Source organism: Granulicatella sp. HMSC30F09 (assembly GCF_001806915.1).
Taxonomy (GTDB): domain Bacteria; phylum Bacillota; class Bacilli; order Lactobacillales; family Aerococcaceae; genus Granulicatella; species Granulicatella adiacens.
Genome location: NZ_KV786419.1, coordinates 59262 through 101297 on the forward strand (window position 1 = coordinate 59262; position 42036 = coordinate 101297).

Below are 42036 nucleotides of genomic sequence, written 5' to 3' on the forward strand. Positions count from 1 at the left end.
TTTACGGATAAATTATACCCAACTATTTGAACACCATTGCTAATAGCTCCTACTCGATACGTGTTCCAATCGAAGTTCACAGTGGTAATTTTGGGATGCCTAGATTGAATCCACGACACGATTTCTTTTTCATGCTCTTTCAGCCATGCTAATTGCTTGTCTCTTGTCGATGCAAAAATAGTGTTTGCTTTCCAGTCCGGATTCGTGACATTCAAAGCCGTCACTCCACCTAGAGCTAATACTACGAGCGTACTACCGATTATTACAAATTTCCTTTTCATAACATCCCCACATTTCTAGCATTTACTCATAAATATCCAACAAGTTACCCTTATGAATTCTAGGTGGATGATTCATTCTTATTCTGGATAAGTTAGGAATGCTGTCCGATTTATCCAGTAGGAAATCTACCCAGATTACTGTTTCCGGAATATCATTAAACTTCCCCTCGACGGACAAATTATATCCAACATTCATTACACCATTGCTCACGGGGCCAACTTCAAGAGTTTTCCAGTCAAACTGCACTGTTTCTACCTTCGGATATTTCGAGTGAATCCACGCCACGATTTGTTTTTCGTGTTCTTTCAGCCATGCCAATTGCTTGTCTCTTGCCGTCGCAAAGATAGTATTCTCTCGCCAACTTGGACTGATTATGTTGAGCGCTGTCACTCCACCGACTGTCAGTAATAGGAGGGCGCTAGCTGTAATTGCTATTTTCTTTTTCATACCTAAACTCCAATCTTTTTAGATATCACTCGTATTTGTATAATACTCCGTCCTTTTTTATTCTCGGTGAATGGTTCATTCCGATTTGAGACATAATAGGTACATCCTCTTTTTTCTCCATTAAGAAATCCACTAAAATCAACGTTTCAGGAATTTCATTTACAGTACCTTTTACAGATAAATTATACCCAACATTCATCACACCATTACTTACTGCTCTTACCTTTACCGAATTCCAGTCAAATTGAATACTATTCACTTGTGGATAATGACTTTTGACCCACGCTACGATTTGTTTTTCATGCTCTTTCAGCCACGCTAATTGCTTGTCTCTTGTTGTCGCAAAACTGGTGTTTTCTCTCCAACTCGGATTGATCACGTTGATTGCTGTCACTCCACCCACCGTCAGTAACAGGAGGGCGCTGCCGATCATTGCTGTTTTCTTTTTCATACGAATTCCTACTTTTCACCGAGATACTTAATCTTGATACCTTCTATTGACACTTTCTCATTAGGAGCCAAAGACTTTTTCTTTTTGATACTTTTAAAATCCTCCCGAGGACTGAGGGCGATAATCCCATCTTGACTATTCAAGTATTCATAATGAAAAATTGATAAATTGGATACCATCGAGTCATCATTATTAATCTTTACTTTCAATATATAGCTTCCCGTACTATTGTTCTTGGTAAAACTGATAAACTCCACTTCTTTAACTTCATACCCTCTAGCAATCCACGTAACCACATTGTTTTGTTGTTCCTTCGTGATTTGCGGTTTAAAGAAACACCCCACCAAGAAACAAAGCCCGAGTAGCATGATTCCTAGTTTTTTAACTTTCTTCATTGTTATCCCTCTCTGATTTCAACTAATTCAATCATCCCTGAATTAACATAATATCCTACAGGAATTGCACCTGTTGTTAGCATGAAACTTAGCAATGCGATGATTCCATTTAGAATTAAAATAATTACTTCTGCTCCATCATTTAAATATAGAAATATTAAGAATAAAATAGCATTCATTCCAAAACATATATATCCGGTATAATCTCTTTTTGATTTTGGTTTAAAAACAAACGTGCATTTTGAAAGATTTGACCCTAATCTTCTCATCGCCTTTTTATGCGAAAGTGATAAAGAGATTTTTACAAAAATAGATGCAAAAATCATCGTGAATAGATACAGTGACAACTTTAGCAACCATTGTTGACTAACTTCCAGAGCAATAAACGTATTTTTCAAAAGGAAATATAATCCAGCAGAGATTGGTTGCATCGCAATGACCAGACTTGTCGTTGGTCTATATAAAGGTTTTTGTCTCACATCAAATTGAACATTATTTTTATCGATTTCATAGCCAGTAACAGTAATGGTTTCAGGCAAAAATCCCCACACTGTTCCTTTAGAGTTTATCGAACTAGAATCAACCACATATCTTTTTTTATTCGATGCTTCAACAATCTGATAACATCCGATATTCGAATTTGAAAACTTCAACTGTACCATTCAATCACCTCCTGACCAGATTAGCGATAGCGTTACTAAATCTCTTTTATACTTTCTAAAATAAAGACTTGTTTGCTGTAATACAAATCTACAGGACACATCCCTAGACAAACAATAAAGAACACTAGTGAAAGCAACGAATTCATCACTAGAAGCGCTCCTTCTGTTCCATCATTCACGTTTAAAAATACCAAGAATAAAGCGCCAATAATAGCTACAAAAAGATATCCTGAAAATCTTCTTTGCGAATGCACTTTAAATGTAGCTCTATATCTTTTTGATTGTTCCGGAAGGTTCTCTTTCGCTTGCTTGTCATAAACATAGAAGTAAAACTTTGCAAGAAGAAAAGAAATGAACAGCGAACAAGCAAACAGGAAAAACTTCATAAAAAGTTGCTGATACAAAGGATTCGTTGCAAAAAAGTCGGTAATCATTCGAAAAGTGAGTGTACTAAACACTTGCACCGCACCCGTAAGGCCTACAAACTCTTTTGTCATTGTGGCTTTTTGCTCAAATGCTGTATTGTTTGGATCGATTTCAATCATATCCACACTTACAGAAGATGAAAGGTTTCCAAATTCTAATAATTTGTTCGATATCGTACGGGTATCCATCACATAGGTTTTTCCATTTGAATCTGTAACAAATTTATAAAAAGTAAACTTCGTCCATCTGATGTCTAGCTCGTTCAAATTTCATTTCCTCCCGAAAAAATTAAATAAAAGTCATTATTATTTCATTATATACTGTAAGGGTTTCATTGACTATTTTTTTCCTAAAAAAAGAACCCAGCATTACTGCTAGGTTCCACTTCTTCGGCCGCTGTAGCCAATTAATATTTTATTCTTCTACCCCTAGTAATAGGTTCACTAGGATATCCACTGTAACATTCCCGAAGTAACGACGGATGTCGATGGCTTCGAAGGCTGTTGTTAAGTCTTCGCGGTTGTATCCAACGCCTACTAGCGCTTTTTCTACATCACTGATTTCTCCAAGACCGAAGAAGTCTCCGTTAATCTTAATGTCTTTGATGGCATTCTTTTCAACGTTCAAACTGAACTCGATTTGTCCGGCTGGGGTACGTTTAGATTGTTTGAATTCGAATTTTGGATTCTTTCCGTAGTTCCAATCAGGATTATTGAAGTACTTGCTGCGTAATTCTTCTACACGCACCCAGTCTTCATCCGTTAGAACATACTCTTTAATCGTAGACGTATCTTCCACATTGAAGATGTTTTTCAAGAGCACTTCGCGGAATTGTAAGATATCTAAGTCTTGATATTCAGGCGCTAAGTAAGGTTTGATATTGGTCACGCGTGAACGAACTGACTTGATTCCTTTTGACGCGATTTTCTCTTGTTTTGGACGTAAAATTTGTGGCAAAATGCTCACATCTAGATCCAGCATTAATGTTCCGTGCGCTGTTAAACGGCCATTGTTTGAGTACATCGCATTTCCAGAGAATTTCTTACCGTCAATCAGAAGGTCGTTACGTCCTTGTAACTCTGCTCCTGTTGCCCCCATTTTATGGAGGGCTTCAATCACAGGTTCTGTGAATTTTCCGAAATCACGGAAGCTATCGCCGTCATCTTCTGTAATGAAGCAGAAACAAATATTTCCCATATCGTGATACACAGCTCCACCACCTGAGAAACGACGAACGACTTGTACACCAAGTTTATCAACACCATCTTGATTGATTTCTTCGATGGTATTTTGGTTTTTCCCGATGATAATCGCATTTTCGTTAATATAAAATAACAAAATTGGTTCATCCAGTTTCTTTTCGTTTAATAAGAAATATTCGATGGCTAAGTTTGTCGTTGCATCGTAGATTTCTTTCCCATTTCGTTGATTTTTTACATAAAACATCTAAAAATCCCCTCGCTTTAACTGATAGTTCTAGCGTAATCATACCATAACCGTCCTCCTCACACATAAGAAAGAAGCTTGATTTCACACTGTTTTTACTCCACTCCAACACGCAATTACCATATATGGTAATTGCAGCTTTTCAACAAGAAAAAACGCACCCTGTCCAGGATGCGCTTTGTATAATGTTAGTATGCCCACGCGATGAGCAAGTAGATGAAGGTTGAACCAAACATGTCTGCCAATGCGTGCATAAGGAAGAAGGGTAATAAGTTTTTGACCACTTTCTTGTACATGAAGTAGTAGAACAATCCGTACACTACACCGATAATGAGTGCCCAAAGCATGCCTTGATAAGTGTGGAATGAAAAACGAACTAGTGTTGAGAATGCTAAGGCCTTCCACTGATGTTCTTCCTTCACCGATGTCATTAATCCAAGGAAGAAGAACTCTTCGTAGAATCCATTTAATAGCCCATAAGCGATGGCCATTGGAGATAACGCTAAGAACTTATTGATGATTTCCTGTGGGTTCATGAACGGGACGAGCGCTGGATCGAAGTAGTTGTATTCGCCGCTCAGCGTTGTTACAACGTCGCCGAAGAGTCCGACAATCGTGAATAATAACGGTACCCAGATGAGTACGGACCAGTGAAAACGAATCTTCAACTGCTTGAAGTCGTAATGACGGATGACTAAGTACAAGAGTGCAATCGCTAGTAAAATCACCTGTAAGGTAAAGTTACTTGAATACGCTACCCCGTCGCTATAGGACGTTGTCGTCTCGGTATACGGTTGGACCACTTCTGTTACTGGTTGTAAACTCTGTAGAAATTGTTGTGTGGATCGGATGATAAACTCCCCGAACATGATAATCGTCACGATAAAGATGTCAACCCACTTTAAGGTTTTTAATGGTTCTTTTGGTCTGATTTTAGTTAAAACAGTCATGATTGGTTCCCTCTTTTCCTTATTGTATCAAAACACTGTTCTATTTAAAGAAAATCGCTTCTTTCTTTTAGCGTCTTCCTTAATAAGAGAATACTCCTTAAAACTAAAATGAACCTAAAATCAAAAAAATTCTACAAAAAAAGTGACTCCCTTACAGAAGTCACTAACTAATCTTCTAAAAGAAGCGTCTCGGTATTTCGATGAACAAGATAACAAGAAGCCCATTACTAAGGCTATGTAATAAGATTGCGTCGAACAAACTTCTTCTTCGTTCATACACAAGAAAAAGAACAATAGAGATAATAAGATAATATATAAACTGTATCCAATTGTGGATATACGTAAAATGAAGAGCTGCAAATAGAATTGATACGATGGACATTCTAATAAAAGTATTTACTTTTCCTCGAAGCAAATTATTCAGAAATCCTCTAAAAACAAATTCTTCTACAAAAGGTGCAATAAACACTAATTCTAGTGCATCTAAAGCAAAAATAAATTTGTCTGTTGTTAGTGTTAGATTTGCTGTAAAGAAAAAATCAACTAGTTTTGATCGTCCTGTCCCGTATGCCCATGAACTCCACAAATTATAAATCAAATAGCTTGAAAATCTGAGAGCAATATACGTTACAAAAACAAAAATTAAATCCATCAGTTGAATCTTTCTTTTTACTGTTGGCTTAAATAATTTTGTGTGTACTTTGTACATACAAAATACCAAAATGCCAACGCAAATAATCGTCACAATTAACTCCCACATATCCGCTTGACGACCTAGATTCCACAAATTCATTTTGAACACAAATTCAATTCCTTCATTTATGGCAATCTTCATTACAAAAAAGAATAGAACCCAAAGCGGTTTTTTCATTCGAGCACCCATTTACTTCTACCTCACATGTTTTTTCCTTATATTACCGTTTTATAGCAGACACTGTCAATTTGAGATTCTAAAAAAAGCAGACTAGCGTTGTACTAGTCTGCTCTCATTGATTATTTCTGACGGATTGTAAATCCTTTGTCAGATTTCTTTTTGTTGTTACGGCGGCGAGAATCTTTCCCTTTATATCCGCGTGTATATTCGTCTTCTAAGCCACGGCCACGACGGTCTTCTTTACGCTTGAAGCTTCCTTTTCCGTTACGTCCGCGATTGTCTTTACGGTCGCTACGGTTGTAGTTCCCACGGCTGTTGCCACGTTTGCGGCTTGGCAATGGACGTTCTGGCGTGATTTTAACTGGAATTTCAGTTGGGTCTTTAATCATGCTCTTCAGTAATAGAGCTGCCAATTCTTCTGGTTCGTACTCGTCTAATAAGTAAGATACCGCTTCTTTGAAACGTCTTGGTTCCACAGTCTTCATCATTTCGTCGATAGACTCGATGGCTGTTTTTGTTTGTCCTTCCAAGGCTTCTGTTTGCGTTGGTGGACGAAGGCTTGTCATACGTTTACGCGTTAATTCTTCAATCACGCGTAAGTAGTCCATTTCGTTTGGTGTCACGAATGTTACAGACATTCCTTCTTGACCCGCACGACCTGTACGTCCGATACGGTGTACATAGCTTTCTGGGTCTTGTGGGATATCGTAGTTATAGACGTGTGTAACGCCAGAGATATCTAGTCCACGTGCCGCCACGTCTGTAGCGACTAAGATGTCTAAATGGTTGTTCTTGAAGTCACGAAGAACGCTCATACGTTTTTGTTGGCTTAAGTCCCCGTGGATTCCTTCTGCACGGTAGCCACGCATTTCAAGTCCACGTGCTAATTCGTCTACGCGACGTTTTGTACGTCCGAATACGATGGTTAATTCAGGCGTTTGAACGTCTAATAAACGTGTCATAATGTCGAATTTCTCGTAGTCTTTACATTTTACGAAATATTGATCGATTAATGTCGCAGTCATCTCATTTGATTTGATACGAACATGTTCTGGATCTTTCATAAATTGAACACCGATACGTTTAATATCATCTGGCATTGTTGCAGAAAATAAAAGCGTTTGGCGGTTTTCTGGAACTTGTTTGATAATCGATTCGATATCTTCCAAGAATCCCATGTTTAACATTTCATCCGCTTCGTCTAAGACAAGTGTTTCCACTGTCGCAAGTTTTAATGTACGGCGTGAAATGTGGTCTAATAAACGACCTGGAGTTCCCACAACGATTTGTGGATTTTCTTTTAATTGGCGGATTTGACGGTTAATGTCTGCTCCACCGTAAACGGCTTGTACACGAACTTTTTTGTCGCGTCCGAGACGGAACAATTCTTCTTGTGTTTGAATCGCAAGTTCACGAGTTGGTGCGATAACAAGTCCTTGTACGCCTTTTTTACTTGGGTCGATTTTTTGAAGCATTGGCAAACCAAATGAAGCTGTTTTACCAGTCCCTGTTTGCGCTTGTCCAATTACATCTAAACCTGCTAGCGCTTTTGGAATGGTTTGTGCTTGAATGGGAGTTGCTTCCTCAAACCCCATTTTTTCGATAGATTCTAGTAAGGCAGAATCCAATCCTAATTCATTAAATTTCATATTTTCCTCCTTGGATACTTCGGTGAGAAGCACACGAGGGATTTCCCTTCATAACAAAAGTCTGGAGCTTTTCGTAAGAGCACCAGACTTCTACAATCGTTTAAATTTCAAACTATCTATTATAAATGTGTGTACATTTCTCAACTCAGCGAATAGTATAGCACGCTTCCAGCGAGAATGCAAAGAATACAGACCGCCGACTCCTGCTTTTTATTCTTTGAAAATGCTTTTATAACAAGTTTTTGACTGAGTGCTGATTCCTTCAAATCCTTGCGGATTTTTTTATAATGGCTGTAATGGGGCACCGGCTTGAGCCACGGTCTCAAGCTCTTTCAAGATTCAAACGTACTCTAGAAAATAAATTTTCAAGAGTACGTAATTCACTTTGAATGCTATTCCCCATTACTACCATTATAAAATCCGCTAGATTCTTCGGAATCAGCGTCAATTAACTTGGAATAGCAGTTTCAAAATAAAAAGCGGGAGGAGGTGGGAGGTTTGCTTCTCGGGGTGCGGTTGAGAAATGGGGACACTTTATAATGGATCGTTCTCCATGAGGGGACAAAAAAGCGAGGGACGTTGTGCGTCTCTCGCTTTCCTTTATATTTGTTATTCTGCTTTTAAGGCATCGACAACGGAGAGTAAGCCTGTGCCGTTGCTTGATTTAATAAGGACTTGGTCGCCTTCTTTAAGTTCGGCTTTCAAGTCAGCAATCAAGGCTTCTTTGTCCATGTAATGGTGAAGAGCTGCTATTTCAAACTGGCCTTTCAACGCATCATAGAGTGCTTCCATTTCTTCACCGTACAAGTACACAAGAGCAACTTCGTTTGGAGAAATGACTTCTGAGATGCTGGCGTGCAATTCTTTTGAATGTTCACCGAGCTCGCGGATGTCTCCAAGAACGAGAACGCGACGTCCTGTTGCGTCCACTGAAACGAATGATTTGATGACGGATTTCATCGCGATTGGGCTGGCGTTGTAAGCATCATTCAAGATGGCTACTCCGTTTTGGCCTTTCACCCATTGTGTACGGTTCTTCGTCAATTCGAAGTTCGCTAAGGCTGACACGATATCTGAAAGTGGAACGTCTAATGTGCGTGCAATTTCAATCGCTAAAAGCGCGTTTGAAACGTTGTACGCTCCAAGGACTGGTAAAGTTACCGCCACTGTTTCAGTTGGTGTCACTAATTCAAACGCGGTGTGGTCTGAATACAGTTCGATGTTACGTGCTGAGAGTTCCTTGCTTCCTTCGCCGACTGTAACGATGTTGAAGTTTGCTGGTTTTTCAGCTTGTGCAATGCCTGCTGTAATTAAGTCTTCATGTGCTGGATAAATAAAAGTTCCGTTTTCCTGTAGTCCAGAAAGGATTTCAAGTTTGGCTATAGCAATGCCTTCCTTACTTCCCAATTGTTCCATATGCGATTCACCGATGAGCGTAATCGCAACGACTTCTGGACGTGCTAATTTTGATAGAAACTCGATTTCGTGGAATTCACTCATTCCCATCTCTAAGACAAGTGCTTCGGTTGATTCCGGCATATCTAAAATCGTTTGCGGTAAGCCGATATCGTTATTGAAGTTTCCTTGTGTTTTATAGACACGGTAGCGTGAGCTAAGAGCGGCTGCTGTCATATCTTTTGTCGTTGTCTTCCCAGAACTTCCTGTAATTCCAACGACACGAGGAGATACTTTTTCTAAGTACCATTTCGCTAATTTTTGAAACGCTTCAAGTGGATCATCTACCCAGATTGCGCAAATGCCTTCTGGTGGTGTAAGATCTTTTCTTCCCCATAACACTGCTGTTGCGCCTGCTTGAATCGCTTGTTCTATATAATCATGTCCGTCCGTTTGACCTTGAAGTGGCACGAAAAGACTGTTTGGTCCTAATTTTCGTGTATCAAAGGCTACTGACTCAATCGTTTCGAATCGATGTGCCGATTGATAATCAATCGCGCCAACTGCTTTCGTAATTTCGGCAACTGTTCCAATACTCATCGTTCTTCTCCTTACTCTGCGTGACGATCGTTATAGCGTTTAAGGGCTAAACGAATCAATTCTTCCACTAAATCTTTATAAGAAATCCCCATTGCTTCCCATAATTTCGGATACATACTAAATTGTGTGAATCCAGGCATTGTGTTCACTTCATTAATGAAAACTTCTTGTGTTTCAGTAAGGAAGAAATCACAACGGGTTAATCCACTACCATCAATCGCACGGAAAGCTGTTTCGGCATACTCACGAATTTTTGCGGAAACTTCCTCAGGAATTGCTGCTGGAATTTGAAGTGTTGTTGTATTGTTGATGTATTTTTCGTTGTAATCGTAGAATCCTGCTTGTTTGACAACTTCTCCAACAACTGAAGTATTCACTTCATCGTTTCCAAGAACCGCCACTTCAACTTCGCGGGCATCGATTCCTTGTTCTACAACAATTCGACGGTCGTATTTGAGAGCTTCCTCAATCGCAGTGGTTAATTCTTCACGATTTGTTGCTTTTGAAATCCCTACACTTGAGCCCATATTAGCAGGCTTCACAAACACTGGGTAACGCAGTGTCCCTTCAATACGATTGTAAATCGCTTCAGGAGATTTTTTGAAATCTGCCTTTACAAAAGGAACAAATGGCACTTGTGGAATTCCTGCTTGTTGGAAGAGATGCTTACTAGCAATTTTATCCATTCCATTGGCACTTGCTAAAACGCCACATCCTACATAAGGTAGATCTAGAATTTCAAAGAGGCCTTGAATGGTCCCGTCTTCTCCGTTTGGTCCATGTAAAATTGGAAAAACGACTGTATCCGGTCCTGCAATATCACTTGGTTGAATGCGAACTCCTGTAGATACTTCCCCTTCAACTGTTGCAAAACGAGCTTTGGGTCCTTCTGTTAAACGAAGCGCTTGATCAAAAGCAACCGGAGCTTTTAATGCTTCCCCTTTTAACCAAGTTCCTTCTTTTGTAATATACACGGGTTGTACATCGTAATATTCAAAATAAATCTCTTTAATAATTGATCCTGCCGTTAAGATTGAAATATCATGTTCGGCACTTTTCCCGCCATAAATGACAACAACTTTCATATGAATCCTCCAAACTATTCGCTTCCAGCGAACGACCAATCTATGTGGTCCATGTCTGTTATTTTAGATAATAACCTTGCACGTTACAGTATAACAAAACGGCGGAAGCCTTACAAGTTCAGACAAAATCAACAAAAAACACCTTCCAAAGATTCTCTTTGAAAAGTGTTTTAAATGGCATCCGTCATTGGTAATTTTGCTGAAATTTTCCAATTTTGATACGTTTCGTTATACGTTAATTGTCCAATGCGCACGTTTTGTGTCACTGCTTTATTTGCGTAATGGTAACGATCTTCCGTCAAGAAAATCGGTATTTCATAAACATCCTCTTGCTTATTCACTTGATCAAATGCCAAACTGATTCCTTCGCGGTAAAGAGGCATCATTTCTTTTAAAGCTTCAATCGAAATCGCTTCAGCTTCTTTTTCAGAACCAAAGAAGAAAAACTTCGGTGATTGATTTAAAATATCCGTCATCTCAATTTGTACTTGTCTTGATAAGAGCGGTAAAAACTGTTCGATTTTTCGATAATACACTTTAGAATATTCATTATCCAAACATAGGTAAATAAAATTATTTTGTAATTTATAGAAAAACGGCGAGTGTAAATGTGTTTTCGCATGAGAGATATAGAGCAAATCAGCAATCTCTTGCGGCGTGAGTTGATGAACGAATTCAATAGAGTCAAAATCAACCCAGTTTGATGGAGCTTCTTTTCCTTCTGCTACACCTTGAAGATATTCCAACACATTTTTGCGTCCTTTAATCCACATAAATCCAGTATAAGCATCATGAGTGGCAAGACTAGATTTCCCATTCAAAAGGAGGATATTTTGAGGGATTTCAGACTGTGGTAAGGCAGACAAATGGAACGCGATCGATTTAGCCAACACATGGTTCGATACGCTATCATAATGGATATACAATTGTTTTGCCACAGACTCCCACCTCCTAAGTTTTATAATCTCCATTATAAATGATTTTCAAACTATAAAACATATAAATTAGATTACATTTTACAATTGAACCGTTTTCTTTTGTAACAATTTAGCAACATTCTATACTAGATTTTCTAGCCTTTACACACAAAAAGAGTTGAAGTGATTTCTTCAACTCTCTTTCTCCCTTCTATAAGAGTGTCCATTCTTAGCATTTGACTTTCTGAGTGATTCTTTTCACCGCAATGTCTATTCTTTCAATCACTTCCCAATAATCTGTTGGAAAGTTCTTTAATTCAACAATATCCACAGGATCAAAATGATAGACTAAATGACGAATCACTTGGTGATGAAGAAATACAAGGTCTTTAAAATCCTCTAATGAAATAGATTCCAACCCTTCAATATACCTACATAATTCCTTATAAGATTCTTCGTGAAAGAGGCTTTCTTCATGTAGATAATAAAAGAACGTTCCTTCTTCCAGTAGTACATTTTTTCTAATGAATGACATCAACCTAACCTCTTTCCTTATCGCTAAAAAGTTCCACTTTCTGAAAACAAAAAGACTGAGGAAGCCCCCAGTCTAATTTTCTACATTTTTTCTAAACGTTTAATACGGTTTTCCGTTGAAGGGTGGGTTGCAAAAAGAGAATCTCCACTTTCTCCAAACGGATTCGAAATGTATAATGTTGCACTTTGTTTATTCGCTTCCGTCATTGGCGGCGCTTCAGAAATCTTTCTTAGGGCAGAAATAAGCCCATAAGGATTTCTTGTAAATTCGACTGCTGTTGCATCCGCTAAATATTCACGGTTTCTGGATAATGCGAGTTGTAAAATCGTCGACATAAATGGTCCAAGAATCATTGCGACTAGACCAATTACCATAAAAATTGCATTGGCTCCGTCTTCATCATCATTATCACTACTTCTTCTTCCGCCACCCCAGAACATCATTCGACTACCGAATTGAACCAGTAATGCGATGACTGCTCCAAGCGCAATAGCGATGGTTTGTAAACGAACATCATAGTTGCGAATATGCCCAAATTCATGAGCAATAACACCTTCCAATTCCTCACGATTTAATCGTTCAAGTAACCCTGTTGTCACTGCTACCGCAGCGGTTTGAGGCGAGCTTCCTGTTGCAAAAGCATTCGGAGATTCATCTTGAATAATAAACACTCGAGGCATTGGAACTTGAGCAACCATCGACATATCTGTCACAATATTCCATAACATTGGCGCTTGATTCTTATCCGTGATTTCTCGGGCATGATTTAACTGCATCACTACATTTGTCGCATTCGAAATCATCATCAATGAATAAATTCCACCAATCACTACAGCAAGGATTACTCCAGCTGTTGCATTATTTAATGTGAAATACCCAATACCGATTCCTACCGCGATGAAGAGCACCATATATAAAGCAATCACAACAATTGTTCTTCTTTTATTAGAAGCAATTTGCTGATGTAACATATCAGTACTCCTTCCTTCAGATTAACTATTGATTAGAATTTAACTTCAGGAACTTTACGAGCTTCTACTGGAGTTTCTAACAATTCTTCTTTTGTAAATCCACCGAATCCAGCAACAATGTTTGTTGGAATAGATTCAACAGAAATATTGTATTTCGCAACACTTGAATTGTACAATTGACGAGAATAAGAAATTTTGTTTTCTGTATTTGTCAATTCTTCTTGTAAGTTTAAGAAATTAGTGTTGGCTTTTAAATCTGGATAGCTTTCAGCCAAAGCAAAAACAGTTTTTAAAGCACCTGATAATTGGTTAGATGCATCCATTTTTTCTTGTGGTGAAACGTCATTTCCCATCCCAGCGATTTGGTTTCTCATCGCAATTACTTGAGATAATGTTTCTTGTTCGTGTTTTGCATATCCTTTAACCGTTTCAACAAGGTTTGGAATTAAGTCATTACGACGTTGCAACTGAACATCGATTTGTGCCCAAGCTTCCTTCACCCAGTTTTTTTGTTGTACAAGACTGTTGTAAGCGAAAACGCCCCAAATAACTAGCACAACGACAATTCCTAATATAGTATATAGTACTGACATATTGTCACGCTCCTTTAATTTAAGTACCCCTATTATACCATATTTTCAAAAATACGTGTAAAATAGAAGATAAGTATATTATATCAGATTACAAGGCTGTGTACATCCTTCTTTAGTGAAAATGAACAGCCTGAAGGAGATTTATGATTCAAAATCACTTTTTATCCCCCATCCAACAAGATATCCCTGAAAAGTATCCTTTGCCTATTCCTAAAGCATATATCGATTTTATTCGCAAAAATGGAGCAGGATACTTCAAAAACACTAAAATTTATACAAGCGAGCCTACTCGATTTGGGATTGATTATGCTTTGTGTAATGGAATTTGTGGCTTTACTTCGGGTGATTTGTTCCCTAGTATTCTTTGCGAAGAATGGCAAAATGAACAAACTTCTCTGCCTGAGTATTTGATTGTTTTCTTCCAAGATGGTCCTGTATATTATTGCTTTGATGTCCAAAAAGGCCCCCATTCAGAACCAAGTATTCGTTTGGTGGATACGGAAATGGATCAGTGGCTCACCTTAGCAGAGAACTTTTCTTCTTTTCTAGAGCAATTACACGAAACTACCGAAGAGATTTCTTATGATTCAAAAGATTGGATCTCTATTCATACTTTAAACCAACACATGGGACAAAGAAATATTCCCCATCAAGAAGAGCTACTAGAAATTCTGCAAGATACCGCTCCCCGGCTATTTCTTCGTTGGATAGCATACCTCTTGGAACATTCTAAAAATGAAAATGAGCGAAACATTGCTCTGGAGAGATTTCAGTTTGTTCAATCGTATCTCTCCTTACAATTTTCTTCGTATCCAGAATATCAAATCTGTTGTCAATACAGCCAACCAGAATCATAAAAAGGCTTTAGAACAATGTTCTAAAGCCTTTTTGATTACATATTCAATGTTGTAAATGAGTAAGGAACTAACTCCTCTAATTTTAATTCAAGGATATCTCCTTTTCCATTCAATAGAAATACTGGAGTTTCTGGTCCACAGAATTCAACCATGACTTGACGGCAAATATTACAAGGAGGTAGGAAGCCTTCTGTCTTTCCTGCAACTGCAATAGCTGCAATATCTCCTTGGCGATAGCCTTGCGAAGCTCCATAAAAAATAGCACTACGTTCGGCACAGTTTGTCACACCAAACGATACATTCTCCACATTCGCTCCTGTAATCACACGTCCATCCTTGTATAAAACAGCCGCACCTACAGGAAATTTGGAATAAGGACAGTAGGCATTTTTTAACACTTCTTTTGCTTGCTCCATAAGAGCTACTTTATCAATTGTCATTCGTTGAACTCCTTTTTAATTTGATTTACTGAATCGCTTGAACAAAGCGTGTTGCTATTTCCAGCGGACGAGTAATCGCTCCCCCAACAACAACCGTATAGGCTCCTTCTTCAAACATTCGTTTTGCTTGAGAAGGTTCATGAATACGTCCTTCTGCTACAACAGGAATCGTTAAGGTTTCACTGAGAAGACGAACCAATTCAAAGTTAGGGCTTTTATCTGTTGACTCTGTATACGGAGTATATCCATTCATCGTTGTTCCAACAAGATCAACGCCAGCTTTTTCAGCATTCACACCTTCCTCGAATGTTGAAATATCTGCCATTAATAAAAGATGAGGATATTTTTCCTTGATTTGATGGATAAAGTCATTAATCGTTATGCCATCAAAACGTGGACGTAATGTAGCATCCAAGGCTACAATATCCGCCCCTGCTTCTACTAATTCGTCTACTTCTCTCATCGTTACGGTAATATACTGTTCGCCACCTTCATAGTCTCTTTTTACAAGACCGATTAAAGGCACTTCTGGAAATAAATCTTTGATGGCTTTTACATCTCTTGCACTATTTGCTCGAATCCCTTTAGCACCAGCTTGTAATGCTGCTTTTGCCATATAGGGCATTAACGAAAAATCTGGATTATAAAGCGGTTCGTGCTCTAATGCTTGGCAAGAAACAATCAAATTTCCCTTTAAGATATCTAAAACATTCTTACTCATAGTCTTCTCTCCTCTAAATCTCGTCGCTAGCATGATTGTGAGCAATCTTGCTACATGCTGCGGCAGCAATTGCACCGACGATATCATCTAAGAAAACATTACAGACACCTTCATGGTTTTCATTTAATTTTTCTAAAATCATCGGTTTTAGTTTATCTAAATATCCATAATTTGTAAAACCAATCGATCCATATAAATTCAAAATCGAAAATACAATCACTTCGTCAATTCCGTATAATGGATTATCTTTTTCCATTATCTTTTGGAAGGGCGCAGATAATTTTTTCTCTTCTGCCAATTTATCTAGTTCGATTCCTGTCATAATCACATTTTGAACTTCACGTTTTTTAAGCACTCGTTGAATGGCGTAGGAAGCATCCTCATTCGTTAATTCCGGATAATATTTCTTTTGAGAAAACAACACTAAATCCGCCATATCTTGAATAGTGACACCACGTTCTTTCAGCAGTTCAATACAATAGTCATATAAATCGTATTTCATCCTCTTAACTCCTCAATAAAGTATTATCTGCTTCGATTCTAGATACATCTAAATCACCTTCGATAGCATACACTTTTGCATTTTGGAAGCTAATCTTTAATCTTGTTTGAGAACGTGGTAATGGTTCGCTAAAGACTACTTTGTAACGATCCTCTTCTACTTTTTGAAGTTTGGCAGTAACAGCCATTGGAGTGTGGTTATTTTCAAATAATTCAATGCTTACAAATCCATCTTCAGCAATTTCAGCATCCAAGTATACTTGATCATTTAAGAAGATGAAGCCGTTTGTATATAAGACACCTGGATATTCTGGACGTTTGACATCCCAATATGCAAAGTGATCTTTTTCCACATACGCACGAGAAAGGCTTGTTTCACGGAAGTTCGTATGTTGTCCATTTCCTCCCATGTAATAGAAGTATGTGCGATCTCCAATGGTTACTGGAGCTGATGAATAAATACAACCACAATCAAACGCACCGTTTCCATATTTCCCTTCACCACGAGGAATTAATGGAGTATTTGTATTTAAGTAATGCCATCCCGCATGTCGGTAACTATACGTTAGTTGTAGATCAACAGTATCATAGTTCACATCCAACTGATCTCCTTCATGGAAAACAGAAGCAAGACCTAATACATAATCTCCCCGTTTGAAAATTGGCATTGAATAAATTTGGTTATCATAATCGCATACATTCATAATTTCTTGAATTGGAGTCCAATTGATAAAATCCTCACTCGTTGAAACACACGGCAGGCGTAGTGAATCTCTCCAAGTACGTGTAATTAACACATAACGATTTAAAGTTTCATCGTAGATAATGTGATTATGTGTATCCGCACGTGGATTAAAATTAGATACCTTAATGTATTCATCAAAGTGAATGCCATCTTTAGAGAAAGCTACAGCAATAAAATGAACCCCGTTACCATAGTCGATTTTTGTGAACATTTTATAACGACGTGATTCATCACTTTCATGCTTATCTAGGAACACCGATGTTCCATGTAAAAAGTGTCCAATAATGTTGTTATCCTTAGAACCACGAAAATCCGTCAAACCTAGATTTGGCTTCACCCAATTTTCCCCGTCTTTACTTTCGGCATAACAAAGAGAAACAATACGACTTGTCTCAGGACGATATTGGCGCGTTTTACGTTCTTCTAAAGAGTATTTTTCTGATTCTACATCATCCGTAAACGTTGAATAATAACAACGAAATACTCCTGCTAAATCATCATAGAAGATGTTTGGATAACTATTATCGAAACGAATTTCCCAAGGCTCTTCTTCCGTGAAGAAGATTTTATTCTCCTTCACGGCTTGATTTACCTTTAACTCTACATTGCTCATACGATAAGGATTAAAAATTCCTTTATCAAAGAAATAGATTTTTTTATTAAGTTTCATATTAATCATCCTATTCTGGTTTTAGCGCTACAAAATGCGTTGGAGACACTTGTTTGAGATCATATGCGCGACCATTTTCGTCGTAGAACTCATGATATTGTTCCTTGAACTCAACTTCATTTTCCTTACGTTTAGCAGCTAATACTTCTTTGAACTGATAGTCTACTTCCGGAATCGCTGCAAGAAGTTTCTTCGTATAAATATGCATTGGGTTGTCATAAATATCTTCACGTGTTCCTGCTTCAACGATACGTCCTTTATGGATAACGTATAAGTAGTCACACATATATTTCACAACACCTAGGTCATGTGAAATAAATACATACGTTAAATCTTCTTTGTTTTGAATTTCAACGAGATAGTTCAATACTTGCGCTTGTACAGATAAGTCTAAGGCTGAAACTGGCTCATCTAAGATTAACACTTCTGGCTTCATACATAGAGCTCGAGCGATACAGAGACGTTGACGTTGACCCCCAGAGAATTCATGAGGATAACGATCCAAGTATTCTACAGGAACGTTTACCATCTTCAAGGCTTCTTTCATCCGCTCGAAGCGTTCTTCTTTATTCCCGATATGATGAACAATCATTGGCTCATCAAATGAGTCATAAATTTTCTTCGTTGGGTTTAGGGAAGCATACGGATCTTGGAATACCATTTGAACTTTCTTACGAAAATCTAAATCTTCTTTACGATTGATATCATAAATGTTTTGGATACGTCCGTTTAAATCAATATTGATTTCTCCATCTGTAATTTCATGAAGTTTCATTAATGATTTTGCAATAGTACTCTTACCACTACCAGATTCCCCAACAATCCCAATCGTTGTTCCTTTCTTCAACTCAAGAGAAACATCATCTAAGGCTTTTAACGGTTCTCCTAGTGGTTTAAACCATTGTTTCTTAGGATAATAATATTTCTTGATGTTTTTAACTTCTAAAACAACATCACCGACATTCTTCTGAGCTAAAATTTCCTCTTCTTTTTCTTCAAAGAAGAAATGTTTGTAACAAGTACATCTTACAAAATGTCCATTCCCTAAATCGTGTAATTGCGGATCTACTTCACAGCTTCCTTCTGGTAGCCATGGAATACGATTTGCAAAGCGGCATCCTTTTTCTGAAATTTCAGAAATAGAAGGCACACTTCCTTGAATCACGTGTAATTTTTTATCCATGTTTTCTGGATTTGGAATCGATTTTAATAATGAACGTGTATACGGATGTTTTGGTTCATCAAAAATTTGAGCGACCGTACCCACTTCGACGATTTCCCCTGCATACATTACCGCTACTTCATCAGCGATTTGAGCAATAACGCCCAAGTCGTGTGTGATTAAAATAATCGAAGTTCCATGTTCTTTCCGTAACTCATCCAGCAAGTCTAAGATTTGCGCTTGAATCGTCACATCTAACGCTGTTGTTGGCTCATCTGCAATCAGAATATCTGGATTACATACCATCGCAATGGCGATAACGATTCGTTGACGTTGCCCTCCGCTGAATTGGTGTGGATAGTCATTCATACGTTCTTTTGCATTGTGGATTCCTAGTTTTTCCAACATTTCAATCGCACGTTTATTAGCTTCTTCTTTTGAAATATCATAGTGTTCGAACAGTACTTCCGTAATTTGATTTCCAATAGTGTACACTGGGTTTAATGCAGACATTGGATCTTGGAAAATCATCGAAATTTTTTCACCACGTAATTTACGGAATTCTTTTCCGTATTGTTTTAATTTTTGAAGTTCGATTGGCTTATCTTCATCGAAATAAGTAATCTCTCCTTCTGCAATTCGTCCATTTTTTGGCAATAGATTTAAAACTGTATTTACAGTTACACTCTTACCACATCCTGATTCACCAACAATTCCCAGAACTTTTCCTCGTTCTAATTTGAAGTTCACATCTTTAATGATTGGAAATGCCTTTTTATCATTGATGAATTCAGTTTTTAAATTTTTAACGTCTAAAACTGTCTGATTCATTAGTTGTCAACCTCCTATTGTTGTTTTGGATCCATGATGTCTCGTAATCCATCCCCAATAAAGTTGATAGAAAGTACAAAAATGGTAATCACTGCCCCTGGAACTAACCATAGCCACCAGCTGTTTTTGATAACATCTGCAGTTTTAGCTGCATTAATAATATTTCCCCATGTAGGAATATCTGACGGTACCCCTACTCCTAAGAAGCTTAGTCCAGCTTCACTAAGAATGAATCCCGCTACGTTTAACGATAAAGAGACGGTTACTGGAGAAATAGCATTTCGTAAAATGTTGTTGAAGATAATTCGAGAATCAGAGAAGCCGAACGCTCTACATACATCTACATAAGTTTCTTGTTTTAATGACATGAACTCATTACGTACCATACGGAAAGTAGTCATCCACCCCATAACAGAGAATACAAAGATTAGGTTGAATACCCCTTGTCCAAAAATACTAGAAAGTAGTAAGATAACAATCATATCTGGGAATGTAGAGAACAACTCAGAGATACGTACTAATACAGCATCAATTTTCCCACCGAAGTATCCTGCGATTCCTCCTAAAATTGTACCAATTAAAGCTCCGAAAACTGCTCCTGTCATCCCTACCTGAATCGAAACGCGTCCACCATACAATATACGAGAGAAGACGTCACGTCCTAATTTGTCCGTTCCAAAAATATGCTGTGCTGAAGGCGGACGGTTCATTGCACTTAAATCCACTGCTTCTGGAGCATAGGAAGTTAATAATGGTGCAAAAATACATGCTAATAGAATTACTGTAAAGAAGATAAAGCCGATGAAGGCCAATTTATTCTTATAGAATTTCTTTAAATTTCTTTTCCATAATGGCATAGGTTTCATAACTTTGTCCTCCTTTCTAGTAACGAATACGTGGATCAAGTATTGCAGCCATAATATCTACTAATAGGCTGGCAAATAGGACCACAACTGAAATCATTAACGTTGTCACCATGATGACTGGATAGTCTCCTGCTGTTACGCTGGAAATAATGATTGTTCCAATCCCTGGCCAAGAGAATACGCTTTCAATAATAACAGAACCACCGATTAATAATGGTAAACGGAATATCAATAGGACTAAGATTGGTCGCATCGCATTTCTAAAAATATGTTTGAAATACACTTTCCATTCTGGAACCCCTTTTGCACGAGCCGTTTTTACATAATCGGCATTAAATACATCTAACATAGAGTTACGTGTATATCTCATCAAAGCTGCTACCAACCCGATAGACATCGCTGTTACAGGTAGAATCAAATGTTGAATTCGACTAATGAAAGTGAAGTCTCCACTACTGAAACGACCACCAATTGGTAAAATTTTCAATTGAATAGCGAAGAAATTTAAAATTAAAATACCAAAGAAAAATTGAGGAATCGCTGTCCCGATAACGGCTAAGAAACGAGCAATATTATCGATAATCCCATTTTGTTTAACCGCTGAGATTACCCCAATTAAAATACCGACAATTGTAGAAATAATTAATGAAACGAACGCTAATTCAAAAGTTGCTGGTAATGCTTGTCCAACAATTTTTGAAATTGGATTTCCGTTTACGATACTGTAACCAAAATCTCCGTGCAGAATTTGCCACAACCATCTACCGTAACGTACTAACACTGGGTCATTCAAGCCTAGTTGCTGTCTTAACTTTTCGATTTGATCAGCACTGCTCGACATATCCGGAGAAACCATATAAGTTAATGGATCCGCTGGAGTCAAATCAAGTGCAATAAATACTAGAAAGCTAATAATCAATAACATAGGAATCATGAATAATATTTTCTTTAAAATATATTTCTTCATATTCATCTTCTCCTTAAATAATAGGAGTGAGAGACACCAGTTCTCTTCGCTAGTATCTCCTCACTCCCGAAAGATCATCCAACTTAATTACTGATTAACCATTTAACTATTGATACTCTTATTTCGCATCCCATGTTTCGAACTTGTAATCGAATTTATAGAATGGGTTACCAAATTGAACATCATCTGGAATAGAAACTTTTTCAGTATTTAAGTACAAGAAGTTTTTAAATGTAAATAGAGGTAACTTCAATAATTTTTCTTGTTCTAATTTTTGTAGGTCTGCAAGGATTGCATTTCTTTCTTTAACATCTGATGCTTCTGTTAATTTCTTCGTTAACTCATCAAAGCTTGTGTCCCCATTTGTAATGTTGTTAAAGTTAGTATTTGTTGAAGCATATTCCCCATACCAGCTTTCATAACCAAATGATGATAAACCTTTATACCCAAGGTCATATTTACGAGTCTTGAATAATCCAGTCGTTGCATCTGAAGTGATTTGAGTGACTTCGTTCTTAATTCCAACTTGGTCTAATTGATAACTTACAGCTTGCATAAAATCTTGTGAAGCTTGGTCTTTATAGTAGTATGTTAATACTAAAGGTTTGCTTGCATCATAGTTGGCTTCTTTAAGAAGTTGTTTTGCTTTTTCTGGGTTATATTCATATTTGTTTGCTGTCTTCAAATACGCGTCTAACGCTGTAGGAACCCCTGTGTTGTTCACTTCTGAAATTTCAGGGAAGATTGATTTAGATAATTCTTCACGGTTGATTGCGTAAAGGATTGCTTCTCTGACTTTAGGATTTGCTAAAGCTGAATTTCCTTTTCCATCAATACCTGCTAAGTTCACGATGAAGTAACGATAGAATAAAATATCAATTGGTTTCTTCGTTAATGAACTTACAGTATCTAATTGGCTAATTTCTTGAGGTTTGTTTGTTGTGAAGAAATATGATTTTCCATCTTGTAAAGCTAATACTGGATCTGAGATGTAGTTGTAAACTACTTTGTCAAATTTTGGTTTTGCTTTTTCGTAGTTTTCATTACGATCGTACTCAATAAAGTTACCTGCACTAACTTCTTTCACTTTATACATACCGCTTGTTACTGGAGAATTCCAGAATTTGCTGTTGTTTAATTCAAGAGGATTTTCAGATTCTAATTTATGTTTTGGTAAGATGTAGAATTGAGCCATGATTTGTTCAAAGTTCCCCACTGGAGCTGTTAATTTGAAAGTAACCTTGTTTCCTTCTACAGTAATTCCTGATATTTTATCCGCTTTGTCTTCTTTAAAATCTTTGGCCCCTTCAACTTTTAAGAATGCCGCTGGGAAGATTCCGTTGATAACCGAAGCTTTTAAAGCTAATTTCACACTGAACTCAACGTCAGCTGCTGTTAACGCTTGTCCATCTGACCATTTAACATCGTCTTTTAATGTGAATTCATAAGTTTTACCATCATCTGATTTTTTCCATTCTTTTGCTAAGTCCGGAGTTGTTGATTCATATTTTGAATCAGCCATTAATAGTGTACGGAAAAGCATGTATGGGACTAGTCCATCGCCATCTTGCCAAACGTAAGGGACACGGTCACCAGTTCCTGTTAAGTTTCCTGATAAGTAGAAAACTTTTTCTTTAGCAGGTTCTGAGCTACCGCCACCACTTGATTGTTGTCCTGCTGGGCTACAAGCTGCTAACCCCGCTACTACTGCTGCTGTTGCTAAAAGTCCTTTAACAAACTTTTTCATTAAGAACACTCCTTTATTTATATTCTTCAATCAATTCTTGAATTCTGTTATTTAAACGTTCTGCCAATTCCACATGTTCTTTTGTTGAAATTGGAAGCATTGGTCCTCTTACTTCTCCTGTTTCAATGCCACGAAGTTTAAGGATGTATTTACATACTGCGTATAATGAAGGCCCTGATAATAATCCTTTAATCACTTCATTGACTTCATCTTGTAATTTACGAGCTTTCACTAAATCTCCAGCAATTACGTATTCATTTAATTTAAAGAATAGTTCTGGCATAACACCATACGTTCCCCCAATTCCTGAATCCGCCCCGATAACACGCCCAGCGATAAACTGTTCATCTGGACCGTTAAATACGAGGAATTCTCCTTGTTTAGCACGTTCTCCCATCGCTTTGAATTGTTGTAATTCAAAAGTGCTTTCTGAAGAACATTTAATTCCGATGACTTTATCCAATTTAGCCATTTCTTCAAGTAAAGAAACTGGTAAATTGAAACGAGTCGTTTGAGGAATATGATAGATGATGAATGGTACTTCACTTGCTTCAATCATAGCTGTCCAGTGTTTTTTAACAGCTTCTGGAGAAAATCCATAGTATACGCAAGGAATAGAAGATACTGCATCAACGCCTAAATCAGAAGCATGTTTTGCTAAGCGAACAGATTCTACTGTTGAGTTTGCCCCGATATGAGCAATAATGGTTGTTTTTCCTTTTGCTACTTCCATAACGGCTTCTAGGATTACTTTTCTTTCCTCTTCTGATTGAAGAACTCCTTCACCAGAAGAACCTCCAACGTATAATCCTTTAACACCTTTGTCGATGTAGTATTGTGCTAGTTTTTTTGCGCGTTCTGGGCTTACGTTTCCTTCATCATCATAGGCTGAGTAGAAAGCCACGAAAACTCCTTTAAATTTTTCTAAACTCATAATTTCCTCCTTATGTTTATTCCTTTATTAATAATATTTCAGCAGTTCGTCTTCCCGGACTGCATTCTCCACTGACGATGTAGTATCCATCATCCGCTCTTACAAAACCGGCTCCACAAAGTGCAAACCGATCATCCTGTCCTATCGTTGTTACTTTTCCACTATCCAAGTGAAGGATTCGTAGGGTCGGCTCCCATTGAAAGAAACTCTTTTCTTTTGAAAAGTATTCTTCTCGGTATCCTGGCTGTTGTAAATCTTTTACAGCTTGATTATAAACGTCTCGATTGAATCCCCCTAGAATTAGTAATCCGCTTTCATTTAATTGGATGCTGGATGCCCCTAGGACTGAGGTTGGTAATTCAAATTTAATTTTAGTCCATTGATCTCTTTCGAAGTTGTATCGATATCCGTCCAGATACGCTTCTTTATTAGCGCCTCCCAGATAGTACAATTCATTTTGATATACAACCGATAAGCCCTGTCCTCTGGCCTCAACTGGGAAAGAAGCTTTTTGAGCGAGTTCTCCTGTGTTTAGATCATAGAGATAACTTTCCTGATATCCAAAGAAGAGTTTTCCATCTACTAAGCATCCGTATCCGCTTTCAATATTAAAATCAAAAGTCCCGATGCATTCTTCTTTAACTTTATCCTCTACCGTTATTCGGTAAATCTTTGATCCAAGAATATAGTAAAGCGTCTCTCCTTCTTGGATTATGATTCCTTTATCTGGAGAAATCTCTCCTTCTTGTTCATACAAGAGTTGGAAATTTTGATCATACACGGTGATTCGATTGGTCTGAACTTTAGAGCTTTTTAGAGGCTCGTTTTCTGGAAAATAACTTCCTCCATAGACCAAGATTCGATTATTAATGCGCTTACAAATCATTCCAGCTAATCCTGGTGGACTCAGCTGATTGACCATTTCAATCTTCATACCGCACCTCTTTTATTTTTGGTAACGCTTGCTTTACCAACATTCTAATAGAACAATATGAAGATTTCAATAGTTTTGTTGAAATTTTTTTATTTTTTTTTTGTTTTTGAAATAAATTTATTTTAGGATTTTCGTTTCTTTTGAAAAATAGCCTAATCCTGCTCTGTTTTCATCAAGATTGTATCAATCGTTTGAAGCATTGCGTATTGATAACGATCATCTCCAAGTAGTTTCATGGATAAAATATCAATGACATACATCAAAGCAAATTGAGAATTAACAAATCGTTCATTGTCTACAAAGGTACTATTATAAGCCAATAAGTAAATATCACTAAGCTTTGATAATTCACTTTCACTAAATGAAGTTAGTCCAATAATGCCAGCCCCTCTTAATTTTGCAAGACGGATGGCTTTATTAATATCCGTAGTCTCTCCTGATACGGAAATGCCAATTACAACATCCTCTTGTGTTACTAAAGAACTGTTGATTAACATCATATGGGAGTCTGTAACACAGACACTATTCATCCCCATTCGAATTAATCGCTGGTTCAATTCTAAGGCAGATAGTCCAGAACTTCCTACCCCAAAAATATAAATTCGACGAGCTGCTTTTATCTTCTCTAAAACAGCATCCACTAACTCAATCGTTAAATTCTTTTTAGTACGCTCGATTACATGGTAGTAAAAATCTGAAATATGATCTGCAACTAAATCACTCTGGACAATACTTTCACGTTCATGGATACTACTAATTCCTAATTTCAAATCCATAAAGCTGATATTATCGATTTTTTTACAAAAATGAGTAATGAGGGCAGGTGAGGTTCCTATTTTTGCAGCTAAGTCTGTAATCGTACTAGTCTTAATCTCATTTGGATGTTGAAGAATATAGAGCGCAATTTGTTTTTCTTTTTTAGTTAAGGTCACATATTGTTTTTCAATTTTTTCTAAAATTGTCATTTATACCCCTTCTTCCTTTTGTAAGAAATGGTATAGTGCACCTAACATTCCCGCATCATTGTCTAAGCTTGCTGCTTCAATCTTAGTCGTAAGGAATCGTTTGTCGACGATTTTGAGTTCAAGTTGATTTTCTAGAATCGGCATAATATATTCTTTTTGCGCCATGATTCCCCCTCCAAGAACAATTTTTTCAGGATTTAATAAGTAACAAATATTGACAAGGCCTTCTGCTAGATAGCCCATCTGTTCCTGAATAGATTCCACCGCAGCAAATTCCCCACCTTTTGCTCTTTCAAATAGCACTTTCCCATCTATTTTTTCATTAGTTTTTTTCTCGTAACTTTCTAACAAAGCTGTTGTGGACGCCAAATCTTGGAAGTATTTCCCATGAATTAACATATACCCAATTTCTCCAGCGGTATAACTAATGCCAGTCCATAATTCATTCTTCAAATACACTGCTCCACCAACACCAGTTCCAATCGTCAGCATAACAGCTGAAGAAGTATTTTGGGCGCTTCCCTTCCACACTTCCCCTAAGCAGGCACAATTCACATCATTTTCTACTGTGCAAGGAATGTGAAATAGGCGTTCAACTTCTGATTTAATTGGTGTGTTTGTATAACCTGGAATCGTGTATCCTGCATAAGCAATTCTTCCGTTCGCATCTACGACTCCTGCTGACGAAATCGCAACCCCTTTAATTTTTGTTTGAAACTCCTCTACCAAACGCAAAACTGTTTGTAAAATTTGATTACTCGTTTCGTCTTTTATGGTTGGAGTTTGAAATACTTCAGAGACCTTCTCGCCTTCTCGGTTGAACAAGGCGTATTTGATACTTGTTCCCCCGATATCGATACATAAATAGTTCATAAAACTTGCTCCTTTCATGTCTGTAATTTCATTATACACAAAAATGATAGCGTTTCAATAAAATTATTTCAGAAAATATGTGGTTCTCTAAAATTATTTCAATTAAATTTCCGACCAGAGTCCTAGGTTATGCCCCTTCAACTGTGGTACACTTAACCCAACTACGAAAGGAGCTAAATGATGTTACAGCTACAACATATTTCAAAAGTTTATCATACAGCTAATCAAGAGTTTCACGCGTTGAAGGATATATCGATTCGCTTCCGTGAAAATGAGTTTGTCTCCATTCTCGGGCAATCGGGTTCTGGGAAAACCACCCTATTAAATATCATCGGTGGACTCGACCAATACACATCTGGTGATTTACTCATCCAAGGAAAATCAACAAAGCAATTTAAAGACCGCGATTGGGATAGTTACAGAAACCACACGATCGGATTTGTTTTCCAATCCTATAATCTGATTGGTCACCAAACGGCACTCTCTAACGTCGAGATTGCGATGACGCTCTCTGGTGTTTCAAAAGCTGAACGCAAAAAACGTGCCATCGAAGCGCTCGAACGAGTTGGCCTAAAAGACCATTTATATAAGAAACCAAGTCAGATGTCTGGGGGACAAATGCAACGAATCGCGATTGCGCGTGCCCTTGTGAATAATCCAAAAGTCGTTTTAGCCGACGAACCTACAGGAGCGCTCGATTCCGAAACCTCAGTTCAAATCATGGAGTTATTAAAAGATATCGCCAAGGAACGACTGGTTATCATGGTGACGCATAACCCAGAACTTGCAAAGACGTACTCCACACGTATCGTACAAGTATTAGATGGAAACATCTTAAGCGATTCGAATCCATACGAACCAACAGAAGAGAAAACACAAGGCGACATTCAGTTCACGAAGACGAAAATGAACTTTTTGACGGCTCTTGCTCTTTCGTTTAATAACTTATTGACGAAGAAAGGCCGTACCTTCCTTATTGCCTTTGCTGGTTCCATCGGGATTATCGGGATTGCCCTTATCCTAGCGCTCTCGAATGGGGTGAGCGACTACGTGAAGAAGGTGCAAGAAGATACCCTTGTCTCTCTTCCGCTGACGATTAGCGAGCAGAACCAAAGTAATCTGCTAGCGACCTCCCCGGACTTAAGCGATAAGCCTTATAAAGACAATAATGAGCTTGGCGTTAATACTGTCCTTACAAAATTATTAAAAAAACAAATTGGTAAAAATGATTTAGCTTCTTTTAAAAAATATTTGGAAGAGAATGCTTCTCAAGTCGAAGCTCTTACAAAAGATGTTCGTTACCAATACAATTTACAACCTTACATTTATGAAAGCGATACTTCCAATGGCCCAAAAAGTATCCTTCCTTCCACTCTTGCAGATGAAGTCGAAACTTCTAACCAAACAATGAAAGGCTACTTGCATAATATTGACTATTGGAGTGAACTTTCGAGTGATACGAACATGTTAGAAAGTCAGTACGATGTTTTGGAAGGACGTTTGCCAACAGATAAATCAGAAATCGTTCTGATTGCCGATGAGAATAATGAAATTAGTGATTTGCTACTCTATAGTTTACGGTTCAAAGATCCTAGCGAATTAAACGATGCAAAAAAACTAGATGAATTAGGTTCTCAAACATATCAATATAGTGATTTCATCGGAAAAACATTCAAAGCCGTTGTCAACACGAACCGATTCGTTAAGGAGAACAACCAATGGATTAATAAAATTGACGACAAATCGTATATGAAGACACAGATTGAGAATGGCCTTGAGCTTAAAATCGTCGGTGTTCTTCGTCAAAAAGAAGGAACAAGATCTAGTGTGAACTCTCCTTCTGGCGGTGTGGCTTATACAAGCGCCCTTATCGATTACACTTCTGAGCAAATTCAAAATAGTGACATCGTGAAGGAGCAAGAAGCCAATCCAACCATCAATGTATTTACTGGAAAAGAATTTGCCAAAGATCCAAAACCATTCAATTCGGCTGATTTAACCGAAGAAGAAAAAATTCAATTGGCAAAGATGACGCCTGAACAACAAGCGCAATACGTCCAACAATACAACGACAACTTGGCTGCCACTTACGAAGAAAACCTGGCTAAATTGGGGGTTATCGACAAATCCAAACCGGCAGCCATCGAGTTCTACACCTCTTCGTTCCAACAAAAACAAGAGTTGAAGGACTTCATCAACGCCTATAACACGGCCAAAAAAGACGCCGGCGACGACGACAAAGTGCTCGCCTACTCCGACGATATTCAAACCATCATGTCATCCATTACAACAATGGTGGGCGTGATAACAACGGTACTCGTTGGTTTTGTGGCTATCTCTCTTATCGTTTCATCGATTATGATTGCGATTATCACGTACATCTCAGTTCTAGAACGTACGAAAGAAATTGGAATCCTACGTGCAATGGGGGCTTCGAAGAAAGATATCCGTCGCATCTTTACCGCAGAAACTGCTATCGAAGGATTTATTTCCGGAGTACTCGGTATCGCGATTACGCTCCTTGCGACTTTCCCTATTAATGCGATTGTTGCTCAAACAACCAAGGTCGATGGCGTTGCACAATTACCATGGGATGCCGCTCTTATCCTAATTCTCATTTCTATCGTTCTTACAGTATTAGCTGGTCTCATCCCTTCACGCATTGCAGCGAAGAAAGACCCAGTCGAATCGCTCCGCAGCGAATAGCCATTAAAATTTAAAAAGGTGGATAAAGGCCCAGCCCTTTACCCACCTTTTTTATTGCCTACATTTCCAAAATTAACATATATGTTAATTAACAAATATGTTAATTTTAGAAAGCTGTATTCAGCACCCCTAGCCATAAAAAGTGAAAGACAACTCGACTTTTCACAACCAATTGATTTGGCTCTAGGAAGCACGGATTCTATTACCTAAAACTAAAAAACAAAAATCCTCTGGACTCTATAGTGGGAACAGTAAAGAGATGCAAGCAATGTGAATTACCGAGGGTTCGTGATTCATCACTTACCCTCGGTTTGAAGCTTGCTAGGAATTGAGACTTCGGCTCAATCCGGTGCCTTTACTGTCACCACTATGAAGATGTCCAGAGGACTTATTTTGTTTTTTACAAGATTAGGCTAAGGACCCCATTGGATCCCATGGTGCTAATACAATTGGTTCGCTGTTGAAAGCGTCGAGTTGCTCTTTTGTAAGCAAGTCTTTTCTGATAACGATCTGATACGTATACTCATCCATCCACTCATCACTCATCATCCAGAACCCTTCAACTCCAGATTCTTCGCCCCAACTGTTTTCCACTTTCCAGCGGTTTGGTTTGCCATCGACAAGGTTCACCCCTGTTAATACCATCGCGTGCGTCATTAAGCTATCGCCGTATTCAAGACGTTCGCCTTTTGTGAGTGAATAGTCGATTCCAGTTAATCCTTTAAGGTCGAAGTTATTGAGCGCAAGACGACCATTTCCACGGTTTGAAGATTGACCGACATCGCAGCCGAACCAAACTGACTCGCCTTGTTCTAATTGGCGAATCGCTAATTCTTTGAACGTTGCCATATCTAAGTTCAAGTAACGTACTTGGTTCCCAACGACATTTCCAAGCATTTCAACAGTGTATGAACGGTTGAATGGTTTGTCCGCGGTTGGTGAATTGATGATAGACACGTAATCGTCCAAGTTCAAGCCCACGAATTGTTCGAAGAAGCTTTGTGGTGTCAAATTCAAATGACGATGGAATTCCTTATCTTTATCACGATATTCGAAATCGAATGTTTCTGGCGGAGTTCCAAGAGTCACACTTAGTAAATCGTACACTTCTCGCATTAATTGTTTACGCGTTTCGTTGATTTCGGCTTCGCTAGCACCTCTTGCCACTAGGTCGCGAAGCACTTTTGCATCTTGGCGAAGTTTTTTATTTAAGTATTTGTTCAAATCGCTTGAAGCCGAGCTTGAAAAACTTTCCGGCATCACACTCTTTGGCACAACCCCATATTTCTTGAAGATAGACACGATCATATCCCATTGCCCACCGTCTTGTTGAGGGGTTTGTAAAAGGAAGGCTACATTGCGGCTTGTCACAGGTTCGCCCGCTGTTTTTAAAATATTTTCATGGAAATAATTGGCCTTTTCGTATTTATCCCAGAAGAATGTATAGCTTTGTGAGAGTTCAAATTCTTCGAGCTTGAAGTTATTAAAGAGTCTGTGGCGGAACGTATTGAGCGCCGCAAACATCCAGCAACGACCAGAAGCCTTTTGATTGGCTACTTTTCCGTGCTCCAAATCAATCGAATACACCGGCTGATTTTCCACAACAGAGGCGACCGTTTCACTAGCACCTTTCAAGCCATTCTTCACCGCAGCATTTTGCGCCACGATACGCTCTGGCTTACTTTGAAAACTTTCTTTATATTGTTTCGTCAATTCCTTCGTTAACGTAAACATCACTTCATCTCCTTTAACCTTAATATTCTTATCGTACTCCTCTTAAGAAACGGATGCAATACGATTTAATAAAAAAGCAACAATATCATTAATATTTTGCTTCCATCAAAAAAGACGGTATCCCTACCGTCTTTTTCTAATACCCTCTTATTTTGTAAAATCTGCCATATTAATTGGAATGGACCTACCGTCCGGCAAGCGCAATTCCGCTGTGCCATCCATATTAAAGACTAAACTATCTAATCCTACGCCATAACCAGCTGCAAACTTAGCAAGTTTTTCTTGGACAGGGTCCACTGCAGGCTCATCATTCTCTCCTGAATCTAAACTTGGCTCACTTCCTTCATTTTCATGAGGCTTTGGAGTCGATGGAGTTTCAGATTGGGATTGCGAAGTGCTTGGCTTAGAAGTTGAGTCTGAAGGTTTCTCTTCTTTCGTTATTTCCTTTTGTTCTTCTGAAGTGCTTTGCGGCGTCTCTTCTGGTTGTTTTTCTTTTTCTCCTTGTCCCTTTTCCCCTGTAGTTGCTGTGGTTGGTTTCGTATTTTCTGCATCTTTTTGCGCATGCTCTTGGAATTGTTTGAGCACTCCCGGTTCTTCCGTCTTTTGTTTTGGATCTAAGACAGGGACTTCAACCACATAATACGATTCATTTTCTTCGTAAGGGTTCGCCATAAAGGTCACACGAATGACATTCCCCGGAGTAGAAGTGACTCCTTTATAGGCTTCAGGAATCGGCAACTGAATTTCCCCTACTTTATAATTATTTTCCAAATATGGTGTCCCGTGGAATTCATCAAAGACACGTACCAATGCTTCTGTTCCTCCCGGAATCTTATACTGTGGTTTCAATCTGAGATGAGTGTCCCCGGCATAAAACGGATAGAAAACAGCATGACTAGCCATTTCATAAGCAAGAGATGCGGTCACTGTGAATGTCCCTTCATAATGAACTTCTGGATAATCTTTTGAAGTGATACTATATTTAAATGTTTCTCCTGGAAGATACGATTTAAGAAGTTCAAAGTTCGCAATATTTCCAACTCCGTCCCCAAACACTCGACCAGATAGTTTCTCTAATTGATGACCGTCTGGAGTCGTGAGTTTTACAATCATATTCGTTCCTAATTTCTCGTCGATTCCCGGAGCAAATGTGAATGAAACACGCTTTTGCCCGTTGGCTAAAGTAAAGGCTTGATTATTAAAAGTGCTTGCTTTCAACAGCGCAATTGCTTCTTCTAATTCCGCACCAGTATACACTTTATTATTCCGTTTTTTGGCTACTCCATCTTCTGGTTTAGAGGTTTCATAATTATGATGAGAATGCCCGCCACTAAACGGTTTACTCTCATCAATCGGTTCTGCATGATGATGATCTCCATGAGGATAAATAATGGAGTTCTTTTCCTTATCAACCACAATTTGGTCTCGTTTAACCCCATATTCTTTCATAATTCGAGCAATTTTTTCCTCGATTTTTCTCTCTAACTCTTTTTCCGCTTTATTCTCCTGAGTCGTATTTTCAGAAGGAGTCGGTTCCTGCGTAGTATTTGGTTCGTTAGTCTCGGGTGCTTCCTCAACCTTTCGACCATAATACCGCGCTCTGGCTTCTTCTAGGTTTTCTTTAGGAATCAAATATTCCCATTGACTATTTACGAGTTGCTCATACGGAATGACATGAACATCTTTTAAACTACCATTATGAGCTACTAATAAATATCTGCTTGTTTTTCCGATAATATGATTTCCATCAAATAAAAATCCATCGCTCGTAGGATAATGAATTCCTGGAAATTGTTTTTCACTTGAAGAGGTGTCAGGTGTTTGATTCTCCTCTCTAGAACTTGAAGGAGGTGTTGACAGGAATGCTCCGGTTGTTCCTCCAAAATTGGATTGAACTAGACCTGGTGAAGAAAACGAATGCGCGGTTTGATTTAATTGACTCTTATAAATAAAGTGGTAATGGTCTCCGTGTCTCACCACATAACCAAGCTCATTCTCCTCAACAACATCTTTGAAATCAAAAGTATAATGGTCCTCGGTAGAATTCAATGGATAAGGTGTCTTCCCGTTTTTATGCTCGAAAATAGCATCTTTTGGAACTTCTCCATAGACGAAATGATAGTGATCTCCGTGTTTTTTAAGATATCCATTCGTAAAAACTTCACCCACGATAGTTTTAGGTTTATTCTTTTTAATTTCTTCAGCCGCTTTCTCGTATTTGGCCATTTTTTCCTTATCGATTTCTTCTTTTGTTGTATCCTCTGTAACTGGTTCTTCTTGTTTCATAGCGCCTTGTTGATTCACCCAAACAAATCCGCCTAATAAAGCGATACTAGCACTTCCAATAAAGAGTGATTTCTTCAGTAATTTCATTGAATTCCCCCCAAAAAACATTCTAAATCGTATTTATTACGTTTTACAATATACTACCCTACCTTGCTTCTGTCAACCACTTTGTGAGGAAAATCTTCAATCTTAAACTTTTAACTCTAATTATAACTGTTTAAAAAATTCCTAAAAGAATCGAGTTTTAATCGATAAATAAAAAATTTGAATTATACTAACAGAAAATCAATTACCAAAAGGAGCTTATTATGAATTCTTCTTTCAAAAAACTCATCTTAATGAATAGCTTATACGGATTGCTTTGGGGAGTTATTTTTATCTGGGCTAAATACATGGATGTCATTAGCGAAGCTCCAAAAGGGGGGATATTCCGATTTGATTTCCAATCGCTTGTTGGTTGTATTTTGCTATCTGGAATTTATCTGTTTCCACTTTTTAAAATGGCAGTTAAGAACACGAACCTCCTTGAGTGGAAAAAATCAATAGCTTTAAGCCTCTCTACGCTACTTGCTTTCTTAGTTGGAACTTTTGATATTTCAAAAAAAGAATTCCTCCTAAATCATGAAGGCCTCTTAAGTATCTTCGCAATTGCTTTATTTCACCAATTGTTATTCCTTATCTACAAATTCTTCAAACGAAGAAAACAGGCTTAAAACTCTTTAATGGAGACGATATTCCTATATATTTCATTTACAAAAAAACACCGGCTAAACCGGTGTTTTTTTATTCCTCATTCAATCTTCCAAGATAATACTTAAAAGTATCCTCATCATTCCCTAATTTTCCAAAGAACATTTCGTCAATATGTTCAATTTTAGGTACTGCTTCTTTTAATATTAATTCAGCTTTTTCATTCAAAATAACGGCTTTTGCTCTAGTATCTCTGGAATGTTCTTGTCTTTTTACAAAATCCTTTTTTTCCAACAAACTTAAAATTTGAGACACCGTCATAACATCTATTCCCGAAAGTTTAGAAATCATTACTTGAGTAACCTCATTTTCAGTTTGCAGTAAATAAGCAAGTGCAGCTAAGACTACAAACTGAGGATGTGTTAGGTTAATTTTTTTTAGTTCTTGTTTAATCATAAAATGCCATTTATTATAGGCTCTCATAAATAGCAAACCGGTCGATTTCTCAGAATCATTCTTATATTTTGATGTAAACAATCAAAGATCACCTTAACTTTCTAAGTATTTTTTTAGAATAAAGATAGAGTCTGGAACATCTGAAAAAACTTGTTTTAAAAATTCCAAGTGTTGGATATCTTCACTATCTAAGCTTACAGAATGTTTTATAATTACACTCCCATCATTATTATCGATAATTTGATGTCCAAAAAGTATATCCCCAAATGGAGTAGCCGTTTTATCCCAAAATTCTTCAAATACTTTTACATGAGTAAGTTCGTATTCCATTGGAGGCATGCCTTCAAGCTCCATAATTCCTTTTGAACCTGTTTCAAAATTACCTTTTAAAGTAATATTTTTTAAATCTTCCTCCCAAGTATACCATTTTTCAATATTGGCATAGTACTCCCAAGCCTCTTCTTTAGTTGTTTGGATTTTTAAGCTAAAACTAAATTCCATAATTATTCCTCCTTATAATAAGTATACTTATTATAAATATTTTTATCATTAGTGTCAAACAGAATAGAATCTTTATTGATTTTATTACTAGCATACAAATCATGGAAATTCACAACTAGGATAGAATATTCTTAAAAAGAATGAAAGAGCCCTTCGGATTCGGCAATAAAACGTGGCCCCTTCCTCTAACGAAGTCCCCACCACTATTGAGGTCTCTTCTCCTCCCTTCAAGTAACTCTCAGTGACAATGCGTTCCCTTCCTAAGCATTGCCGATAACATCGCAGCAGTCCATCAAAAAAGGAAAGCATAAAAATATCTTGCGAAGCCCTACAAACTCGCAGGAATAAAACAAAAACAAACTCCATAAAAGTACGAAAGAGCCCTTCGGATTCTATAGCAATCATCATAGCGAATGTAATCGATGCGAATTAGTGACTCTGGAAATTTATTTCCTAGAGTCACTTTGAGGCTCGATAGGAGCTGAGACGTAAGACTCAGCCCGATACAGCTATAATGATTGCTATGAAGAGTTCCGAAAGGGCTCGAAGTACATTGTAAGCACCAGTGTCTTTTACGTGAATTGCCTTAACAAAAATTAAACAGAATATCTGGCTGATCCAATTGTAGAGTACGATGGATAAACAAAAAGAGCATCAGTGGATTGAAAGAATAGTGGGAAATCGTATTGAAACGAATAAGAGGGAGTTAGGAATTGATTCCTTACTCCCTCTTTGAGGCTTCAAAGGTGAGTGACTACAGGCACGAGCCAGTACCCCACTATGACTCTTTCAATCATCAAACTGATGCTCGAAGGTTTATCCATCCCATCAAAAGATGGATGAATCTGTCAGATATTCTGTTTTTATTTCACCGGAGTTAAAGCAATGAACTGCTCGATGTTGTCGGCAACTTGCGCCAATGCTTTCTTCCAAAATGCGCTGTCTTCTACATCCACGCCCAACACCTTCGCGGTATCTTCCGCAGAAGTTACTGTTGTCGCACGCAATAACTCTTGATATTTCTCAACGAATCCTTCAGGTTGCTCTTGATAGATGGCATATAATCCTTTAGAGAACAATCCTCCGAATGCGTATGGGAAGTTGTAGAAGCTTAAGCCGCTGCTATAGTAGTGCGGTTTGCAAGCCCACATATATGGATGCATTGCATCTGGATCTAATCCATCGCCGTATGCTTCTTTTTGCGCATCCAACATTAATTTTTCTAAGTCTTTCGAGAACATAAAGCTCTTTTCACGGTTTTCGAAGACGGAAGCTTCGAATAAGTAACGTGAGTAGATGTCCACGATGATTTGTGTTGTATCTTGTAATTGTGATTCCAGTAACGCCACTTTTTCAGCATCGCTCGCCTCACTAATCACTGTGTTCATTACGATGTTTTCGTTGAAGGTTGATGCAGTTTCAGCAACAGGCATTGAGTACTCTTGGTTTAATACACGGTGGTTTTCGATATGTAAACCGTGGTACGCATGTCCTAATTCGTGCGCAATCGTTACAACGTCGCTTAATGAACCAGAGAAGTTTGTTAAGATACGTGATTGTTTAATGAATGGTAGGTTGCTACAGAACGCGCCCCCCACTTTTCCTTTACGTGGTAAGAAGTCGATGTAGTTATTTTCGTATGCTTCTTTTGTCATCTGTGCTAAATCTTCAGAGAACCCTTTGAAGTTTTCTAATAAGAATTCTTTAGACTCTTCGATGGTGAAACGACGTGAGCTTTCTCCGATAGGTGCAAATAAGTCGTAGAATGGTAATCCATTTTCATGACCTAATAGTGCTGCTTTATGTTTTAAGTAAGCACGGAATTGTGGTAAGTATTCGCGAATCGCTTCAAGAAGTGCATCCAATGTTTTACGAGACATACGAGATGCTTCTAATGTTTGTGCGAGTGGTGATTCGAATCCACGTAAGCTTGTTTCTGTAAGTACTTGTTGTTTAATATTGTTTAAGGCAAATGCAATTGGTTCTTTGATCGTATCGTACATTTTCAACTCTGTTTCGTACGCTTCTTTACGAACCGCTGCATCAGAATCGTACGCCATATTACGAATTTCGCTAAGCGTTACTTTTTCGCCTTTAAATTCGCCTTCCACGCCTGAAGTCATCGCTTCGAAGAGTTGTTCCCAACCGTCTCCACCGCTGATAGAGAATTTCGCAATCACATCTTCTAATTCATCGGATAATAGATGTTTGTATTGTTGTTTTGCTTCTGCAAAGTAGAATTCGTAGTCTTTTAGATTTTCGTCGGATGTGATATCTGTTTCCACGCTTCCGATAAATTTGTAGACTTTTGTATACGCACTGTTTAACGCAGCATACGCATTGCCGAATAATGTACGATATTTATTCGCTGTTTCGTCTGTTGTGTTCGCAGTTAATGTTAAATTAATGTAGTTTCCTAAACGGCTGCTTAATACGCTAAACTCTTCTAGAGATGCAATTGCCGCTTTAATCGACTCTAAGTTATCGTCAAGCGTTAAGCTATTGAATACCTCTCTAAAGTTTGAAAAACGTTCAAAGTCACGTTTAAACTCTTCACTTTCAAATGAAGGATAGATTTCTTTTAATGACCATTCTGTTGACATTTTGGATCCCCCTTATTTTCACTATATGTTTTATTCTACCCAATTTTTCTGAAAATTCATAGTGTAAGTACCTTTATTCTCCCCCAAACAACGTGTATACTTAAGAGGCAAACAGTTTTCAAAAAGGAGTTCTTATGAAAAAGACTTGGAAAGAATTGTTCCCAGATGCCGTTCTTGGAGAATCGACTCAAAATACTGTTCCTGTACAGTTGAACGGCGAAACGATTTTTCTCTTAGAAGAAAGTTTATCAGAACGTGAACGATTCCTCATTCAAACATTAACTACACAACCGACAAAAACAACTGCTCCAACGCATCCTTGGCTTGCCTACTTGGAAGGAAAAGGGGCTCTTCCAAGCGAGACCGCATATATTCAAAGCGTGCATTTAGCCATCTTTCCAAAACAGGAAGGCGTCTTTCACGAAAAAGACTGGTTAGAATTTGTCGAGAACCTAACCGTTGGATCGCTTGCCATCTTCAAAAACTTCCGCCATCATTACACGCTGGTCGTGAATCCGGGAGTCTCAACCGCTCTTGCTAGCACTCTTTTTGAAGTAAAATCCGCTATTGAAGACGACTTTGCGGTAGAGCTACAAATCTTTATTGGGAACCGCTGGGCGACCAATACGAATACACCCTTACTATACCAAGCCGAGAAAGCTCTATTTGTTGAATATTTATTACATTCTCACAAACGTTCTTGCCTCGAGTTTTCTCCTGTTCTACTATGGGGAATCGCCAATGGACTGGTGGATATTGCCCCGATTGCGGATGAACTACTCCTTCTTTTAAACGTAGAAGAAGTAAAAGAGGTCGTTGAAGCACTTTGGGATGCCCATGGAAATGTCTCAAAAGCTAGTAAAAAATTGTTCTTACATCGGAATACCTTGCAGTATCGCATCGATCGTTTTGCAGAACAAACTGGGCTCAACGTCAAGGACATGAACGACCTTACGCTCTGTCACTTACTCTTACAAAAACAAAGTTACTAAAAAAACAGCCACTTCTATATAGCATAGAAGTGGCTGTTTTCATTATAATATTAAACTTTTACAGCTTCTTTTTTAGGAGCGACTTTTGTTTCTTTAATCGTCACTTTCCCTTTTTGAGAACCGATTGTCACTTTTTGGCCGAAGCGAATTTCTCCGCTGAGGAGTGCTTCACTTAGTGGGTCTTCGATTTTCTTTTGAATTGCACGACGAATTGGGCGTGCCCCGTATTCTGGGTCGAATCCTTCTTCTGCAATTAAATCAATCACACCTGAAGTGAATTTCAATTCGATATTGAGTTCCGCAAGACGTGTCTTAATATCTTTTGTCATCAATTGAACGATTTGACGTAATTCCGGTTTCGTTAATTTATGGAAGACGATAATTTCGTCGATACGGTTTAATAGTTCTGGACGGAACGCATTCTTCAACTCTTCACGGATACGTTTTTCCATTGCAGCATGGTCATGTTGGATGGTTTTCGCGCCGAAACCAACTGATTTTTCATCTCTGAGAGCTGTTGCCCCAAGATTTGATGTCATGATGAGAATCGTATTTCTGAAGTCGACTTTACGTCCTTTTGAATCAGTCAAATGTCCATCATCTAAGACTTGTAATAAAATATTAAACATATCTGGGTGGGCTTTTTCAATTTCATCTAAGAGAATCACAGAGTAAGGTTTGTTGCGAATTTTCTCTGTTAATTGTCCCCCTTCATCGAATCCAACGTATCCTGGAGGTGAACCCACTAAACGGCTAACCGCGTGTTTCTCCATATACTCAGACATATCGATACGAACAAGTGCGTCTTGGTCGCCAAACATTGCTTCCGCTAAAGTTTTGGCTAGCTCTGTCTTACCAACCCCTGTAGGTCCAAGGAATAAGAATGAACCGATTGGACGTCTTGGATCTTTCAACCCACTACGCGCACGGCGAATGGAACGAGCCACTGCTGATACAGCTTCTTCTTGTCCAATCACGCGTTGATGCAATTCTTTTTCAAGATGCACGAGACGTTCACTTTCTTTTTTCTCCATTTGTTTTAATGGAATACCAGTCCATTGGGATACCACTTCTGCGATATCTTCTTCAGTAATGGCCGCAACGAATTCTTGTTTCGCTTCGATTTCTACTTTTTGACGAAGTTTTTCAAGCTTGTCGCGTTTGGCTTGTTCTTTCTTGCGTAAACGAGCTGCTTCTTCGAATTTTTGTTCACGAATCGCTTCGTCTTTCTTCACTGCGAGTTCTGCCACTTCTACTTCGAGTTTTTGAAGTGGTGAGTGTTTACCACTGCGGTCCAGACGGGCTTTTGCAGCTGTTTCGTCCATCAAGTCGATGGCTTTATCTGGTAATTTACGAGATGTAATATAACGAACCGATAATTGTACCGCTGCTTCAATCGCTGCGTCTGTGATTTCCACACGGTGGTGGTCTTCATAACGTTTGCGAAGGCCTTTTAAAATTTCAACAGTGTCATCTGCGCTAGGTTCGTTGACATGAACAGAGGCAAAACGACGTTCTAAAGCTGCATCTTTTTCAATATATTTTTGATACTCATCTAAAGTTGTCGCCCCAATAACTTGGATTTCACCACGAGCAAGGGCAGGCTTTAGAATATTAGAAGCATCAATCGAACCTTCCGCTCCACCGGCACCAATCAACGTATGCAACTCATCAATAAAGAGAATCACATCTTGTTCACGGTATACTTCGTCCAAAATTTTCTTCATGCGCTCTTCGAACTCACCACGGTATTTTGTTCCCGCAACAACCGCACCCATGTCTAACATCATCAAACGTTTTTCGGCGATTTCTTCTGGAACTTCTCCGCTCACCATACGTTGTGCTAAGCCTTCAACAATAGCTGTTTTACCAACACCTGGTTCCCCAACAAGAACTGGATTATTTTTTGTACGACGACTAATAATTTGTATAATACGACGTACTTCTTCTTCACGACCAACCACTGGATCAATCTTACCTTGGCGCGCTAATTCTGTTAAGTCACGCGCTAATCCATTTAATGTAGGGGTTCCCTCTTGGCTAGATTCTTGGCGGGCTTTTCTTTTAGCAGCTCCAGAACTAGCAGGTTGAATTCCTATTTTCCCGTAGATTTCTTTCATTAATTCTTGAGGGTCAACTTGGTTATCACGAAGAATCTTCGTTGCTAATACTTCCTCACGTAATAAGGCTAATAATAAGTGTTCTGTTCCAACTTGTGGCACTTCGAGGCGTTTTGCTTCATCTGTAGCAGATAAAATCACCTTTTTAGCTCTAGGAGAATAAGGCATTAAATAAGGATCCATCTGTTTTCGGTTTGAGCCATATCCTGTCAGTGATTCGATTTCCGTACGAACGATTTCTGCTGTGAGGCCTGCTGCACGTAGTACATGTCCAGCAATTCCTTCTTGTTCTAAGATTAACCCTAATAATAAATGCTCTGTCCCGACAGCCTGATGCTTAAATAAAATAGCTTCTCTAGCAGCTAAAACCATCGCACTTTTTGCTTTTGGTGTAAAAATTTCACTCATGGACTTTATCCTTTCTGTTTCTAACGATACTTCAAGTTATCGATTAATTTCTTCATCATATTACTACGAATTTCATCTCCATTTTTAACAGAAACTGGAAACGTGTCCTTCTCCATCATCAAAGCCATCATTTGGGCTTCACGTTTTGATATTAATTCGTTCTCATATAAATTTTGTAATAAATGATTTGCTTCTCGTACTGATAATTGAGGCGGAATTAAATCTCCTAAAGTGTTTAGAATATCCATTTCATCCACTAAATTTACTTTCATAATGCGGATATAGCCACCGCCACCTCGCTTACTTTCTACGACATACCCTTGTTGGATGGTAAAACGAGTATTAATCACGTAATTAATTTGAGAAGGAACGCAATTGAATTGATCTGCAATCTCACTGCGTCTGATTTCTACTATTTCATTCGAAAGCAATACATTTTTTAAATAACTTTCTATCAAATCGGACATATTTTGATTCTGATTTTGCATTCATCTTCCTCCTTTAACCTTGACTATATTTGACTTTAATTATACAAAAGTTTTCCCTCATTGCCAATTAAATTGCCTTTAAAACAAAAAAGAAGCTAGACATTTGTCTAGCTTCTTTTCTTCATAATTATCGGGAATACAGGATTCGAACCTACGACCCC

Annotated in this window: 39 protein-coding genes; 4 read left to right on the forward strand and 35 right to left on the reverse strand. The window is 38.1% G+C overall.

Annotated features, from left to right (window positions below; translation table 11 throughout):
• The 16 genes from HMPREF3103_RS09615 to HMPREF3103_RS03855 all read right to left on the reverse strand — a co-directional run.
• Window positions 1-281, reverse strand: a 281-nt coding sequence (locus HMPREF3103_RS09615) for a hypothetical protein (RefSeq protein WP_246826953.1), incomplete at its 3' end; no start/stop codon positions are given.
• A 22-nt stretch (window positions 282-303) separates the two neighbouring features.
• Window positions 304-729, reverse strand: a complete 426-nt coding sequence (locus tag HMPREF3103_RS03785) for a hypothetical protein (protein ID WP_083278725.1) — start codon at window positions 727-729, stop codon at window positions 304-306.
• Window positions 730-754: 25 nt separating this feature from the next.
• Window positions 755-1180 carry a hypothetical protein gene (locus tag HMPREF3103_RS03790; RefSeq protein ID WP_070437309.1) on the reverse strand — a complete coding sequence of 142 codons (426 nt, stop codon included), beginning with the start codon at window positions 1178-1180 and terminating at the stop codon, window positions 755-757.
• Window positions 1181-1188: 8 nt separating this feature from the next.
• Window positions 1189-1575 (reverse strand): hypothetical protein, encoded by a 387-nt coding sequence (locus HMPREF3103_RS03795; RefSeq protein ID WP_246826954.1) that lies wholly within the window; start codon window positions 1573-1575, stop codon window positions 1189-1191.
• A gap of 2 nt (window positions 1576-1577) precedes the next feature.
• Window positions 1578-2237 (reverse strand): DUF443 domain-containing protein, encoded by a 660-nt coding sequence (locus HMPREF3103_RS03800; protein ID WP_070437311.1) that lies wholly within the window; start codon window positions 2235-2237, stop codon window positions 1578-1580.
• Between the two features lie 35 nt (window positions 2238-2272).
• Window positions 2273-2929 carry a DUF443 domain-containing protein gene (locus HMPREF3103_RS03805; RefSeq protein WP_070437313.1) on the reverse strand — a complete coding sequence of 219 codons (657 nt, stop codon included), beginning with the start codon at window positions 2927-2929 and terminating at the stop codon, window positions 2273-2275.
• 148 nt (window positions 2930-3077) lie between these two features.
• Complete coding sequence (locus HMPREF3103_RS03810) at window positions 3078-4109, reverse strand: lipoate--protein ligase (RefSeq protein WP_070437315.1); 1032 nt, start codon at window positions 4107-4109, stop codon at window positions 3078-3080.
• A gap of 188 nt (window positions 4110-4297) precedes the next feature.
• Entirely contained in the window at window positions 4298-5059 is a 762-nt protein-coding gene (locus HMPREF3103_RS03815) for a CPBP family intramembrane glutamic endopeptidase (protein ID WP_070437317.1), read from the reverse strand.
• A 175-nt stretch (window positions 5060-5234) separates the two neighbouring features.
• The gene (locus HMPREF3103_RS03820; RefSeq protein ID WP_070437319.1) at window positions 5235-5942 is read right to left on the reverse strand and encodes a CPBP family intramembrane glutamic endopeptidase; all 708 of its coding nucleotides are present in this window, start codon (window positions 5940-5942) and stop codon (window positions 5235-5237) included.
• 110 nt (window positions 5943-6052) lie between these two features.
• A complete protein-coding gene (locus HMPREF3103_RS03825; RefSeq protein ID WP_070437321.1) occupies window positions 6053-7582 on the reverse strand; it encodes a degradosome RNA helicase CshA in 1530 nt (509 codons plus the stop codon).
• A gap of 609 nt (window positions 7583-8191) precedes the next feature.
• Entirely contained in the window at window positions 8192-9577 is a 1386-nt protein-coding gene (gene murF, locus HMPREF3103_RS03830) for a UDP-N-acetylmuramoyl-tripeptide--D-alanyl-D-alanine ligase (RefSeq protein ID WP_070437323.1), read from the reverse strand.
• Window positions 9578-9588: 11 nt separating this feature from the next.
• On the reverse strand, window positions 9589-10662 hold the full coding sequence (locus tag HMPREF3103_RS03835; RefSeq protein WP_070437325.1) for a D-alanine--D-alanine ligase: 1074 nt from the start codon (window positions 10660-10662) through the stop codon (window positions 9589-9591).
• 170 nt (window positions 10663-10832) lie between these two features.
• Window positions 10833-11600, reverse strand: coding sequence for a hypothetical protein (locus HMPREF3103_RS03840; RefSeq protein ID WP_083278726.1), 768 nt, complete (start codon window positions 11598-11600; stop codon window positions 10833-10835).
• A gap of 208 nt (window positions 11601-11808) precedes the next feature.
• Entirely contained in the window at window positions 11809-12114 is a 306-nt protein-coding gene (locus HMPREF3103_RS03845) for a hypothetical protein (protein ID WP_049555896.1), read from the reverse strand.
• Between the two features lie 80 nt (window positions 12115-12194).
• A complete protein-coding gene (gene htpX / locus HMPREF3103_RS03850) occupies window positions 12195-13085 on the reverse strand; it encodes a zinc metalloprotease HtpX (protein ID WP_005607040.1) in 891 nt (296 codons plus the stop codon).
• 32 nt (window positions 13086-13117) lie between these two features.
• Window positions 13118-13678 (reverse strand): LemA family protein, encoded by a 561-nt coding sequence (locus HMPREF3103_RS03855; protein ID WP_070437329.1) that lies wholly within the window; start codon window positions 13676-13678, stop codon window positions 13118-13120.
• A 143-nt stretch (window positions 13679-13821) separates the two neighbouring features.
• Between HMPREF3103_RS03855 and HMPREF3103_RS03860 the strand changes: the two genes are divergently transcribed.
• On the forward strand, window positions 13822-14535 hold the full coding sequence (locus HMPREF3103_RS03860) for an SMI1/KNR4 family protein (protein ID WP_070437331.1): 714 nt from the start codon (window positions 13822-13824) through the stop codon (window positions 14533-14535).
• 35 nt (window positions 14536-14570) lie between these two features.
• On the opposite strand, the gene HMPREF3103_RS03865 is transcribed toward HMPREF3103_RS03860, so the two are convergent.
• The 12 genes from HMPREF3103_RS03865 to HMPREF3103_RS03920 all read right to left on the reverse strand — a co-directional run bounded on the left by HMPREF3103_RS03865 (window position 14571) and on the right by HMPREF3103_RS03920 (window position 26891).
• On the reverse strand, window positions 14571-14975 hold the full coding sequence (locus HMPREF3103_RS03865) for a cytidine deaminase (protein ID WP_039849142.1): 405 nt from the start codon (window positions 14973-14975) through the stop codon (window positions 14571-14573).
• A gap of 25 nt (window positions 14976-15000) precedes the next feature.
• Window positions 15001-15696, reverse strand: a complete 696-nt coding sequence (locus HMPREF3103_RS03870) for an N-acetylmannosamine-6-phosphate 2-epimerase (RefSeq protein ID WP_070437333.1) — start codon at window positions 15694-15696, stop codon at window positions 15001-15003.
• Window positions 15697-15709: 13 nt separating this feature from the next.
• On the reverse strand, window positions 15710-16198 hold the full coding sequence (locus tag HMPREF3103_RS03875; protein WP_070437334.1) for a phosphatidylglycerophosphatase A family protein: 489 nt from the start codon (window positions 16196-16198) through the stop codon (window positions 15710-15712).
• 4 nt (window positions 16199-16202) lie between these two features.
• Window positions 16203-17612, reverse strand: a complete 1410-nt coding sequence (locus HMPREF3103_RS03880; protein ID WP_070437336.1) for a hypothetical protein — start codon at window positions 17610-17612, stop codon at window positions 16203-16205.
• A gap of 10 nt (window positions 17613-17622) precedes the next feature.
• The gene (locus tag HMPREF3103_RS09385; RefSeq protein ID WP_083278727.1) at window positions 17623-19605 is read right to left on the reverse strand and encodes an ABC transporter ATP-binding protein; all 1983 of its coding nucleotides are present in this window, start codon (window positions 19603-19605) and stop codon (window positions 17623-17625) included.
• Window positions 19606-19619: 14 nt separating this feature from the next.
• Entirely contained in the window at window positions 19620-20471 is an 852-nt protein-coding gene (locus HMPREF3103_RS03890) for an ABC transporter permease (RefSeq protein ID WP_070437338.1), read from the reverse strand.
• A gap of 16 nt (window positions 20472-20487) precedes the next feature.
• On the reverse strand, window positions 20488-21438 hold the full coding sequence (locus tag HMPREF3103_RS03895) for an ABC transporter permease (RefSeq protein WP_070437340.1): 951 nt from the start codon (window positions 21436-21438) through the stop codon (window positions 20488-20490).
• Between the two features lie 118 nt (window positions 21439-21556).
• On the reverse strand, window positions 21557-23185 hold the full coding sequence (locus HMPREF3103_RS03900) for an ABC transporter substrate-binding protein (RefSeq protein WP_070437342.1): 1629 nt from the start codon (window positions 23183-23185) through the stop codon (window positions 21557-21559).
• Between the two features lie 13 nt (window positions 23186-23198).
• Window positions 23199-24119, reverse strand: a complete 921-nt coding sequence (locus HMPREF3103_RS03905; RefSeq protein ID WP_070437344.1) for a dihydrodipicolinate synthase family protein — start codon at window positions 24117-24119, stop codon at window positions 23199-23201.
• Window positions 24120-24135: 16 nt separating this feature from the next.
• Window positions 24136-25053: a cyclically-permuted mutarotase family protein gene (locus HMPREF3103_RS03910; RefSeq protein ID WP_070437346.1), complete on the reverse strand. Its 918-nt coding sequence runs from the start codon at window positions 25051-25053 to the stop codon at window positions 24136-24138.
• A gap of 152 nt (window positions 25054-25205) precedes the next feature.
• Window positions 25206-26018 (reverse strand): MurR/RpiR family transcriptional regulator, encoded by an 813-nt coding sequence (locus HMPREF3103_RS03915; RefSeq protein WP_070437348.1) that lies wholly within the window; start codon window positions 26016-26018, stop codon window positions 25206-25208.
• Window positions 26019-26891 carry an ROK family protein gene (locus HMPREF3103_RS03920; protein ID WP_070437350.1) on the reverse strand — a complete coding sequence of 291 codons (873 nt, stop codon included), beginning with the start codon at window positions 26889-26891 and terminating at the stop codon, window positions 26019-26021.
• Between the two features lie 180 nt (window positions 26892-27071).
• On the opposite strand from HMPREF3103_RS03920, the gene HMPREF3103_RS03925 reads away from it, so the two are divergent.
• A complete protein-coding gene (locus tag HMPREF3103_RS03925; RefSeq protein WP_070437352.1) occupies window positions 27072-29597 on the forward strand; it encodes an ABC transporter ATP-binding protein/permease in 2526 nt (841 codons plus the stop codon).
• Window positions 29598-30005: 408 nt separating this feature from the next.
• Here HMPREF3103_RS03925 and HMPREF3103_RS03930 read toward each other — a convergent pair whose 3' ends face one another.
• Complete coding sequence (locus tag HMPREF3103_RS03930) at window positions 30006-31331, reverse strand: C1 family peptidase (protein ID WP_070437354.1); 1326 nt, start codon at window positions 31329-31331, stop codon at window positions 30006-30008.
• 147 nt (window positions 31332-31478) lie between these two features.
• On the reverse strand, window positions 31479-33704 hold the full coding sequence (locus tag HMPREF3103_RS03935) for a pneumococcal-type histidine triad protein (protein WP_070437356.1): 2226 nt from the start codon (window positions 33702-33704) through the stop codon (window positions 31479-31481).
• 221 nt (window positions 33705-33925) lie between these two features.
• Here HMPREF3103_RS03935 and HMPREF3103_RS03940 point away from each other — a divergent pair, with 221 nt between their 5' ends.
• Window positions 33926-34330, forward strand: coding sequence for a hypothetical protein (locus HMPREF3103_RS03940; protein WP_070437358.1), 405 nt, complete (start codon window positions 33926-33928; stop codon window positions 34328-34330).
• Between the two features lie 70 nt (window positions 34331-34400).
• On the opposite strand, the gene HMPREF3103_RS03945 is transcribed toward HMPREF3103_RS03940, so the two are convergent.
• From HMPREF3103_RS03945 to HMPREF3103_RS03955, 3 genes are all read right to left on the reverse strand, one after another.
• A complete protein-coding gene (locus HMPREF3103_RS03945) occupies window positions 34401-34844 on the reverse strand; it encodes a MarR family winged helix-turn-helix transcriptional regulator (protein WP_039849144.1) in 444 nt (147 codons plus the stop codon).
• Window positions 34845-34856: 12 nt separating this feature from the next.
• Entirely contained in the window at window positions 34857-35264 is a 408-nt protein-coding gene (locus HMPREF3103_RS03950; RefSeq protein ID WP_005607059.1) for an SRPBCC family protein, read from the reverse strand.
• A gap of 863 nt (window positions 35265-36127) precedes the next feature.
• Window positions 36128-37867 carry a M3 family oligoendopeptidase gene (locus HMPREF3103_RS03955; protein ID WP_070437360.1) on the reverse strand — a complete coding sequence of 580 codons (1740 nt, stop codon included), beginning with the start codon at window positions 37865-37867 and terminating at the stop codon, window positions 36128-36130.
• A 134-nt stretch (window positions 37868-38001) separates the two neighbouring features.
• Here HMPREF3103_RS03955 and HMPREF3103_RS03960 point away from each other — a divergent pair, with 134 nt between their 5' ends.
• Window positions 38002-38859, forward strand: a complete 858-nt coding sequence (locus HMPREF3103_RS03960) for a helix-turn-helix domain-containing protein (RefSeq protein ID WP_070437362.1) — start codon at window positions 38002-38004, stop codon at window positions 38857-38859.
• Window positions 38860-38909: 50 nt separating this feature from the next.
• Here the strand turns inward: HMPREF3103_RS03960 and HMPREF3103_RS03965 are convergent, their stop codons facing one another.
• Window positions 38910-41387, reverse strand: a complete 2478-nt coding sequence (locus HMPREF3103_RS03965; protein WP_070437364.1) for an ATP-dependent Clp protease ATP-binding subunit — start codon at window positions 41385-41387, stop codon at window positions 38910-38912.
• Window positions 41388-41407: 20 nt separating this feature from the next.
• Window positions 41408-41875 carry a CtsR family transcriptional regulator gene (locus HMPREF3103_RS03970; RefSeq protein WP_070437366.1) on the reverse strand — a complete coding sequence of 156 codons (468 nt, stop codon included), beginning with the start codon at window positions 41873-41875 and terminating at the stop codon, window positions 41408-41410.
• Window positions 41876-42036 lie beyond the last annotated feature (161 nt).

What these genes read in the sequence shown, in the direction of transcription:
- HMPREF3103_RS03785 (WP_083278725.1), bottom strand. Translation starts at nt 729, where the DNA reads ATGAAAAAGAAAATAGCAATTACAGCTAGCGCCCTCCTATTACTGACA.
- HMPREF3103_RS03790 (WP_070437309.1), bottom strand. Translation starts at nt 1,180, where the DNA reads ATGAAAAAGAAAACAGCAATGATCGGCAGCGCCCTCCTGTTACTGACG.
- HMPREF3103_RS03795 (WP_246826954.1), bottom strand. Translation starts at nt 1,575, where the DNA reads ATGAAGAAAGTTAAAAAACTAGGAATCATGCTACTCGGGCTTTGTTTC.
- HMPREF3103_RS03800 (WP_070437311.1), bottom strand. Translation starts at nt 2,237, where the DNA reads ATGGTACAGTTGAAGTTTTCAAATTCGAATATCGGATGTTATCAGATT.
- HMPREF3103_RS03810 (WP_070437315.1), bottom strand. Translation starts at nt 4,109, where the DNA reads ATGTTTTATGTAAAAAATCAACGAAATGGGAAAGAAATCTACGATGCA.
- HMPREF3103_RS03815 (WP_070437317.1), bottom strand. Translation starts at nt 5,059, where the DNA reads ATGACTGTTTTAACTAAAATCAGACCAAAAGAACCATTAAAAACCTTA.
- HMPREF3103_RS03820 (WP_070437319.1), bottom strand. Translation starts at nt 5,942, where the DNA reads ATGGGTGCTCGAATGAAAAAACCGCTTTGGGTTCTATTCTTTTTTGTA.
- HMPREF3103_RS03825 (WP_070437321.1), bottom strand. Translation starts at nt 7,582, where the DNA reads ATGAAATTTAATGAATTAGGATTGGATTCTGCCTTACTAGAATCTATC.
- murF (WP_070437323.1), bottom strand. Translation starts at nt 9,577, where the DNA reads ATGAGTATTGGAACAGTTGCCGAAATTACGAAAGCAGTTGGCGCGATT.
- HMPREF3103_RS03835 (WP_070437325.1), bottom strand. Translation starts at nt 10,662, where the DNA reads ATGAAAGTTGTTGTCATTTATGGCGGGAAAAGTGCCGAACATGATATT.
- HMPREF3103_RS03845 (WP_049555896.1), bottom strand. Translation starts at nt 12,114, where the DNA reads ATGTCATTCATTAGAAAAAATGTACTACTGGAAGAAGGAACGTTCTTT.
- htpX (WP_005607040.1), bottom strand. Translation starts at nt 13,085, where the DNA reads ATGTTACATCAGCAAATTGCTTCTAATAAAAGAAGAACAATTGTTGTG.
- HMPREF3103_RS03855 (WP_070437329.1), bottom strand. Translation starts at nt 13,678, where the DNA reads ATGTCAGTACTATATACTATATTAGGAATTGTCGTTGTGCTAGTTATT.
- HMPREF3103_RS03860 (WP_070437331.1), top strand. Translation starts at nt 13,822, where the DNA reads ATGATTCAAAATCACTTTTTATCCCCCATCCAACAAGATATCCCTGAA.
- HMPREF3103_RS03865 (WP_039849142.1), bottom strand. Translation starts at nt 14,975, where the DNA reads ATGACAATTGATAAAGTAGCTCTTATGGAGCAAGCAAAAGAAGTGTTA.
- HMPREF3103_RS03870 (WP_070437333.1), bottom strand. Translation starts at nt 15,696, where the DNA reads ATGAGTAAGAATGTTTTAGATATCTTAAAGGGAAATTTGATTGTTTCT.
- HMPREF3103_RS03875 (WP_070437334.1), bottom strand. Translation starts at nt 16,198, where the DNA reads ATGAAATACGATTTATATGACTATTGTATTGAACTGCTGAAAGAACGT.
- HMPREF3103_RS03880 (WP_070437336.1), bottom strand. Translation starts at nt 17,612, where the DNA reads ATGAAACTTAATAAAAAAATCTATTTCTTTGATAAAGGAATTTTTAAT.
- HMPREF3103_RS09385 (WP_083278727.1), bottom strand. Translation starts at nt 19,605, where the DNA reads ATGAATCAGACAGTTTTAGACGTTAAAAATTTAAAAACTGAATTCATC.
- HMPREF3103_RS03890 (WP_070437338.1), bottom strand. Translation starts at nt 20,471, where the DNA reads ATGAAACCTATGCCATTATGGAAAAGAAATTTAAAGAAATTCTATAAG.
- HMPREF3103_RS03895 (WP_070437340.1), bottom strand. Translation starts at nt 21,438, where the DNA reads ATGAAGAAATATATTTTAAAGAAAATATTATTCATGATTCCTATGTTA.
- HMPREF3103_RS03900 (WP_070437342.1), bottom strand. Translation starts at nt 23,185, where the DNA reads ATGAAAAAGTTTGTTAAAGGACTTTTAGCAACAGCAGCAGTAGTAGCG.
- HMPREF3103_RS03905 (WP_070437344.1), bottom strand. Translation starts at nt 24,119, where the DNA reads ATGAGTTTAGAAAAATTTAAAGGAGTTTTCGTGGCTTTCTACTCAGCC.
- HMPREF3103_RS03910 (WP_070437346.1), bottom strand. Translation starts at nt 25,053, where the DNA reads ATGAAGATTGAAATGGTCAATCAGCTGAGTCCACCAGGATTAGCTGGA.
- HMPREF3103_RS03915 (WP_070437348.1), bottom strand. Translation starts at nt 26,018, where the DNA reads ATGACAATTTTAGAAAAAATTGAAAAACAATATGTGACCTTAACTAAA.
- HMPREF3103_RS03920 (WP_070437350.1), bottom strand. Translation starts at nt 26,891, where the DNA reads ATGAACTATTTATGTATCGATATCGGGGGAACAAGTATCAAATACGCC.
- HMPREF3103_RS03925 (WP_070437352.1), top strand. Translation starts at nt 27,072, where the DNA reads ATGTTACAGCTACAACATATTTCAAAAGTTTATCATACAGCTAATCAA.
- HMPREF3103_RS03930 (WP_070437354.1), bottom strand. Translation starts at nt 31,331, where the DNA reads ATGTTTACGTTAACGAAGGAATTGACGAAACAATATAAAGAAAGTTTT.
- HMPREF3103_RS03935 (WP_070437356.1), bottom strand. Translation starts at nt 33,704, where the DNA reads ATGAAATTACTGAAGAAATCACTCTTTATTGGAAGTGCTAGTATCGCT.
- HMPREF3103_RS03940 (WP_070437358.1), top strand. Translation starts at nt 33,926, where the DNA reads ATGAATTCTTCTTTCAAAAAACTCATCTTAATGAATAGCTTATACGGA.
- HMPREF3103_RS03950 (WP_005607059.1), bottom strand. Translation starts at nt 35,264, where the DNA reads ATGGAATTTAGTTTTAGCTTAAAAATCCAAACAACTAAAGAAGAGGCT.
- HMPREF3103_RS03955 (WP_070437360.1), bottom strand. Translation starts at nt 37,867, where the DNA reads ATGTCAACAGAATGGTCATTAAAAGAAATCTATCCTTCATTTGAAAGT.
- HMPREF3103_RS03960 (WP_070437362.1), top strand. Translation starts at nt 38,002, where the DNA reads ATGAAAAAGACTTGGAAAGAATTGTTCCCAGATGCCGTTCTTGGAGAA.
- HMPREF3103_RS03965 (WP_070437364.1), bottom strand. Translation starts at nt 41,387, where the DNA reads ATGAGTGAAATTTTTACACCAAAAGCAAAAAGTGCGATGGTTTTAGCT.
- HMPREF3103_RS03970 (WP_070437366.1), bottom strand. Translation starts at nt 41,875, where the DNA reads ATGCAAAATCAGAATCAAAATATGTCCGATTTGATAGAAAGTTATTTA.